At 44.7% G+C, this 41,481-nt stretch carries 41 protein-coding genes and 1 riboswitch; of the genes, 14 read left to right on the top strand and 27 right to left on the bottom strand.

Going from position 1 to position 41,481, the window contains the following annotated elements:
* Positions 1 to 209 precede the first annotated feature (209 nt).
* Complete coding sequence (locus tag V8G47_RS18890) at positions 210 to 1,283, top strand: aromatic acid exporter family protein (RefSeq protein ID WP_336201438.1); 1,074 nt, start codon at positions 210 to 212, stop codon at positions 1,281 to 1,283.
* Between the two features lie 106 nt (positions 1,284 to 1,389).
* Here V8G47_RS18890 and V8G47_RS18885 read toward each other — a convergent pair whose 3' ends face one another.
* A complete protein-coding gene (locus V8G47_RS18885) occupies positions 1,390 to 2,556 on the bottom strand; it encodes an acyl-CoA dehydrogenase family protein (RefSeq protein ID WP_336201437.1) in 1,167 nt (388 codons plus the stop codon).
* Between the two features lie 184 nt (positions 2,557 to 2,740).
* Between V8G47_RS18885 and V8G47_RS18880 the strand changes: the two genes are divergently transcribed.
* The gene (locus V8G47_RS18880) at positions 2,741 to 3,226 is read left to right on the top strand and encodes a hypothetical protein (protein WP_336201436.1); all 486 of its coding nucleotides are present in this window, start codon (positions 2,741 to 2,743) and stop codon (positions 3,224 to 3,226) included.
* A 44-nt stretch (positions 3,227 to 3,270) separates the two neighbouring features.
* Here V8G47_RS18880 and V8G47_RS18875 read toward each other — a convergent pair whose 3' ends face one another.
* Entirely contained in the window at positions 3,271 to 4,728 is a 1,458-nt protein-coding gene (locus tag V8G47_RS18875) for an alanine/glycine:cation symporter family protein (protein WP_336201435.1), read from the bottom strand.
* A gap of 179 nt (positions 4,729 to 4,907) precedes the next feature.
* Here V8G47_RS18875 and V8G47_RS18870 point away from each other — a divergent pair, with 179 nt between their 5' ends.
* Positions 4,908 to 5,156, top strand: coding sequence for an alpha/beta-type small acid-soluble spore protein (locus V8G47_RS18870; protein WP_336201434.1), 249 nt, complete (start codon positions 4,908 to 4,910; stop codon positions 5,154 to 5,156).
* Positions 5,157 to 5,183: 27 nt separating this feature from the next.
* Here V8G47_RS18870 and V8G47_RS18865 read toward each other — a convergent pair whose 3' ends face one another.
* Positions 5,184 to 5,828: a uracil-DNA glycosylase gene (locus V8G47_RS18865; RefSeq protein ID WP_442970878.1), complete on the bottom strand. Its 645-nt coding sequence runs from the start codon at positions 5,826 to 5,828 to the stop codon at positions 5,184 to 5,186.
* Between the two features lie 130 nt (positions 5,829 to 5,958).
* Between V8G47_RS18865 and V8G47_RS18860 the strand changes: the two genes are divergently transcribed.
* Positions 5,959 to 6,381: a pyridoxamine 5'-phosphate oxidase family protein gene (locus tag V8G47_RS18860; RefSeq protein ID WP_336201432.1), complete on the top strand. Its 423-nt coding sequence runs from the start codon at positions 5,959 to 5,961 to the stop codon at positions 6,379 to 6,381.
* A gap of 427 nt (positions 6,382 to 6,808) precedes the next feature.
* On the opposite strand, the gene V8G47_RS18855 is transcribed toward V8G47_RS18860, so the two are convergent.
* The 12 genes from V8G47_RS18855 to V8G47_RS18800 form a co-directional block, all read right to left on the bottom strand.
* Positions 6,809 to 8,590 carry an ABC transporter ATP-binding protein gene (locus V8G47_RS18855; protein WP_336201430.1) on the bottom strand — a complete coding sequence of 594 codons (1,782 nt, stop codon included), beginning with the start codon at positions 8,588 to 8,590 and terminating at the stop codon, positions 6,809 to 6,811.
* Positions 8,583 to 10,271: an ABC transporter ATP-binding protein gene (locus V8G47_RS18850; protein ID WP_336201439.1), complete on the bottom strand. Its 1,689-nt coding sequence runs from the start codon at positions 10,269 to 10,271 to the stop codon at positions 8,583 to 8,585. Before V8G47_RS18850 ends, V8G47_RS18855 begins: the two co-directional genes overlap by 8 nt.
* A gap of 195 nt (positions 10,272 to 10,466) precedes the next feature.
* Entirely contained in the window at positions 10,467 to 12,035 is a 1,569-nt protein-coding gene (locus tag V8G47_RS18845; protein WP_336201429.1) for a mechanosensitive ion channel, read from the bottom strand.
* Positions 12,036 to 12,230: 195 nt separating this feature from the next.
* A complete protein-coding gene (locus V8G47_RS18840) occupies positions 12,231 to 12,686 on the bottom strand; it encodes a threonine/serine exporter family protein (protein WP_336201428.1) in 456 nt (151 codons plus the stop codon).
* Between the two features lie 23 nt (positions 12,687 to 12,709).
* Positions 12,710 to 13,471 carry a threonine/serine exporter family protein gene (locus V8G47_RS18835; protein WP_061809985.1) on the bottom strand — a complete coding sequence of 254 codons (762 nt, stop codon included), beginning with the start codon at positions 13,469 to 13,471 and terminating at the stop codon, positions 12,710 to 12,712.
* A 157-nt stretch (positions 13,472 to 13,628) separates the two neighbouring features.
* The gene (thiT, locus tag V8G47_RS18830; protein ID WP_336201427.1) at positions 13,629 to 14,225 is read right to left on the bottom strand and encodes an energy-coupled thiamine transporter ThiT; all 597 of its coding nucleotides are present in this window, start codon (positions 14,223 to 14,225) and stop codon (positions 13,629 to 13,631) included.
* Positions 14,226 to 14,296: 71 nt separating this feature from the next.
* Positions 14,297 to 14,395, bottom strand: a riboswitch (TPP riboswitch).
* Positions 14,396 to 14,463: 68 nt separating this feature from the next.
* Entirely contained in the window at positions 14,464 to 14,763 is a 300-nt protein-coding gene (locus V8G47_RS18825) for a hypothetical protein (protein WP_034760911.1), read from the bottom strand.
* Positions 14,764 to 15,024: 261 nt separating this feature from the next.
* The gene (locus V8G47_RS18820; RefSeq protein WP_336201426.1) at positions 15,025 to 15,351 is read right to left on the bottom strand and encodes a thioredoxin family protein; all 327 of its coding nucleotides are present in this window, start codon (positions 15,349 to 15,351) and stop codon (positions 15,025 to 15,027) included.
* Between the two features lie 44 nt (positions 15,352 to 15,395).
* Positions 15,396 to 15,938 (bottom strand): histidine phosphatase family protein, encoded by a 543-nt coding sequence (locus tag V8G47_RS18815; RefSeq protein WP_336201425.1) that lies wholly within the window; start codon positions 15,936 to 15,938, stop codon positions 15,396 to 15,398.
* A 79-nt stretch (positions 15,939 to 16,017) separates the two neighbouring features.
* A complete protein-coding gene (locus V8G47_RS18810) occupies positions 16,018 to 16,833 on the bottom strand; it encodes a ZIP family metal transporter (RefSeq protein WP_034760906.1) in 816 nt (271 codons plus the stop codon).
* A 222-nt stretch (positions 16,834 to 17,055) separates the two neighbouring features.
* On the bottom strand, positions 17,056 to 18,678 hold the full coding sequence (locus V8G47_RS18805; protein ID WP_336201424.1) for a hypothetical protein: 1,623 nt from the start codon (positions 18,676 to 18,678) through the stop codon (positions 17,056 to 17,058).
* A gap of 2 nt (positions 18,679 to 18,680) precedes the next feature.
* Positions 18,681 to 19,466 (bottom strand): ABC transporter ATP-binding protein, encoded by a 786-nt coding sequence (locus tag V8G47_RS18800; RefSeq protein ID WP_336201423.1) that lies wholly within the window; start codon positions 19,464 to 19,466, stop codon positions 18,681 to 18,683.
* A 652-nt stretch (positions 19,467 to 20,118) separates the two neighbouring features.
* On the opposite strand from V8G47_RS18800, the gene V8G47_RS18795 reads away from it, so the two are divergent.
* The 5 genes from V8G47_RS18795 (at position 20,119) to V8G47_RS18775 (ending at position 24,916) form a co-directional block, all read left to right on the top strand.
* The gene (locus tag V8G47_RS18795) at positions 20,119 to 20,514 is read left to right on the top strand and encodes a GntR family transcriptional regulator (RefSeq protein WP_336201422.1); all 396 of its coding nucleotides are present in this window, start codon (positions 20,119 to 20,121) and stop codon (positions 20,512 to 20,514) included.
* Entirely contained in the window at positions 20,501 to 21,403 is a 903-nt protein-coding gene (locus tag V8G47_RS18790; RefSeq protein ID WP_336201421.1) for an ABC transporter ATP-binding protein, read from the top strand. Before V8G47_RS18795 ends, V8G47_RS18790 begins: the two co-directional genes overlap by 14 nt.
* Positions 21,375 to 23,339 carry a DUF6449 domain-containing protein gene (locus tag V8G47_RS18785; protein ID WP_336201420.1) on the top strand — a complete coding sequence of 655 codons (1,965 nt, stop codon included), beginning with the start codon at positions 21,375 to 21,377 and terminating at the stop codon, positions 23,337 to 23,339. Before V8G47_RS18790 ends, V8G47_RS18785 begins: the two co-directional genes overlap by 29 nt.
* A gap of 23 nt (positions 23,340 to 23,362) precedes the next feature.
* A complete protein-coding gene (locus tag V8G47_RS18780) occupies positions 23,363 to 23,896 on the top strand; it encodes an RNA polymerase sigma factor (RefSeq protein WP_336201419.1) in 534 nt (177 codons plus the stop codon).
* A gap of 156 nt (positions 23,897 to 24,052) precedes the next feature.
* Complete coding sequence (locus tag V8G47_RS18775; RefSeq protein ID WP_336201418.1) at positions 24,053 to 24,916, top strand: STAS domain-containing protein; 864 nt, start codon at positions 24,053 to 24,055, stop codon at positions 24,914 to 24,916.
* A gap of 68 nt (positions 24,917 to 24,984) precedes the next feature.
* Here V8G47_RS18775 and V8G47_RS18770 read toward each other — a convergent pair whose 3' ends face one another.
* Both V8G47_RS18770 and V8G47_RS18765 read right to left on the bottom strand, forming a co-directional pair.
* Complete coding sequence (locus tag V8G47_RS18770; protein WP_336201417.1) at positions 24,985 to 27,729, bottom strand: GTP-binding protein; 2,745 nt, start codon at positions 27,727 to 27,729, stop codon at positions 24,985 to 24,987.
* Between the two features lie 246 nt (positions 27,730 to 27,975).
* Positions 27,976 to 29,166, bottom strand: coding sequence for an MFS transporter (locus tag V8G47_RS18765; RefSeq protein ID WP_336201416.1), 1,191 nt, complete (start codon positions 29,164 to 29,166; stop codon positions 27,976 to 27,978).
* Positions 29,167 to 29,696: 530 nt separating this feature from the next.
* On the opposite strand from V8G47_RS18765, the gene pxpB reads away from it, so the two are divergent.
* From pxpB to V8G47_RS18750, 3 genes are all read left to right on the top strand, one after another.
* Entirely contained in the window at positions 29,697 to 30,416 is a 720-nt protein-coding gene (gene pxpB, locus V8G47_RS18760; protein WP_336201415.1) for a 5-oxoprolinase subunit PxpB, read from the top strand.
* A complete protein-coding gene (locus V8G47_RS18755; protein WP_336201414.1) occupies positions 30,413 to 31,417 on the top strand; it encodes a biotin-dependent carboxyltransferase family protein in 1,005 nt (334 codons plus the stop codon). Before pxpB ends, V8G47_RS18755 begins: the two co-directional genes overlap by 4 nt.
* Before the next feature lie 71 nt (positions 31,418 to 31,488).
* Positions 31,489 to 32,631 (top strand): NRAMP family divalent metal transporter, encoded by a 1,143-nt coding sequence (locus tag V8G47_RS18750; protein WP_442970880.1) that lies wholly within the window; start codon positions 31,489 to 31,491, stop codon positions 32,629 to 32,631.
* Between the two features lie 181 nt (positions 32,632 to 32,812).
* Here V8G47_RS18750 and V8G47_RS18745 read toward each other — a convergent pair whose 3' ends face one another.
* Both V8G47_RS18745 and V8G47_RS18740 read right to left on the bottom strand, forming a co-directional pair.
* A complete protein-coding gene (locus V8G47_RS18745; protein ID WP_060671570.1) occupies positions 32,813 to 33,010 on the bottom strand; it encodes a YwbE family protein in 198 nt (65 codons plus the stop codon).
* Between the two features lie 43 nt (positions 33,011 to 33,053).
* Complete coding sequence (locus V8G47_RS18740) at positions 33,054 to 33,284, bottom strand: excisionase family DNA-binding protein (protein WP_034760887.1); 231 nt, start codon at positions 33,282 to 33,284, stop codon at positions 33,054 to 33,056.
* A 305-nt stretch (positions 33,285 to 33,589) separates the two neighbouring features.
* Between V8G47_RS18740 and V8G47_RS18735 the strand changes: the two genes are divergently transcribed.
* A complete protein-coding gene (locus tag V8G47_RS18735) occupies positions 33,590 to 34,849 on the top strand; it encodes an S-adenosylmethionine decarboxylase related protein (protein ID WP_336201412.1) in 1,260 nt (419 codons plus the stop codon).
* Positions 34,850 to 34,870: 21 nt separating this feature from the next.
* On the opposite strand, the gene rlmD is transcribed toward V8G47_RS18735, so the two are convergent.
* The 3 genes from rlmD to V8G47_RS18720 form a co-directional block, all read right to left on the bottom strand.
* Positions 34,871 to 36,247: a 23S rRNA (uracil(1939)-C(5))-methyltransferase RlmD gene (rlmD, locus tag V8G47_RS18730; RefSeq protein ID WP_336201411.1), complete on the bottom strand. Its 1,377-nt coding sequence runs from the start codon at positions 36,245 to 36,247 to the stop codon at positions 34,871 to 34,873.
* A 131-nt stretch (positions 36,248 to 36,378) separates the two neighbouring features.
* Entirely contained in the window at positions 36,379 to 36,750 is a 372-nt protein-coding gene (locus tag V8G47_RS18725) for a hypothetical protein (RefSeq protein ID WP_336201410.1), read from the bottom strand.
* Positions 36,750 to 37,055: an antibiotic biosynthesis monooxygenase family protein gene (locus V8G47_RS18720; RefSeq protein WP_336201409.1), complete on the bottom strand. Its 306-nt coding sequence runs from the start codon at positions 37,053 to 37,055 to the stop codon at positions 36,750 to 36,752. The genes V8G47_RS18725 and V8G47_RS18720 overlap by 1 nt, the downstream gene beginning before the upstream one ends.
* Before the next feature lie 216 nt (positions 37,056 to 37,271).
* On the opposite strand from V8G47_RS18720, the gene V8G47_RS18715 reads away from it, so the two are divergent.
* Positions 37,272 to 37,622: a hypothetical protein gene (locus V8G47_RS18715; RefSeq protein WP_060671575.1), complete on the top strand. Its 351-nt coding sequence runs from the start codon at positions 37,272 to 37,274 to the stop codon at positions 37,620 to 37,622.
* A gap of 54 nt (positions 37,623 to 37,676) precedes the next feature.
* On the opposite strand, the gene V8G47_RS18710 is transcribed toward V8G47_RS18715, so the two are convergent.
* The 5 genes from V8G47_RS18710 to V8G47_RS20845 all read right to left on the bottom strand — a co-directional run.
* Positions 37,677 to 38,591 (bottom strand): diacylglycerol kinase, encoded by a 915-nt coding sequence (locus tag V8G47_RS18710; RefSeq protein WP_098438365.1) that lies wholly within the window; start codon positions 38,589 to 38,591, stop codon positions 37,677 to 37,679.
* A 301-nt stretch (positions 38,592 to 38,892) separates the two neighbouring features.
* On the bottom strand, positions 38,893 to 39,690 hold the full coding sequence (locus V8G47_RS18705) for an arylamine N-acetyltransferase (protein WP_336201408.1): 798 nt from the start codon (positions 39,688 to 39,690) through the stop codon (positions 38,893 to 38,895).
* A 14-nt stretch (positions 39,691 to 39,704) separates the two neighbouring features.
* Entirely contained in the window at positions 39,705 to 40,481 is a 777-nt protein-coding gene (locus tag V8G47_RS18700) for a class I SAM-dependent methyltransferase (RefSeq protein ID WP_336201407.1), read from the bottom strand.
* A 360-nt stretch (positions 40,482 to 40,841) separates the two neighbouring features.
* Positions 40,842 to 41,222, bottom strand: coding sequence for a helix-turn-helix domain-containing protein (locus V8G47_RS18695; protein ID WP_034760875.1), 381 nt, complete (start codon positions 41,220 to 41,222; stop codon positions 40,842 to 40,844).
* 178 nt (positions 41,223 to 41,400) lie between these two features.
* The coding region (locus V8G47_RS20845) for an IS3 family transposase (RefSeq protein WP_442970879.1) at positions 41,401 to 41,481 on the bottom strand (81 nt) is incomplete at its 5' end.

The following is a 41,481-nucleotide window of genomic DNA, read 5'->3' as shown; positions in this document are numbered from 1 at the left end:
TAGTGTGTTTTGATAACATTTTTATCCCCCACAAAAGCTTTATTCCTTTCTATTATACAAAAAAAGCTTGTAGACTTGGTCTAATTCTTAGACTTTGTCTACAAGCTGAGAACTGTTCCCTGAACAGTTCTTTTTTTGTCCATTTATTTAATTTGGTTTTTTCTTACTTTATAATAGAACATAGCGATTTTATTAAAGAGGGGCATATTATGGGTTTTTTGAAAAAATTTCAATTTGTCGGGGGAAGGATTGCTAAAACGGGACTTGCCGTTTTCCTTACTGCTCTCGTATGTGAACTGTTGAATTGGCCGGCGACCTTTGCCGTCATTACCGCCATCGTCACCATTGAACCAACGGCTGCCAATTCAATCAAAAAAGCGTACGTCCGCTTTCCAGCTTCGGCTATCGGTGCTTTATTTGCCGTCATCATCACTCATACGTTAGGGGACCATGCCCTTACCTATGCCCTGGTTGCGCTCCTGACGATCATCACCTGTCACAAGCTTCATCTGGGAGCTGGTATCCTGGTCGCTACATTAACGGGGATCGCCATGATTCCCACGATCCATGATCACTACGTTGCAACGTTTTTCATCCGTCTTGGTACGACTACGATCGGATTGATCGTATCGACCTTGGTCAATCTGTGGATCCTCCCACCTAAGTATAGCAACACGATTTCAACCAATATTCATAATCTCTATTTCAAAACAGGGAATCTGTTGGAAAGAAGGGGATCTGAAGTCCTTCATAATCATTCTCTGCACAGAGAGACGAAGTTGATATTCAATGATATTTTAAGAGAGATTGAATTGACGGATACTCTTTGCGAATACCAGAAAGAAGAATGGAAGCTCCACCGCTCCAACCGTCAGGAAATGCGATGCTTCCATTATGAATATAAGAAGCTGAACATCTTGAGACAAATTCTTTTTCATATCGGTAACATCATCTATCTGCCTGTTCACTATTCTTTCAGTGAAGAAGAAAAAGAGCGGATCATGGATGCAACATTAAGTTTAAAAGGCATCATGCATCATCCTTCATTTGATATTCCCGATCAGCATTTCACTCTTATGAAGAATTTATTGGAGGAATTCTGGGAGGATCAGGAGGGGCTTCATATGAAACCATTCCAATCCATGAAGCATCATTTCTCCTGCGAAACCATCATGCTTTATGAGCTGTTATCCATTCATGATCTTGTTGAAGAGCTGAGTGGGATTCATCTCCTTGAGGCACAGCATCGTAACGCACTGAAAAAAGCACTGCCCACGGAATGATGATTAAATATCCTTTTACAAAAACGAAAAAATCCGAACGAATTCGATATTCAGTAAAGAATGTCGAATGACCGTTCGGATTTATTTTGTCTGAAACGCATTTGTCTCATGTCTCTTTCAAAGCATTATTCGCCAACATTGCAATGACCATATCATCCATTGGAGGGTTATGGAGCCCTGCTCTCACATCACGGTAAAAACGCTGCATGGGATTGGTCCGGAAGAGGCTCCTCGCTCCTACGATCCTCATGGCAGTGTCCACGATATGAAAGGCGCTGTTTGTGACAATGTGCTTGACAGAAGAGAGTTCTGCAGCCATATCTCCCCGCTTTGCAGGCTCCCTTACCCACTTATCTGCCACGGAATACAGAATCTGCCTGGCTTTAAACAACTCTAATTCAATTTCACCAATTTTCCGCTGGACCTCAGGAACATCCTTGATCGGTCCGGGCAGACTGTTCGGGGAGTAGTCTTTGGCAAACTGGATGGCATAATTACGTGCTGCCATCGCTACCCCTATATAACAGGCAGGGATATGAAGCAGCCATGCTTTAGGAAGATCACTCTTCCCTTGGTCGCTGTCCCGCTCCACGAGGGAAGAAGGCGGTAACTGGACATCTTTAAGAACGAGGTCATCACTCCCTGTCCCCTTCATGGAAATCGTATCCCACGTCTCCTCAATGCTCACGCCTTCCAAGTCATGATCCACAAGGAAGAATCCTTTCTCTTCAGTATCACCGATTACAGCAGATACTAAGGAATAGTCCAGTACTCTCGCCATTGAAGTAAAGGATTTCCGGCCTGTTATTCTCCAACCCTTGTCGGTTTTGATAGCCTTGGTCAGAGGCAGTCCCCCTCGTGTCGGGCTGCCTGTTGCCGGTTCTGTGGCCGCGCGGTTCACGAGAGCCTTGTTTGACACAATCTCCTCACACAGATCCTTGAAAATCTCTTCCTCCCAAGCACGGGTCTCTGTAAGCTCCATCAATCCCCCCAAGTGCCAGCCAATGGACAATGCCGTTGCGGCATCCCCTGTAGCCAGCCTCTCCTGGATCATCACAAGCTCATATAAATTGATCTCTTCTCCCCCATATTCTTTCGGAAGAGACAGTGCCCCATACCCACTTTTTTTGAGGTCGCTGAAATTTTCATGTGGGAACGCATCCTCTCTATCGTACGACTCCCCCCGTTCAGAAAAAGCATCAGCCAGCTTCCCAGCCAGATCAACCAATTTCCTTTGGCGTTCATTCTGTATAAACGATTGATATACATCCAATGAAACAGCACCTCCCAATGATAAAATGACGTTCCTGTTCTCCGTTTATCATAATCAATTTCGCTGCCCGACTCAAAGATAAAGCTTACTAATCTGATCGGGTTACATTTTCTCCTTCAACCGAATAATTGCTTTTACAATGAACATTCTATAAGTAACATCACACACTAAGGAGGAAATGACCTTGAGCCACAAACGCAATAAACGGTACATATTGATTCTGATGCTCATATCGTGGGTATTTCTCTTATTGGCAGGAAAAGAAACCTTAAAACGATATTTACCCGCCTCTATGTTCATGTCACTTCTTGTGTATTCTGAAAATGTGTTGGCAGAGAGAATCAATTGGTGGACCATCTCAACAAGGCTTTTCCCGAAAGTAAACGGCATCATGCCATTTGTCATCGGGGTTTTCCTGACAGGATCGGTGTGGATCCTGAAATTCACTTATCAAAACATCTACCTTTATGTATTCGTCAACATTCTTGTTGATTCATTTTTTACATACCCTTTTTATTCCCTTTTCAAAAAACTGGGTGTGTGGAAATTGACTCATTTAAAGCAATACAAGCTATCCGTTCTGTTTTTCATGAAATCACTGCTCATGTATGCTTTCCAAAAATATATCGGTGAAAGGCTTTATTCTAAAATCAAAGCCCCACTTCAGTAAAAAAACCTGCTGCCACAGTGGCAACAGGTTTCTTTTTTTGTAGATTATGATGCATTTTCTTTATCTTCGACTTTGTATTCCTGCTCCCAAAACTCTGCATTTTTAATACCGAGTTTTTTCGAGTTGAAGACCGGATCAAGCCCCTGCTTCTTCTGTTCTTCGTAATCCTTCAACGCTATAAGCGCCGGTTTGGCAAGGATAAGGATCGCGATCAGGTTCAGCCATACCATAAGTCCAAGTCCGATATCACCCAACGCCCACGCAAGAGCCGCTTCTCTTACCGCTCCGTAGAAAGTGGCTCCAAGAAGGACTACCTTCAGGAGCACCATGGCCGCCTTTGAATTCTTGCCTCTCAACAAGTAAGCCACATTCGTCTCAGCCATGTAATAGTATGCCATGATCGTCGTAAAGGCAAAGAAGAATAAAGCGATCGCCACGAATGATGCCCCGAATCCAGGAATGACGGATTCAATGGCAGCCTGTGTATAGCCAGGACCCGCTTCAATACCATCCAGATTGTTTGCAAGCATCGTCCCGTCAGGACCTTCCGTATTGAATGAGCCCGTAAACAGGATCATGAATGCTGTTGCCGTACAAACAAGAAGGGTATCAATATAAACTGAAAATGCTTGAACCAATCCTTGTTTCGCCGGATGTGAAACCTCTGCCGCAGCAGCAGCATGGGGTCCTGTTCCTTGACCTGCTTCGTTGGAATAGATCCCGCGTTTCACACCCCATGAAACAGCCATACCGATGATACCGCCGAATACGGAATCGACACCGAAGGCACTTTTGAAAATAAGGGCAAAAACAGCCGGGATCTCAGCAATATTCATTCCGACGATGATAAGGGAAAGAAGAATATACGCAATGGCCATGAATGGCACGACGTACTGAGCCACTCCCGCAATACGTTTGACTCCGCCAAAGATGATGACCCCGATTAACACGACAAGACCGATACCTGTGACCGTCGTGTTAAGGCCGAATGCATTTTCCAGTCCTAATGCAATGGAGTTTGACTGGATCCCCGGCATTAGGATACTCATAGCAAGTAATGTTGCAAACGAGAATAGTACGGCATACCACTTCCAGCCAATACCCTTTTCAATATAATAGGCTGGTCCCCCACGGTATTCCCCGTCCTGTTTCACTTTATAAATTTGAGCTAATGTAGACTCAATAAAGGCACTGCTTGCACCGATGAATGCAATTGCCCACATCCAGAAGACGGCTCCCGGACCACCGAAGGCGATGGCAGTAGCCGTACCGGCGATGTTACCTGTTCCTACACGTCCGGATAATGAAAGTGCCAAAGCCTGGAATGAAGACACCCCTGCACTTGAGCTTCCACCCTTAAACATTTGAACCACCATATCTTTAATCAACCGGACCTGCAAAAACTTCGTTAAAATAGAAAATAGTAAGCCTACGCCTAAACAAAAATAAATCATGACCGGGGACCAAAGGATCCCTACGAGCTTGCCAACGAATTCTTCCACGGCATTTCCCCCTTTATTTTTATAAAAATTTTCTAACTATTAAGAATTATATTTTATTTGACACAATATAGACAATCCTTTTTTATGACGAAAATATCCCAAACGTAGAAAAACCCTTATATGCCAAGACTTTATACTCGTAAAAAAAATTTGGGGCACTCTATTAAAGAGGTGATAAAATGTCGAAAAGAAAACTTCTCGCCCCTGAATCCCGAGCCGCAATGGATGAGCTCAAAGCGAGAGTGTCGGGTACCCTGGATCCAAAGGAAGCCAAATATGAAATCGCAAAAGAACAGGGAATCCCTCTACAAAGAGGTTATAATGGAAAATTAACGTCCGAACAAGCGGGGAAGGTCGGAGGATCGATCGGTGGGAATATGGTGAAGGAGCTTGTCAGAATGGCTCAGGAGAATATGTCGAAAAAATGATCATTTAAAAAGCTGACACACCGGATGTCAGCTTTTCTTCTTAAGGAGTATTTCTTTCAAATGATCAAGATCCTTATAGATGTCTTTTTCCAGCGACCGATTATAGAAAATCGAAGCTGGGTGAAAGGTTGGAAAGATGGAGTAGGTTTCCTCGCTCCAGGTCCATTCATTAGAATCGAGATCTTTCAACCGCCTTACCTTCGAATGGATCAACTGGCCGTGACAGTCCGAAATCGTATATTTCCTCCCCAACAATCTTTGCAGCCCTATATTACCCAATGTGACAAGCTGCTTCGGCTTCACATGTTGGAGCTCATAATCCAATATCGGTGCATGGGCCAGCTGTTCCTTAAGAATCGGAGCCCTGTTGTATTTCTTTTCGATCATTTCATTGTCCACGGTTTTCTTTTGTACGATTTTGTAAGGTCTGCTCCTGACAGTAGAGGTGAAGTAAATATCTTCCCTTCCTAAACCGAGGTAATGAAAAAACTGATCGAGTACCTTACCCGCTCTCCCGCTGAAGGGCATCCCATTATGAATTTCGGTTTCCCCGGGTGCCTCCCCGACAATCATGATGGCAGGGTTCATCGGTCCTCTTCCATGGACAAAGCCTTCACAGTTATAAGGCTCCATCCGCTCTTTACACAGATTCACCAGTGTTTCCGGTATCATGCGCATCATCCTTCACTTCTTATTATTTTCGTTATTCCCGATGTGGAGGGAGTCTACACATCCACATGTTTATTTCCCTCTCAGAAAAGGAATAGTATGGGTAAATGAAAGATTAAAGGAGATGGATTGATTGTCACAAGCTGAACTGAAACAACAAATCTTAAAGGTTCTTGACGAAAGCAAAGTGGGTACGCTGGCGACTGTGAAGAATAATAAGCCTCATTCCCGCTATATGACGTTCTCACATGATGAACTCACTTTATATACGCCAACGAGCAGTGACACGCATAAAACCGATGAAATAGAAGATAATCCCAATGTCCACATCCTCCTTGGCTATGAAGGGGAAGGATACGGAGACACATTTGTTGAAATCGAAGGACGTGCTTCCGTCGAAGATTCTGCACACTACAAAGAAAAACTATGGAATGACCATATGAAAAGATGGTTTGAAGGCCCGGACGATCCAAATTACATCGTCCTGAAAATCCAGCCGACAGCCATTCGTCTGATGAACGATGAAGAAGATTCGCCGCAGTCGCTTGAATTATAATTAAAATGATTCCTTGACATATTACAAGATTAATGATATATTTAGTTATTGTAATCTTGTAACATACATTGAAACGATAGAGAAGATAATTCGTAATTCTATTCTGTTTTGATTTAACAACTTATTCACACTGGATCGGCTTCGGAGCCGTTAGGATGTAAGAGAGGTAGGGCTTACGTCGTTTAGGTATATCAAACGACTCAAGGAATTGCCCGCGGCTGTTTATTATCTGCAAACAACGTTCAAGATATAAATATATTACTTGTGATGTTGCAAGTTACAGAATTGCCTTTATCCGATTAAGGGCAGTATCGAAGGGATCGCTAACGGGATGATTAGCCCCTTTATAAGAAAAAACACCTCAAAAGCGCTGACTTTTGAGGTGTTTTTTTATGTGCTCGTTGAATCTTCCCTGTCTTCTGCCTTCTCAACCGCTCTCCTTCAACTGGCTGTGATACAACCCATGATAAAAGCCCTTCGTCTTTAGAAGCTCACCATGAGTGCCCTGTTCAATGATTCTTCCTCCATCAAGGACCAGGATTTGATCAGCCTGACGGATCGTGTTAAGGCGATGCGCCACCACTACGCTCGTCCGTCCCTTCATCAACCGTTTGAGGGCATCCTGGATCTTCAACTCCGTAATCGTGTCGATACTGCTCGTTGCTTCATCCAGGATCAAGATGGACGGATTGGAAAGGATGGCCCTCGCAATGGATAGTAGCTGTTTCTGCCCCTGACTGATCCCGCTTCCATCCGCCCTCAACATCGTATCGTAGCCCTCGGGCATCTTCTCGATGAAGGTATGGGCATTGGCGAGCTTAGCGGCATCCTCCACCTCGTCATCGCTCGCATCGAGCCGGCCGTAACGGATATTGTCGGCAATCGTCCCCTGGAACAGGAAGCTATCCTGGAGAACGAAGCCCATCTGCTGACGTAAGCTTTTTCGTTTAATGGCCTGAATATTTTGGCCGTCAATCTCTATCCTTCCTTCATTCAGCTCATAAAACCGGGATAGGAGATTCGTGATCGTTGTCTTACCAGCCCCTGTTGGTCCGACCAGGGCAACGGTTTCACCGGGACGTATGGAAAAGGATACATCCTCAAGCGTCCGTTCCCCTTTTTCATAGGAGAACGAAACATGTTGAAACTCGACCTTACCTTCAACGTCCTGTATTTCCACGGCATCTCCTTCGTCCTTCGCTTCTTCCTCTTCATCTAAAATTTGAAATACACGCTCGGCTCCTGCAATCGCTGAGAGGAGCGTGTTATACTGATTCGCCAGCTCATTCAATGGCCGTGTGAACTGCCTCGCATACTCTGCAAATATGACAATGACACCGATCGTGATCATGCCGTTCAGGGCAAAGACCCCTCCCACTCCGGCAATCACGGCAAAGCTGAGATTATTCAGCACGTTCATTAGTTTTGGGATGAAACCGGAATACGTATCCGCCCAATAGGCAGCTGTCTTCAGCCTCTGATTCTTTTCACCGAATTCTTCGATGGCCGTTTCTTCCCTGGAAAACGTTTTGATGATGCTGTGACCAGAGATCGTTTCCTCGATATATCCGTTCAATTCACCTATATTGTGCTGATATTGTTTAAATAAACGGCCTGTCCGTTTCGTGATCCACTTCATGCCAAAGACCATGAGAGGGACAATGGTCAGGGTAATGAGAGTGAGGAGCGGGCTTAACCAAAGCATGATCGAGACGGTCCCCACTAATGTAAGGACACTGGATATGATTTGAATGAACGAGCTATTCAAGGTGGCGCTCACATTATCAATATCATTGGTCACCCTGCTCATCAGTTCGCCGTGCTTCCGTTTATCAAAGAAAGGGATGGAGAGTTGATGCAATTGATGGAAGAGATCCTTCCGCAACCTGTATACCGTATCCTGAGCGACACCGATCATCCAATAATTTTGGAACCAAACGGACATAGAATGCAGGATGTACACCGCAATCAAGCCTGTGATCAGTCCCACCAGCCCCGATGTCTCCTTCGTGACGATATAGTCATCAATCGCCTTCCCCACAAGAAAGGGTCCTAGAAGGGCCGCTGCCGAACTGATGAACACCATTAAAATGACCAGATACAAAACGACCTTCATTTTGGAAAGGTAGTTCCACAGGCGTAGAAGTGTCCCTTTCGCATCTTTTGCTTTGTCGTTTTCCCCCAATATCTTTCGTATATGCCTAGACATGATGGATTTCCCCCTCTCCGAATTGAGACTGGTAAATCTGTTGATAGAGAAAGGAATCCTCTACCAGGGACTGGTGGGTCCCTTCCCCGATCAATATTCCGTCTTCTAAAAGCAGAATACGATCGGATTCCATCGCCGTACTGACCTTTTGAGTGATGATCATGGTTGTACACTCATATTTCTTTATTGCTTGAAGGAGCTTCGATTCCGTTTTCAAGTCCAACGCACTCGTACTGTCATCCAGCAGGAGGATCTTCGGTTTTCGAATGAGGGCTCTGGCAATGGAAAGCCTTTGTTTCTGCCCTCCTGAAAGGTTGACCCCTTTTTGCCCGAGGACCGTATCATATCCGTTCGTGAGATTCAGGATGGTTTCATGGATTTGGGCATCTTTTGCCGCTTGAATCATTTCTTCCCTTGTGGCATCTTCCTTTCCCCACAAGAGATTTTCTGAAACCGATCCGGAAAACAGGATGACTTCCTGAGGGACATATCCGATATTTTTTCTTATTTCCCCTAATGGAATGGTCCGGATTTCCCGCCCGTCCAATTGAACGGTTCCCCCTGTTGCATCATACAGACGGGGGATGAGCTGAAACAGGGAGCTTTTACCTGATCCCGTAGCCCCTAATATGGAAACGGTTTGCCCCGCTTCCACCTTAAAGGAAACATCCCGAAGCACCTTTCCCCTGGTGGATGGATATTGAAACGATACATCTTTAAACGATATTTCTCCTCTTACCACTTTATTGTGAAAGTCTACATCCGTTCCATCCTTCAAGTCGATCTCGGTTTCTAGTACTTCCTCGACCCTTTCAGCTGAAGCCCTCGCTCTTGAAAAGCTGGTGATGATAAAAGAGAATATGGAAAAAACAGATGAGATTCTCGTGACATACGTGACGATCGCTACTACTTCCCCAACCTTGGTACCTCCTGAGGCAACATCTATACTTCCGAACCATAGAACGGAAAGAAGGGCAAGGTTCATGACAAACATCAAGAGAGGCATAATGATCTCCATGAACCTGAGGGCACGTACCGTACGATTCTTCAAATCTTCATTCGCTTCATGAAATCGGCTTTCTTCATGCTTACTCCTCGTATACGCTTTGATCAACCTCATTCCGGAAAGGTTTTCCTTCATGACCTCATTTACTTTATCGAGCCTGGATTGAACTTTTTCGAACAGACTCCACCCGCGTTTCAACACCCAAAACAGGAACAGCCATAACACCGGAATCACAACGATCAGAATAAGCGCAAGCCGGGCATTGACGATCAGGGCCATGAGGGTGGAACCCACTACCAATAATGGAGCCCTGAGCATGATCCTGAGGCTCATGAAGATCGTGTTCTGGAGCTGCCTGACATCATTCGTCATTCTCGTGATGAGAGAAGAGGCCGGAAGCTTATTAAAACTGGCAAACGAAAACGACTGAACTTTCCTATACAGGCTTTCCCGCACATCATATCCGAATCCCTGACTCGTATGGGCAGCAAAAAATGAATTCGCCACACCTGAAAAGAAGGCAACGAGAGACATCCCGACCATGATGAATCCCCATTTCAACACGATGTCCAAGTCTTTATTCAGAATTCCTTCATCGATGATCCGCGCCATAAACAGCGGATTCAATAGTTCTACTGCAAGCTCTACCAGCATCAGACTCCAGGCAACGGCCATGGCAGCACGGTAAGGCTTTAAGAAACGTATGACCTTCAAACGAACACCCCTCTAAACAAATATCTGCCATTATTTATATGTATCATCATATCGTTTTTTTATGCAGGGTGGTAGTTGGAAGTGCCCTGCTGTCCAGGGGATTCACATAAAAAAACCGCATGATCCCATAGAGAGGGATCATGCGGCTTGTTCCTGTTATTGATTGAAAGGTGGAGTATCCGTACCTCCACGATTCGGTCTGTTCTTTTCTTCTTCAATTTTCCGATCCAGTTTAGAAAGATACTTTTGTGCAAAGTCCTTTCCACCCAGACCAAAGGCTAAACCGAAAGCCAATGCCAGTCCACCCAGAATCAACATGAACGCAATATTGACGATGGAATCAGCCACTTTTAATTGATCCAGGGCCATAAAGAAGCTTAGAGCAATGATTGCGTATTTCGTGATGGAAGGGAGCACTTGAAAATGATCACTCAGTACGTTGGATAGGATGCTCTTAACCAAGTTACCCAGGTACAATCCTGCGCCAAGAATGACGATGGCTGCTAACACATGTGGCACATAAGCTAATACACCCGTTGCCAGAGCGACCAGGAATTCCAAATGCACCATTTCAAGTGCTTCTACTACAAATAGGAAAACAATGATAACCTGAACGACTCTTCCTACAAGTCCTGATAGATTCATATAGGATGAACCCTTGGCTTCATATGGGTTCTTATTGACGTTTATACGTCCGATCCCCATATTTCGCAACAGGGAATTGAATCCTACCCTGTTCAGTAAACGTGCAACCAATGCGCCAACCCATCTACCAACCCAGATTCCTGCCAGAATGAGTACAATTGCAACCGCAATATTCGGAAGCATTACTAGGACCTGATTCAGCATGTGAATCGCCGGTTCTGAAATCCCTCGGATGTCCAGCTGATCCAGCGCAGAAATGGTGACCGGAATCATGATCAGGACGAATGCAATCGTCCCAATGACCGACGAAACCGTTGTTCCTTGAAAAAGTTTTCCGATGCCGAATCGATCAGCGACTCTCTCTGTGCCAATCGCCTTCAGGAAGTTCGTCACAATATCCCGCACGATCTTGGCAACAAACCAGCCAACAAGAAGAATGATAGCCGCTGCAAACAGCTTAGGTATAAACGCCAGGAAGCTTTGGAGCATTTCCGTGAAAGGTCCTGAAACCCCTGCAATGTTAAGAGCTGCCAACACCCCGGGTAAGAATACAAGAAGCACAAGGTAGAAGACAATTCTTGCCGCCGTGTAGACGTATCGATGTGCATCGTTTTCATCTTTCGCCAGCTTAGATCTTACCAGCGTGCTTTTAACGGCAGGTCTCATACCCAGTTTCTCAATCAACACCTTCAGGACAGAGGCAACGATCCATGCAAATAATAGAATAAGTGCCGCTTTTAAGACATTTGGAATCGCTGTCGCCATCGTACTCAACATACCGACTAAAGGTGAAGCAATAAAGTTCAAGTCAAGGATATTGAAGAAAGCGATAAATACAAACACCAGCAGAATAAAGTACACTATTTTACTAATGACTTTCTCCGATGTCCATTTCCGTTCCCCGGTCCTGCTGCCAAAATATAGATTATCATCGATCTTTATTCTTTTTAAGATTCCGTAAACGGCTTTTTCAATAGCCTTTGCTATAATCCAGCCGATCAATAACACCAATAAAGCTAATAACAGATCTGGAAGCTTACCTAAATACCCGTACCATTCTCGCGTGATCTCATTGTTCATTCGATGTTCTCCCTTCCATATATGGAAAATGTATAATGCTAATACTTATCTACCCAAAGAATTTTTTTCAAAACCAGACAAAAAAAGATAGTCTGATGCTCCAGTCGGCATCCTTAAGTAATAGAAGGGGAGAATCTGTTGAACGGAAGAGGTATTATCAAAAAAAAAGACCCCACAGAAGTAAGGTCCGTCCCTCTATCTCATCCTCCGGGCACTGGCGTTCAGGCGCGCATTCCGGATGACCTGGTTGATGACTTCCGAAAATATGAGCCCGATGGCAATGGAACCGGAGATCATAAAGGCTTTGGCTGCCAGGTTGATGGCGGCATTGTAATCATTTTGAACGAAATTTCTCATGGCATCGTACGCCAGCCCCCCGGGTACAAGGGGGATGATCCCGGCAACAGAGAAGATGATGACCGGTGTTTTGTACATTTTCGCAAACACCTGACTCACCACAGCCACGACAAAGGAGGCAAGTAACGTGGCAAGAACGGTGTCTGTTTCATTTAAACTCATCAATATGTAAATGATCCAGCCCAGCATCCCGACAATTCCGCATTTAAAAAGGGACTGCTTTGGAGCATTGAAGATAATCCCGAATGCAGCGGCGGAAATGAAGCTGGTCACTAATTGCTCGACGATGTGCATTCCCTTTTCACCCCAATCTCACTTTACGTTAATGTAAACACGACAGCAATGCCTGTACCAATGGCAAATGCCGTTAAAAAAGCTTCTGCGCCCTTCGAGAGGCCAGAAACGAGATGACCCGCCATCAAGTCCCGGACCGCATTGGTGATCAGGAGACCGGGAACAAGGGGCATCACGGATCCAATGATGATCTTATCCAATTCCTGTCCGATACCAAGCTTTACAAATCCGTATGACACCATACCGATGATGAAGGATGCAAGAAACTCCGCGAAGAACTTTATCGGGACGAGGCGGTGTAAATAAATCAGGCTCGTAAACCCGATGCCTCCCGTGATCAGAGCAGGAATGAAGTCCTTCCACATCCCCTGGAACATGATGAGAAAACAACCGCTTGCAATCGAAGCCGCTGCCACTTGAATCAGGAAGGAATAAGATAGATCCGACTGATCCAGCTTCTCAAGGGCATTGTATGCTTCTTCAAGAGTCAGATGCCCTTTACTGATCTGCCTTGAGATACTGTTCACGAGGGTCACTTTCTCAAGATCCGTAGACCTCTCATTAATTCGGATGAGCTTCGTTTTGGTCGGTTCTGAGGTTTCAATCGAGAAGATGATCCCAGTGGGGGTCACATAGCTATGCGATTCCGATATCCCATAAGAAGCGGCAATGCGCATCATCGTGTCCTCGACACGATACGTCTCCGCCCCACTTTGCAGCATGATCTTCCCCGCCAGCAGGCTGACCTCCATAATGTCATATCTTCTTATCATTTTTGCTTCCATACGATCTCTCCACACGTACTATTTTTTGAATAGGTCTAGTTTATAGGAAAGCAGTGGTGTAAGCAATGAGAAACGGGAGGGATTTTAGGTGGATTTCATTCTTCCCCGGTCCTCGATAGAAAAAACCGACCCCATTAAAGGATCGGTTGATAAGATTTCACGAGGCCTTTCGGCTGATTTCGTGTTGATGCGACTGCACTTTGATCAATCTTGGTGCGATATTTGCTATGAATGCCAGCACGATGGTGCATAAAAATGCCGATCCCAACATGGTGATCCCATTTACTATAAGAGAAAATAGCAGTGGGGACATCTCATCCGGTGCATACTCGGCAAAGAACACGAATCCGGCAATGAAATGCCAGAAATAACGGGCAAGGCTCCCTGCGAATGTTGCAATCACTACCCAGAAGACCACTTTGGACCGTTGGCCGCTTCCCAGTGCGCCCTGAATTTTCCCGGCAAAAACCCCGGCAAAACCGATAAAAGCAAAAGCGATGAAATACTCAATCGCCATTTGGACCGGGGTCGCAATCCAGGCATCCCCGAGGGCAATCTGCAGGATCCCCCATAAAAAGCCCCCTATCAGTCCGGCTCTCAAGCCTCTTCGATAAGATAATAGAAAAATCGGAACCATGGCAATCGAAATCGAGATACTCGGTGATAGCTTAATAGAAGGCAGCAAATCGAGGATGACCGCAAAAGCAGCCATCAATGAAGCTTCAAGCAATACGACAAGTCGAGTGTTTTTCATAAAAAAATCCTCCTTATGTGATAAAACGAAACCATAAGGAGGGAGAATGAAACAATCGAAATAAGCACTATACTGCCTATTTTCCACATCCCTACGCTAGTCCTAACTAACAGGTTCAGAGGGTCAGAACAGATTGTTCACTCTCAGCTTTCGCTCCCCTTGTGGTACCGTTTATAAAGTTGTTAAGGTTTATTATACATGAAGAATGATAATTTAAAAGAATGATAGGAACTTTTTCTTAAGGTGTCTCTCTCAGAGGATCATGAAGGATGATGACGGGCATTGACTTAGGGGTTACCATGAATCCATATACTTTTCCATCTTTGTCCTTATACGCTACAGAATAATCTCCGAACTGGGGTGAGAATTCGACGTTCTGATATTCAAGGTCAAGGTCCTGGTATTTCAAGCTAACATAAAGATTGGTGGCGATTCTTGCCGTCAGATGTTGTACAGTGGAAATCCGGTTGGCTACTATTATGAGTATGATTGCGAAACAGAGTAACATGACTTTCTTTGTCCTGGACAATCTGATCATTCAACAAGCCCCCTTTCATTTCTCATAACTACTATACTCTTATACTCTCTATTATATACCTATTCACTGAACCATGACAAAAGAGCTACTTCAATGAGATGTGTCAAAATACCCATTTTCAGCAGCCCTTTTAAAGGTTTATATAGAATTCAAATACAACCTACCATTTATAATGACCACTGATATTTATCCTACTAAACAACTGTTTAACCTATCCAGGCCAGTCCAGTTAACGTTTCCACTTACTAATCAAACGTTTGTTTAGTTGTCTAACATCTCAGTAAGACGGGAGAATTGCCTGTGGAGTTCGTCGATTGGAACGAAGCGTGCTTTTCTGAACATCTCTTTGCCGTCTACAAATACGATGATGACGGGCACGGTGAAGATGGAAAATTCCCCTGCTATTTCCGGGATTTCTTCTGCATCGGCATGGATGGAATTCACAGATTTGAAATCCTTCAACATCTCTTCCACCTGTGGCAGGAGTGCGTGACATACAGAACAACCGGGCCTTGATATGTATAGCAGTACCAGCTTCTCAGCTTCCAGCTTTTCATGGAGTGCTTTTAGTGAATGGACCTCTTCCATTTGACTGTCCCCCTTCTCCGATTATTGTATTGATGGGTATTTGATCACCTTGTCCCTTCTTGATATACATACACCTTCCCGTTGGACGGTCTCCTGAACGACGGTCCGGTAAATCCCCGCTTTCGTAATTCTTTCCTCATAAATATCATGATTCCGCCATGACCTACGATGAGCACATCCTTCCCTTCATGGACGACCCGATCGACCACCACACGGATCCTCTCTTCGATTTCCCGCTTGCTTTCAGGCTGAGACCGGTGGTTGAACCACCAGGCGAGCCTGATGAATGCCATATGAAGAAAGAGCGGCATTTTCTTGTCAGTCCGGAATATGGGAGATAATCTGATTTCCCTCAGTTCCTTTAGAAAGGTGATTTCTCCTTCATAAACCGCTTCAGCCGTTATTTGTGCCCTAGATAAATCACTGGAGTAGCAGCCTTCCCAATCAATATCTTTAAGATCAACTTCATTGCCCTCTACGTCCGAGGCATCATACTCTTCCACCCACTTCATCAGCTCATCACTCGTTACATATGAAGCCGGGTAGCCCCTCGTTACTTTAAAGTGCCTTATGAGACCAATCTTCATACACATCCCCTCCCCCTTCTATTATACTGGTTTATGGAAGAGAAAAGGCATGCGCTTTGGGCGCATGCCTTCTTTTCGATCAGCCCAGGGAAACGTCCAGAATCATCATCACGACGAAACCGAGCATCAGTCCCAATGTAGCCAAGTCCGTACTTCCTGAAGATTGTGACTCAGGAATCAGTTCTTCGACGACGACGAATATCATCGCTCCTGCTGCGAAAGCAAGGGCATAAGGCAGGAGGGGCTGCACCATCAGGACTGCAGCAGCACCGATCACAGCGGCTATCGGTTCTACGATGGCTGATAGCTGACCGTAATGGAAGGATTTCAAACGGGACATCCCCTCTCCCCTTAGCGGGATGGAAAGAGCGGCCCCTTCAGGCATATTCTGGATCCCGATTCCGATTGCAAGGCCAATGGCCCCCACTAACGTTGCATCCCCGAGGCCGAGCGAGGCAGCACCGAAGGCAACACCGATGGCAAGACCTTCCGGAATATTATGAAGGGTGATCGCAAGGAATAATAAGGTCGATTTCTTGAATTTAGTTGGAGGTCCTTCCGCATCTTCCGATTCATTCCCCAAATGTAAATGCGGTACGACAAAGTCTAAAAGTCTAATAAAAACGCCACCAAGTAAAAAACCGATGGCAGGTGCAAGCCATGGGATCTGACCGTTTTGCTCACTGAATTCTATTGAAGGCGCAAGCAGTGACCAAAACGATGCTGCTATCATGACTCCTGCGGCAAACCCGAGCATCATATTCAACGTATGCTTTTCAATTTTCGTAAAGAAAAACACCGTGGCTGCTCCAAGGGCCGTCAGCCCCCATGTCACCAGACCGCCGAATAGTGCCTGCATCGTGGGGTTAAATCCACTTAACCAGTCTATGAACATACGAACCACTCTCCTCCGATCAAACATCTAGAATACTACCATCTTGCATCAAGGAAACTTTCTTTGTCAAAGGAAATGTCATACTACCTATTTACCAGAGCCCATCATTTTTCTATGTATATGTCATTCGCTTCAAATGGTGTATGTATCGTTTATACTTCCCATCCTTACCTAAGGGCTATACAAAAAAACGCCCCTGCCTCCAAGACAGGAACGTACTTCCTATTCGCCCCTTATGGCTGTTTTCCATAAAATAAGGTTCAGGACGAATAGAAGGATGAGGTAGCCCGGAATACCGAATGGAATCTGCAGGGCCAGGTAATGAAGGCCAAAGAACACCCCTACGATGAGATAGAACGGCAGCACCTTCCAGCTGTCACTTTGCTGGACACCTTCGAAACTTTCTGTAAATGGCAGTGTCCCCCTCATTAAGCTCAGACAGATGACGGTGAATATACAGGCACTGATAAATACGATGATGATTTCAGGGATCACCCGGTACCCAAACAGGATGATGAAGACAATGCTTATGATGGCATATAGCGGAAGGAATAGTTTCATAAGGAATGCCTTCAATGTCCCTTTGTAGATAGCCGCCCTGCCTGAGACAGGCGCTACTTTATATATCCAGGATCCCTTGTATTTCCCTGAATAACTGAGCATCATCACGACTGTCGGTATAACGATGAAGCTCGAATAGATCGATAGGTACATGCTTGAAGTCAGGAGATCTTCCCTTGTCCCATCCATCAATCCATTGAAGATGAAAATGAACGGCATGATGATGGCAAACCCAAGGGCGGGATACACCTTCAGCTTAAATTCCCTTTCATTTTTCATCATATAATGGGCGAACCGGTAAAATGCACGCTCTTCATTCGACTTGGCGAGTACCTTCATGAGTCCATCCCCGAACCGGAAACGGGCTTTCTTCTTCTTACCGCCATGGGAGGATAATTTCTGAAGGTTCTTCTCAAAGGTCGGCAACGCCTTCACATAAACGATAAGAGCGAGGAAAGGAACCAGTACAGCCATAAATGAGAGAATCAGGATCATGGTCTCGTGATTGCCGTTCAGGAACCATTCAAACGGAGCCCCGAACCAGATGGGTGGCAGAAAGATATTCCACCAATCCGGTGTGAACGAAATCGTTAAATCCACAAACTCAAAGGAACGCGCCACAACCTGATATCCCACTGCAAGTCCGATGGATAATCCGATCTGTACATAGTTGATGATGTCCTTCAGTTTTTCCCCATCGAAGTATTGCAGGATGAAATAGTAGAGCATGGCCGTAAACACAACGATGAAGATATTCATCAGGATGATTCCTGCCAGGAAAATAAAAAAGAAGGAAAGACCCTGATTGATCAAGCCCACGACTAGTGGAATGGCGGTCAGGGAGCCTGTCAGGAAAAACAGATAAATAAACACGTGAAGCGTTTTAGCCAGGCTGATGGTTTTCCTTTCAACAGGCTTGGTAAAGAGAATCGTATGATCCCGGATGTCCAGTATGACGACTGAGAAATCTGAAATCATTGATGTCATGACGATGAAAATGAGCACGGTAAAGGTGATGCTCATCTGAAAAATATATTGATCTCCCATTACAATGAAAGGGATGACGAATAATCCAAACAGCGCATACACCCAGAGGGATTTAATAAAACGGTTTTCATCCTTCCCTTTCTTCCTGCCTTGCTGCTGGAATATCGTAGGCACACGTCTTTGATCCATTGTCAGCTTGACTTGAAGGATTCTTCTCAACAACCGGTAATCGAATCCAAGCCTCCTAAACAATCCTTGAAACCAATCCAGAAACAAAAGTGTACGAAATTCCTTCATCCCTACACCTCTTGCACAACAGAAACAATTTCCGCTGCCGTTTCTTTATGCTCATTGAATCCGGTTAATTGGTTGAAGATTTCCTCAAGGGATCCTTCCATATTCTGATTCTTTAAATCTTCAAAACTGCCATCCGCCACGATTTGTCCGTTATGCAACAGAACGATCCGGTTGCTGATCTTTTCCACCACGTCCATGATGTGAGAGGAGTAGAAGATGGTTTTCCCCTCAGCGGCAAGCTGGGCGAGAAGCTCTTTAAAAATCATGACCGAGTTGGCATCCAATCCATTGATGGGCTCATCCAAAAATAATACATCGGGATTATGTAATAAACTCGAGATGATCAGAATCTTCTGCTTCATCCCTTTTGAATAAGAGGCTATCCTTGACTCATACACTTCTGAAAGTCCAAACAACCGGGTGAGTTTTTCCGCTTTCTCCCCCGCCTTTTTTTGTTCCATTCCATATAGTTCCCCCATGAATGTGAGGTACTCTTCTGCCGTGAGGTTATCATAAAGATCCGCCATCTCAGGCACATAGCCGATCCGTTTCTTATATTCTACAGAACTATGGGATATATCTTCACCGAAGAGCGTCACCTGGCCCGAGTACCCTTCTTCAAGGCCGAGGATGATCTTGACCGTCGTACTTTTCCCGGCACCATTCGGACCGATATAGCCGATGATCTGTCCTTCATACACATCCAGCCGGACACCCTTCAACACTTCCTTACTGCCAAAATTCTTCTTCAAATCCCTGATCGACAAAACCGGTTCACGTCCGTCCATAACAATCCCCTTTTTTCTTTAGATATGCCTATATGCTAACATAAATTCCATTTTATGGTCGTGAGTTCGAGTGATAAATAATATTTATCGATAATGAATAGTGGATTTTCCCCTTCCCATGGGCTTCGCTTCAGTTTCTATCCATCCAATTTTAGCTATAAGGCACGGATTGTATATTGTGGCTAATCACTATTTATTCACAAAAAGTTATTTCTGAAAGTCCATTGTGATTGGTATCACCTTTAAAAGTTAGTGCCGGGAAAGTTGATTGGAGTGGAAGGATGCTCGACTCCTGCGGGAATAGCTGGAAAGTCCGAAAAGCGGAAGCGGCTTGCTCAGCCCCGACAAGCATAAGATGAATGGGCCGGGAAGGCGTTCTTTGCCTTCTTGGACCATTTAACTTATGACCTCGAGGGGTTAGCCGCTGGAGCTGGACAGGTGAGACCCCGCAGGCGCAGCCGAGGAGGCTCACCGCCAGCCCCGCGGAAAGCGAGCATCCTGGAATGGAAATCAACTACCATTCCCTCCTAAAACATTACAACAAACTATTTGAAAATATTTTCATTTCCCCCTTCCCAAACTGGCAGAACTTGTTATATACTTTAACTGTATTAAGACACGTAGTACACTACATACAGTCGGGAGGGTGGATATGTTTGAGCTTGATTTAAGAAGTCGTAAACCCATCTATGAACAATTAGTCGAAAAGCTAAAAGAATTAATCATTAATGAAGTGCTGAAGCCGGATGAACAATTGCCTTCCGTTCGTGCCCTGGCACAGCAGCTGACCATAAATCCAAACACAATCCAAAAAGCCTACAGGGAACTCGAATCTCAAAGATTCATTTATTCTGTGAAAGGACGGGGTAGCTTTGTTAATCCTTCAAGTCACATTCAAAACGCGGAGAAAATCATGAAAGTAAAAGAAGAGTTGTCTAAACTTTTGTCCGAGGCCCTTTACTTAGGGATCACAACGGAAGACTTAAAACAGATGATTGCAGAAATCGAGGCAACGGTTGGGGGTAATCAAGCTGATGATCGAGGTTAAATCCATAAACAAAGCCTTTGAAGGCACAGGAATCATACATGACATCTCTTTCTCTGTTCAAAAAGGTTCGATCTATGGCCTGCTCGGATCGAACGGTGCAGGAAAGACCACATTACTGAAAACCATTGCAGGAGTATTGAAGCCTGAAAGCGGAGAAATCTCAGTTAACACACAGCCAGTCTATGAAAATATCCCGACGAAAGAGACGTTGTTCTTCATCCCTGATCAACCGTTTTTCTTTGCTCACTACTCATTGACACAAATGGCCCGTTTTTATCAGAACACTTATAGCCGTTGGAATGAGGAACGCTTTCAATCATTGAGCCGTTTATTCGGGATTGACCCCAATAAGAATCTTCATAAATTTTCTAAAGGAGTTCAAAGGCAGGCGGCGTTTATCCTGGCCCTGGCCACTCAACCCGATGTCCTGATCCTGGATGAACCGATGGACGGCCTTGATCCCGTTGTCAGGAAAAAAGCCAAAAGCGTTCTGATTTCAGAAGTGGCCAACCGGGACATGACCATCATCATTTCTTCTCACAATCTCCGGGAAGTGGAGGATATTTGTGACCATATCGGGATTTTACATGGTGGGGAATTTTTGCTGGAGAAGGAACTCGATGATTTAAAGTCCGGCATTCACAAAGTACAGCTGGCATTCAAGGGGAAGATTCCCGGAGAGCTCTTTAATGATCTTGAAATCCTGCATAACGAAACGAGGGGAAGCGTGTCCCTCTGTATCGTCCGGGGTGAGGAGCAACGGGTGAGGAGCTTGATTCAGTCCTACCATCCGGTCATTTTCGACTTATTGCCCCTGACACTTGAAGAAATTTTTGTTTATGAAATGGAGGACGTCGGATATGCCATCCAAAACATCATGGATCAATAAGGAAATCATCGTTCAAAGCCTGCGGAATGTTGGATGGGTCGGCATTGTCTACTTTATCGGACTTCTCTTTTCTTTACCCGTCTACATCATCGGTCAGTTATCCAGGGATCATCAAACGTACCCGATTGCAATTTATGAAAATCTGTTCAAAATGCAATACCCGATCCAAATAGGGTTGTTGCTGATCATCCCGGTCATCCTATCCTTGTTCCTATTTCGTTATCTGCACGTGAAACAGGCTGGGGACTTCATGCACAGCCTACCGATCACCCGCAGAAAATTATTTTTTCATTTTACCGGGACGGGGTTTGGGATCCTCATCCTTCCGATTGTACTGAATACCGTGATCGTACTTTCCCTTTATTCATTCACGGATCTTCAACAATATGTAGGGGTTCAGGATATTTTCACCTGGTGCGGCATTACGATTCTCATGAGTGTGCTCCTGTTCACGGCCTCTACCTTCGTTGCCATGATAACGGGACTGACTGTCGTGCAGGGTGCATTGACGTATATTCTGCTCCTATTGCCTGCAGGCATGTTTATGCTTGTTTGCTACAGTTTGAAAAATCTATTATTCGGATTTCCTGAGGACTATTTCTTCAATGTTCAAATTGAGAAATACTCACCGCTCATCAAAACGGTGTACCTTGAGAACGACCTTCTGTCCGGTACAGATGTCTTGTTATTCTTCATGATTACTCTCGTATTCTATGGATTCTCATACGTGTTATACAAAATGAGAAAAGTGGAGGCTGCCTCCCAGGCAATTGTTTACCCTTTCTTGAGACCGTTGTTTAAATATGGTATCTCCTTCTGCTTCATGCTGATCGGCGGGATGTACTTCGAAGGAATTTATCAGTCAGAGGGCTGGACCTTATTTGGATACTTCTTCGGTTCACTCATCGGTTACTACATCGGTGAAATGATCTTGCAGAAACATTGGAGAGTATTCCGTCAATGGAGGGGATATGCAGGATTCGCACTCGTCATTATCCTTCTCGGGTTCATCATTCAGTTCGACCTGTTTCACTATGAACAGAAAGTGCCCGAATTGGCAGATGTAGAGAAAGTTCATGTCAGTCAGAGCTATTATTCCCTGACGGACAACCCTGAGAATCTGATTGAAGAGCCTTTTATGAATGATCCGATAGCGATTGAAGCCGTCCTGGATCTTCATGAAGCGATTGTGGATCATCAGAGCCAAAAAAATGAAGCGTCTGAGAAAAACGAGCAGATCTTTCTCTATTACAAGATGAAAGACGGCAGCAAAATCGTACGGAATTACCTGATTGATATTGATGATGTGAAATCTCAGTATGCTTCTCTTTATGAAAGCAAGAATTACAAAGAGAAAACACAACAACTTTTTGGTGTGGAATCAGATAAAGTCGACAAACTCACCATTTATAACGAGATGGGGAACAAACCTGCCATTACCGTAGCAGACCCTGCAGATATCAAGGAAGCCATCGATATCCTAAAAGAAGAAACGTACGATGATTCCTTTGAGAACCGTGACAAAATCAATCTTTATAATGTTGAATTCCTCATGTCCAAAGACACTTGGGCAAACACCGGTGTTAAAAAGAACGATAAAAAATTCATTGCATGGCTAGAGGATAAAGGATATTTAAAAGATCTCAAGATGATGTCATCTGATATCGAATGGATGTATGTGACGCAGCCAGTTGATTACAACGATCCTTTCTCTCGACCGGTAGAAGAGTGGGCCCTCCAGTTAAAAAGAGAAAACAAGGGCATCGAAGTGAAAGATGGGGAACAGATCGAATCGATTATGGATGAGCTCGTATACGATCCTATGAATAATGCGTATACGGTTATCATCAAGTATCAGAAACACGGATCCATCCAAACTTTCGGTTTACAGAAGGAAGATGCACCCTCCTTTATCAGAAGAGAACTAAACGATTGATTATAGAAAGTCGAGGTGACCACATGGACACACTAAACACACCATCATCTCCTCTGATACTCGAGGAGATGTATGAACAATTTCATAAGTTGATTTACCACATCGCTTACAATATTACAAAGGACGTTCACTTATCACAGGATGTCATCCAGGAAACTTTCCTGAAAGCTTATCTCAAGATGGATACTCTTAAAGATCCGGCAAAAATCAAATCCTGGCTCACTGCGATTGCAAAATGTACAGCCATCGACATCGTCCGCCAACGATCCAAGCGCAATGAAATCTGCATAGAAGAACATGAAGAATTCCATCCCATTGAGGATCACCGCTCCCTGGAAGATGAAATCGATGCCCGCTTCCTTAAAAGCAGCATCCAGGATCATATCACAGATCTTCCACTCACTCAGCAGGAAGTCATGGCATTGAAAGTCACGGAGGATATGAGTGATCGTGAAATCGCCACAAAGCTGAACCTGTCCCCTTCCACCGTGAAAACCCGTTTTCACCGGGCCAGGAAGCAATTGTATTCGATCGTTCAAATGAAAATATCTGCATAGGAAAAGGAGCCTGGTTAGGGCTCCTTTTTGGGTTGATCCAAGAGAATAAAAGTTTAAATGATGCATTGGCTTTTTGGGAATTCCAACCCAAATGATTGACAGCCCTTCCAATAGGTTTCAAAATAGAATAATAAGTCATTCTCAAAGGGAGAGTTTATGGACACTCATTCGTCTCATTTATATGAATACTTGACTGACCACGCCTTGGATTTTACAGAAGACTGGCTGGGATTTCAGAATATTAAAACCGGATCGCACTATTCTCCGGATTCTCCACCTGAGGTTCTGAATAAAGTCAAAGAACAAAACTCCAATTATGTAAAGGTCATTGCAAGATGCTTATTACTTTCTAATGAGGAATCAAAAAAATTGATTTCTAACTGGACGAAGGAAACGGCAACCGATCGAAGCAAATCCAGCACGACCCTTGATGAAGTCGTGCGGAATTCTGGTGTTTTCAGAAGGGTGTATTGGACCTATGTTGAGAAGTTCGTGGAAGAAACGGAGTTCAACATCCATCTAAAGGAAGTATTTGAATGGGAACGAAAGATTAATTTCGCCTTGGATTATGTGCTGGAAACATTCACCTCGACATTCCTTGCGATCTTGATGGACAGGCTGCAGGCTCAGTCCACATTGATTCAAGAGTTAAGTACCCCGGTCATTACTTTAACTTCGGAAGTAGGGCTGCTCCCGATCATTGGGGATATTGATACAACCCGCGCAAGAATGATCATGGAGTCAACCCTTCAGCAAAGTGCTGATGCCCATCTGTCCATGCTGATCATCGACTTGTCCGGAGTCGTATTGGTGGACACCATGGTGGCACAGCAGATCTTCCGCCTCATTGATGCCTTGAACCTGCTGGGAGTCAAATCCGTCATCACGGGTATCCGACCTGAAGTCGCCCAGACAGCGATCCACCTCGGACTCGATTTCTCCACCATCCATACTGTAAATTCCCTGGAACGGATCATCGCCGAAGTCATCCAGGATAACAGCAGCTTTTTGCACAACTAAGTATTGAACAAAAGAAAAGACTGATCCAATCCAAGGTGTGGCCGATGGATTGAATCAGTCTTCTTATTTTATGAAAAATGATGTGAAGCGTTGTAACTGGCCTTCACCATGTATTCATGCTGAAGAAGTTTCACTTCGAACAGGGTGATCGGATCGAAATATCGTTCCGGATTTCCTTTCATTTTCTTCAATGCTTGCTGATCGGATGCAATCTCCGCTTCCGTATCCTTGATCGTTACCTCCAGTTGCTTGAATGGATCTGAGAAGAATGAATGAATATCCTGCTGCAGGGATTTCTCAAACAGATCAAACTGAAGGAAGAACTTCTGGACAACGGATGCCGTAATATCCTGATAGTCTTCGTTTTCCAGGTAACGCTTGTACTGGTTGTATAATAACGACTTATTCTGAGGCAGGACCCCAAGTAGTTTTCCTGCGCTTTTCAGAAGGAACTGAGCCGGTTTAAACCGTAACAGGATATTCTCTTTGTCGATCTGTGCCCTCGTTCCCATTCTGCTGACGTCCCTGCGCCAATCATCAACTACTTGGAAATCGCATTGTAAAACGACTTTATCCTTCCCGAATAGTCCGTTGAACGTTTCACTCATTTCATTCAAGTAGTCCTGACTGTCCTGCAGTTCCTGCTTTGAAAAGGCAAGCCACTCCTCAAGGGACGTGACGTAACGAGGCATGAGATCGTCCTGGATGTACTCCTGGATCCTTGTGTTCATCGCATCATTTAATTCAGTGTGGATTTGTTTGAAATCACTTTCTTCACTGATCAATTCCGAGCAACCGCTGAGTATGGCAGGGATTTTCTCAGAAATTTCCTTCTTCATGGCTTCCTTCTTTTGATGGAAGGAATCTTTGATGATGGAAACCTTGTCGCTTTGCATGTCTCCCAAATAGTTCTCGAATCCATTCAGACGTGTGAGGATGTCCTCATTTTTTTCAATGCTTTCCTTTAAATCATTTTCATGATTCTTACGTTTCGAGTATAGGTCCCTTAACGTTTTTCTCACTAGATAAAATAATTTGCTTCCACGCTCTCCCTTAAGGGCACCGGTCTTCACCTGATAATGGTCCCCAAGGAACGCCTCCACATCTTTACGCTGAAGATGAACGGCTTCGAGGGACGAGTAAGGCAGCACTTCTGCATCCGGGAACCATTCACGGGCTTTGTTCCGTGCAGATTCAATGATTTCTTCCGTTCTCTCTGTGTGGGATACTTTATCCATCTTATTTAATAAGAAGTGTACGTTCACAGGCTGTCCGATTTCCGCTAATTTCCGTAAGGTCTGACGGTCTTCTGCATTAAAGGGGGCATCGGCATTCAGGACATACAATAACCCATCAGCTGCAGGATAAAAGGCAGTCAGATCATCAAGCTTCCTCTTACCCGTTTGAACATCGATGAGTGCCGTTCCATTTTTCTTAAGAAACTCTGATGGAAGCTTATACTCCACAAATGCTTCCCGCTGCATCAACTCTTCGAAGTCTGCGATGCTTTCCACTTGATGAACCCCTTGATCGTGAATCTCCTTCACTTCTACCTGCTGATCATGATAGCTGTAGATGATCGTTGAATCTTCAGCTTCTCCCACACTTTCACCCAGGACGGATTGAACGAAGGAAGACTTCCCGCTTGATGCACTTCCCGCAATCAATAGATGATGTTCACTCAGATCCATCAACTGCTCTGCAATCCACTGGGTTTTGTATCCGACAGGTGCGTCATTCCGTTCCGCCCACTGAATGATTTTATTCAAAAACAGAATGATGTCCTCAAACCGGGCCTGATAGGAATTTCCCTCTAAGAGAATCATTTCCGCTTCTTCCGTCACCATCGGTTCGATGCTGTAGGAAAAGACATCGTTCCAGGCCAAAACGGCTGCTGCCGGAAATAGCGGCTCTTGATCCCTGCTCACCTTCAACCAATTCGTCAACATACTTGGCATGAAGCCTTCAAGGTCTTTCACAAGGTAATCACCTTCAAGGAAGCCGACATATGCCTCTTTAAAGTGAGAAAGAATTTCCTGCCAAGATTCGTTCGGAAGGATCTCCACGTATTCAAAGAGCGTGTTCACCGTCAGCATCCATTCGATATGGGCAGCCGAGTGGCCTCTGTAACTCGCCCATAGACTGGATACAAGATCCTTAAATTGTTTACGGTCTTTTTCATACACTGCGATCAATAGATCATAGAAATAATCCGGAGCAAATGACCTTGTGTACCCTTGATCACCATACTCTCTCAAAATCATGAACCATGCAGGTTCCCTCGTTCGGATCGATTCCTTTACAGCCAGTTCCACCGCTTTATTCCAGTCCCCCTGTTCCTCATAAAAAGCCCTTGCGAGTTCAGTGACATTCGGGTAATCCGGTTCGATCGATAATGCTTTCTCGATCGTGTGATAGGCCGATTGGATCTTGTTCCTCTCGATGTAAAGGGAGAATAGCTGCAGGGACACCTCCATGGTCAGTATCGTACTATCGGTTTGGATGGCTGTGTATACATCCTCGGCTGATGACAGCATCCCAAGCTCATAGTAAGAATCCGCAATGTTCTTCTTAGCCCATGGCTCCAGTTCGTTCAGGATACTTTCCCACTTGAAGATGGCCGCTTCATAGTCCCTGCTGTGAAAATAAACCTCCCCTTGGGCATAGCGGATATACGTTAAGTCATACGGTTCGTTTTGCTGTTCTTCGACAAATGCTCCTCCAAGTACTTCTATTGGATGACGGTTCGTGTCCTGATCTACTAAAAAAGTTCGATAAAATGACTTCTCCATCAGTAATTTTTCTTCTGTCATAATGTCCTCCGTTATATGTGGGCCTCCCTTGCCGGAAACCTCACAGACTTGTCTATTTCTCTCATTCTAACAGAATTTCATTGGGATAAAATTTCATTTCCTTTTCATTTTTCGATTGATACTTTCTGCCGTGATTCAATGGGATCACTTCCATTACAGAAGAAAGGACTATCCGTTACGAAAGGCTTTGATGCACTTTCAAAACAGATAGTCCTTTATACTTACCACTATTATTCTCCCATCAAACTATGCGGAAGTCTGATGGACAAGCTTTTTTTGTTTTCTGCCTTCAAGAATCGCCACTACGAGGGCAATGAGTAAAAACAGGCTGGAAATTTGGAATAGTACTCCCGTCTCGACATACTGAGCCAGCACGCCGAATACTAAGCCGCTCAACCCGATACCAAGATCGATGGAAGAGAAGAACATACCGTTCGCCACTCCACGTCTATGATCCGGCGTCATGGACAATGTCCAGGATTGAAGGGTTGGAATGAGTGAGCCGAATCCAACTCCGAAAAGAAGACCGGATACGACAATCAGTAAATCGGAATGAGCGAAAGACAGTGCCCACATGCCGATAAACGTAACCACGATACAGAATAGCACAAGCCCCTTTGGTCCCCGTTCATCAAACCACTTTCCAGCAATCGGTCTGGAAAGGGACGCCATGATCGCATTACATAAGTAGAATAGGAAGATATGCTGTATTCCTCGTTCTTCCCCGAAGATGACGATGAATGTTACGATCGATCCGTATCCAAATGTCACCATGATGGTAATGAAAGCCGGGAACCAGCTGGATTTTTCGACCAATGAACCAAGATAGGAAAACTTCAAATCTTCTTTCTTCGTTTCTTTGACCACTTTAGGCGTCTGATAATGAACGATCCCCAATAGGAAGATCGCGATGACACCCAGTACACTTGATGTGATGATCAGATTTGTGAAGGTCGTCACCTGGAATAAATAGATTCCGAGGCTCGGGGCGATGATCATCCCGATCGTAATCGACAAGCCGTAATACCCCATCCCTTCACCCAAACGGGATTTAGGCACCACATCGACGGCTGCCGTTCCGTTGACCGTTGTGGACCATCCCCATGCGAGTCCATGTACAAAACGGAATAATAGAAAGATGAAGACCACACTCGACAATGGATAAATCACCGTAATCGCGAGTAACGAGATTACCCCTATCAAGACGAGGGGCTTCCTGTCCCTGTATTCCAGCATAAACCCAATGAACGGCCGACTTAACACAGCCCCGATTGAAAACAGCGTCGTCACCAATCCAATCTCAAGCCCCGATGCCCCAATCGACTTAATATAAGGAGGAAGCGTCGGAATCAACATCTGAAACGACATAAACACAAACAAATTCCCCACCATCAACATAATAAAAGACCTCGTCCATAAAGGATCCTTTACCTTCATAAAAAAACCTCCCATCCCATCTATCAAACCCCACCAACAGATGGGGATATTATTTCGGATTACTAAATAATAGCACACAATACACAATTGCGATACGAAATAAAACAACGGAAATGTGTAAGTTTTTAACAAATTGCAAATAGTACCAATGAACCTTCATTCATTATTATAGAGAAAATAATTCTTAACTGTTTTTTGGCTTATTCCGTGGATAGGGGGACAACCGACAGGAGAAAATGAATTTTCTCCTGTCGGTTGTCCCCCTATCCACGGCCTTTCAGCATAAGCTGAAAGGCGAGTGAAACGAACGTTTCACTCGAATAAGCCAAAAAACGCCTGCACTATCATTAGGTGCAAAGTCTTAATCTTTCTTATTTACACAGCTATTTCCCATACTTTTATTGAAAACACAAAGAATTATACTATAATAACAACATGGCCAAACTTTTCTGAATAGTCTTTACGCGGCCACTCATACATATTTACTTTTTATTCCCTATAAATATACAACCATGAATGGAGGTTATTCTTTGAATTATACGTTACGCCCATTAGGCGACCACGCCGTCGTCATCCAATTAGGCAGCTCGATTCAGCAAGAAACACACGACCTGGTGAAAGCGGTAACAAATATAATCGAAACCCAATCATTCGACTGGCTGGTAGAATATATCCCGGCCTTCACAACCGTCACACTCTATTACGATCCAATCAACATCACCGAATCTCACAAACCCTTTCAGAACACACTTCCATACACGGTCGTCTGTTCTGAAATCGAAAACATGCTTTCAACCCTGAAAACGGAAGAAAAAGGAGAAGCAAGAATCATCGACATCCCCGTATGCTACGGAGGAGAATTCGGGCCTGACCTTGAAGAAGTCGCCAACCATCATCAGTTATCCACTGAAGAAGTCATAACGAAACACATCAACGGGGACTATCTCGTATACATGATCGGCTTCGCACCCGGATTCCCTTATATCGGCGGCATGTCTCCGGAAATCGCGACGCCAAGAAGAAAGTCCCCACGCCTGAAAATACCGGCAGGCTCAGTTGGAATAGCAGGGGAACAAACAGGGGTATATCCCATAGAAACACCCGGTGGATGGCAGTTGATCGGCCGTACACCCATAAAACTGTTCCAACCTGATAACGACGACTCACCAAGCCTGCTGAAAGCCGGGGACCGAATACGCTTCACTCCGATTTCATTTGAAGAATATAAAGCATTGGAGGAGGAACAATGATTAATATAATCAAGCCGGGCCTCCTGACAACCATCCAGGATTTAGGAAGGTACGGATATCAAAAGTACGGCGTCATCGTGAGTGGGAGCATGGATCCCCTCGCCCACAAAATTGCGAACCTTCTCGTCGGCAATGATGTGGAAGAGGCCACCCTTGAAATCACCCTGATGGGACCCGTCCTAGAATTTAAGGAAACCTCCCTTATCTCAATCTGCGGAGGAGACCTGACTCCGACGATTGATGGGAAGCCCGTTCCATTAAGGAGATCCCTCTTGATCAAAGCCGGGAGCATCCTGAAGTTCGGGGCATGCACGAATGGCTGCCGCAGTTATCTTGCGGTTGCAGGAGGTTTTAAAGTCGAGAAAGTCATGAACAGCAGGTCCACATATGTAAGGGCGGGAATCGGAGGATTGGATGGTCGTCCCCTTCAGCCTGGCGATATGTTGGAAGCAGGACCGATCAACAAAGAATCAGCCAATATGATCGACTATTTACTTCCCTATGTGGAGAAGAGTGACTTCACGGAAATCGACTGGTCGATTTCATCTGAATTCATCTCATCCTATCACCAGAAGAAAGCCATTCGGATCATCCCTGGAACGGAGTACGATTTATTTTCCGAAGAGAGCCGGGAGCAGTTCTTCAAGCAGCCATTTAAAGTATCCTCCCAATCAGACCGGATGGGTTACCGTCTTGAAGGTCCGTCCCTCCATCTTGATGAGGAATTCGATATGGTATCGGAAGCGGTGGTGTTTGGAACGATTCAGGTTCCGTCGAATGGTCAGCCGATCGTTCTGCTCGCCGACCGGCAAACGACGGGAGGTTATCCGAGGATAGGATACATAGCATCCGTGGATCTTCCCCTCATTGCTCAAACGAAGCCGGGAGAAGCCATTACATTCACCATGATCTCCCATGAAAAGGCGCAGGAGCTATACATAGATCGCGAGCGACAATTAAACCATTTAAAGCAAGGAATCGCCTTGAAATTTAACTCTTAGTCCACAACAAAGGAGAGAACCCCTTGAAGAAAAAATCGAATTTCAGCCTATTACTGGGAGCAGCGTTCCTGATGGCGACCTCCGCCATCGGACCGGGCTTCCTGACTCAAACAACCGTCTTTACTGAAAAGCTGGCCGCAAGCTTTGGTTTCGTCATTTTAATTTCCATCCTTATCGATATTGGCGCACAGCTGAATATTTGGCGCATCATTGCCATCTCTGAGAAAAGGGCTCAGGATATCGCAAATGATGTCCTTCCTGGATTAGGGTATTTCCTTTCCATCCTCATCGTGGCGGGTGGCCTTGCCTTTAACATCGGAAATATCGCCGGAGCGGGACTCGGTACGAATGTCCTGTTCGGGATCTCAGCTGAAATGGGCGCATTGTTCAGCGGGATCGTTGCAGTCGGGATCTTCCTGGTAAAGGAAGCGGGCAGATTAATGGACAAATTCGCTCAAATCCTGGGATTATTAATGATCATCCTTACGGTATATGTCATGTTCACAGCGAATCCACCTGTCGGCGAAGCCGTAACGAAAACATTCGCTCCCGACACCATCGATTTTCTCGCGATCATCACCCTGGTCGGCGGGACCGTCGGTGGATACATCACCTTTGCCGGGGGGCATCGATTATTAGAGGCTGGGATAACAGGGAAAAAAGCCCTTCCTGAAATCACAAAAAGCTCCGTATCAGCCATCGGAATCGCGTCCATCATGCGGATCTTTCTATTCCTCGCCGCGTTAGGGATTGTCGCTCAAGGGTTTACATTAGACCCTAAGAACCCACCTGCGTCCGTATTCCAGCTGGCTGCCGGTGATATCGGGTACAAAATGTTCGGTATCGTCATGTGGTCTGCCGCTGTGTCATCCGTAGTAGGGGCTGCCTATACGTCGGTATCCTTCATCCGTACATTCAGCCCACTCCTTGAGAAATATCATAAGTGGCTGATCATCGGTTTCATTACGATTTCAACACTTGTTTTCGTGATTGTCGGTAAACCGGTTGCCATCTTGATCCTGGTCGGGTCCCTCAATGGATTGATCCTGCCGATCGCCCTTGGTGTCATGCTGATTGCCGCACATAAAGCAAAAATCGTCGGTGACTACAAGCACCCGGTCTGGATGACCGTATTCGGTGTGCTGATCGTCGTGGCCATGTCTTATATGGGTGTGTACTCGTTGATCCAAGGCATTCCTCAGTTGTTTAGTTAAGCAAAAATCGAAAGACCTCGATCCCTTGCGGGGATCGAGGTCTTTTTTGGCAGCTGACTTTTTTGTACCAGGTACAATCTAACATTCCTGTGCCTGGTACAATCCCATTGAATTGTACCAGGTACACCACTTTGGAACATCACTTTTCCATAAATAGAAAAAAAGAGACCGCTCCGGCCTCTTATTTCTGAATAATATTCTTCACCCGGCCAACCTGTCCATCTGCTAATCGGACTTTGATGCCATGTGGATGATTCGGGGAATTCGTTAAAATATCTTTCACGATCCCCCGAGTTAGTTTGTCTGTTCGCTGGTCTTTTTTCAGGACGATGTCCACTTCAAGACCCGGTTTGATATTGGAACGCTGTTGTCCGTTCATCGTATTCTCCATTCCTTAAGAAAATTTCTGGATTCGTCCAGGACTAGTCTTCATCCTTCACATCAATATCTTCAGGGATCGGTTCACTTAGATATTCTGCGAGCTGCCGCTTCATTTTTTCCATCTGTTCAAGATGCTGATTGAATTGATCCCGGTATAGTAAATATTGTTCCCCGTCATGAACCGCACGTATCTTTCTTTGTTGGACGAGGCTTTCAATGTACGATTCGGGGAGGGACAGATATTCGGCTGTTTCTTTAATGGTGAGATACATGAAGTTCTTCCTCACTTTTCTTAACTTGTACAAGTATGAATTACTATCTTCTATCATACTTTACCTTTCATCTTTTTTCAAAATCTGTCGACATGATTTGAACCGAATGGGTGTCCACTCCATGTCATCTGTACTTCCGGGAAAATATCATACTAGTGATTCGGTGGATTTTCCCATTAAATGATTGATAGCCGGTCCCATCAAATGAAAGAGGACATAATCTGATAGTAGGTAGTTACCTCATTGAGAAAGGAGAAGGAAAATTAGAAGTAACGAAAATTTCATAATGAAGGGATGAAGGAAACGTGTTAAAAACGAAAACGATTATAACGATTCTTGGTAGCGCAGGAGGTGTGGCAAAATCAGTCCTTTCCATTCTTAACAAATCTGTTCAGGATAAGGAGGACCCCATCCACTACGTAATCCGGGATGCCGTGATTTATTTAATCGATCACAATCAAAAAGAATCCAGCTATTACTCCGCTCTTTCCCCACATTTATTCAATCAATTCCGTATAATGAACTTTGATCTTCACAACCTCCCACTCTTTCAAAAACATTTAAGGGATTCCAAAACGTCGATTGTATTGGATGTTTCATGGGCCGACACAGTAGAGATGCTTAATTGCTGCAATGAACTGGGAATACAATATATCAATACCGCTTTAGAAAATAAAATGGTAGACGACAACGAAGAGGAATATGAAGGTTTTCCCCTCATGGAACGCCTCCGTATCTTTGAGGAGAATAAGTCTGCCTACACGAATATGAAAGGGATTGTATGCTCTGGAATGAATCCGGGAGTGGTACAGTGGATGGCCATCGAAAGAATGAAGGCCATGAAAGACCTGCCCCTTGCATGTTACATTGTAGAGCATGATACCTCTTTCTTTCAAGATGAAACCATTGCTAAGGAGAACTGCGTCTATACCACATGGTCTCCTGAATGTTTCCTTGATGAAGCCATTTTAAGCTTCCCGATGATGATGAAGGAGAGAACACCCCTCTTTCTCTATGAAAATGTATATGATTTGGAATTCAAAGTGACCCTTGGTGACGTGACATTCAATGGATGTCTGATGCCCCATGAAGAAGTGTATACGTTATGCAGGAGGTTCAATATGGAAGGGGGCTTTCTATATAAAGTGAACGATCATACGACAACTCTCATCCGAAATAACCTTGACGATGCAGATAAGATCTGGGATTATCCCATGGAAACCCTTGATCCCGGCAAACAGCCCTTAATAGGGAAAGATTTAGTAGGGGTCCTGCTCGTTTATAAGGACCGTGAACTATATATGTATAATGAGCTGAGCAATAAAGAGATTTATGAAAAATATCAAACGAACGCCACCTATTTCCAAGTGGCGTGTGGGATTTATGCCGGGTTCGCTTCCCTTCTTCTTGACGCTTTGCCGAATGGAGTGAGATATGTAGATGAACTATTGATGGAAACCGGGAGTCGCTATGGTGAGTATGTTCAATACTATATGAAAGACTTTATCGTGGGTGAAAACGATACCACCGATGGATTATTGTTAAATCGAATGAAAAAAATGTAGAGGCCGATGACCTCTACATTTTTATTCTGTTAACTCTATCTTGGCAACGGCTTCACAGTGCATCGTCTGAGGAAACATATCAACGGGCTGAACTTCCGTTGTTTTATACCCGCCGTCTTCCAATATTCTAAGGTCCCGGGCAAGGGTTGCCGGGTTGCAGGATACATAGACCACCCGCTTCGGCTTCATGGCAAGGATTGTGTTCAAAAGTGCTTCATCACAGCCCTTTCGCGGAGGATCCACGACAAGGACATCCGCTTTGATCCCTTCTTTATACCAATCGGGGATGACGACTTCCGCAGGTCCAGCTTTGAATTCCACATTCGTCATACCATTCAACTCGGCATTTTGCTTCGCGTCTTCAATCGCCTGTGGTACGATTTCCACCCCGTATACCTTCTTCGCCTTTTGAGCGAGGAATAAGGAGATCGTCCCGATTCCGCAATACGCATCGATGACCGTTTCTTCTCCCTGCAAATCGGCATACTCCAACGCTTTATCATAAAGCACTTTCGTCTGCTCGGGGTTCACCTGATAGAAGGATCTTGCTGAGATCGCGAACTTTACGTCACCGATATAGTCGTGGATCACCTCTTCTCCCCAAAGGACGCGGGTTGTATCGCCCATGATCACGTTTGTTCGTTTAGGGTTCACGTTATGAACGACCGATTTCAAGCCTTCTATATTTTCAATAAGTGCATCCACTATCTCCTTCTTATGGGGAAGCTCAGGCGTCCGCGTGACCAGTACCACCATCACCTCACCCGTCGTATACGCCGTCCGGGTCATAATATGGCGGAGAGTCCCTTTATGATTCTTCTCATCATAGGGACGGACCTGCAATTTTTCACATACATCCTTCACATGCTGGATCACTTCATCATTTTTTTCATATTGAATGATGCATTTGTCCATATCGATGATTTCATGACTGCGCTTTTGATAGAATCCTGCTACAAACCGTCCGTCCTTTTCCCCGACGGGAACCTGGGCTTTATTACGGTAGCGCCATGGTTCTTCCATTCCGAGGACCGGGTGCACGCTTACGTCAGGAAGCTTGCCGATACGCTGCATTACGTCCCTTACATTCTTCTCTTTCGCTTTTAGCTGGCCTTCATACGTCATATGCTGGATCTGACAGCCTCCGCATTCCCTGTAGATCGGACAAGGAGGTTCCTGACGAAACGGACTCTCTTTCGTGCGTTCTGACAGTCGGCCGAATCCGTAGCCTTTACTCGTTTTCACGACTTTGACGCGGCCTTCTTCCCCGGGCAGGGCATTTGGGACGAACAATGGGTATCCGTCGACCTTGGTTACTCCATTGCCGTCATGGGTCAAATCCTCGAATACGGCTTCATCTATATAATCATTTTTTTGAACGGGTGCTTTTTTACTCACGTATATCTTCCTTTACGAATTCCTTTTTAAGACTCTACTGATTGTACCATAAATGGATAAGGAGAATGAAATGGATAGAGGTCCGTCCCTCTCTATGAAAAAAAGCATCGACGGGCCGATGCTTTTTGTGTTCAGGATGAGGTGGGTTCTTCCCTGTCCGCGGACTGGATGGACTCGATGGCCTGGTTCAGATAAAGCTTGAAGGCTTCACCTTTTTCGACACGGGTCTCTTCGAGGGATTCCATGATGCACTTGAAATTATCGATGAGATGATCTGATTTCATGCCCCTGCTTACCAGCACGCTGTTCAGCCAGAGGGCATAATCGGAAAACACCTTCGATTCGCCTACATCGGCAGCAGACTCCAGATAGTTGAAATGATGAATATTATCTTCATAGCACTTCTTCCGGCCGGCATCTCCGTACTTTTCATTCAATTCCGGGTATCGGTCATATAATTTCACAACGGCTTCATCTATGACACTTTTATATTTATTTTCCATCAGTACGCCACCACTTTATACCGGTCAATGGACGGGATGATGGAGGCGAGTTCCTGATCCGGGTATTTTTTTTCCAGATCATGAATGCGCTTATAGTCATCACTCTGAACCCAGGCCATAAAGTGTTCCTTCGTATCCCACTCCATATGGACCGTTATTTCTCCCGGTTTTCTTTCATTTTGCAGCAGGAGAAAACGTTGAAACCCTTCTGCTTCGTCTACCAGACCTGAACGGGAATGATAGATTGATATGACTTCCTCCGCCTTCTCATCAGGCACTACAAATGTTGAATGTACGATATACATTGAATTCCTCTTCTCTGCGGCACATGATCAGACATGCTTTTTATTCACTGTAACATAGTCAGGGAGTGCCGGGGAATACAAAATTTAACAGAATTTAATAGAAAGCGTCACAATGTACATTTTCTTGTTAGGATGTAAAAACTTACCGCGTTTTATCCGATCTACAAAGGGTACAATGGTATGTGCAACAATTCTAGAAAGAGAAGGTAGATATATATGAACCCAGACTTCTTAGTAAACCTTATCCTTGTAGGGAATGTTTTTCTTGGAGTGTTATTCGCTCTCAAGTCAAGAAGGTGGTGGCTACCCTATATACTGATCGGACTCACCTTTTTAACCTTGACCTTTGGATTCGGGATATCCCTTTTGCTGAATAAAGAATCGATCCTCGCCTATTTATTTGTGTTCGTCGTCGGGCAATTGATATGGGTCTTTGCCTTTGTGATTGTCGCCCATCTATTATCCTGGATCGTCCGGAAGGTCCCTTTCCGTCATAAACAACAGATCGGATGGGGCTTTTTGATCGGATTCCCATTGACGTTTTCCGTTTTTTTGTTCGTTAACTAAATAATCATCATACAAATAAAAGGAATGCCGTAACCCCAACGGCATTCCTTTTTATCATTCCGCTTTATCTTCAGGCCGGATCTTATCAAGTGGGACGAAGACTTGCAGATGACGGTACAGGTTTTCGAATTCGGCTGGAAGGACCCCGCCAAGCTCGCCGTCCACATTCAGCTGCACTTTTTCTTTCGCCTTGATCTTGATCCGATTGGCTTGTGTGTATATGACGTTCGGATCGTTCACATGCTCTCCCCGTACTGCCAGGGACGCAATGCGGATAAATTCTGCCAGATTCGTTTTCTTCAGAATCAGGAGTGAAAATAAACCGTCATTGATCGAGGCATCTGGAGCCAGTTTCTCGAAGCCCCCGACCGAGTTGGTCAATCCGATGAGGAAAAGCATCGCTTGTCCTTCAAACAACTTCCCATCATATTCGATCGATACATCTGTCGGTTTTATGGAAGGAAGCATTTCAATGCCCTTCAGGTAGTAAGCAAGCTGTCCCATCATGGTTTTAAGCTTACTCGGGACTTCATAGGTCAATTCTGTGATTCTTCCCCCACCAGCGATATTGATGAAATAGCGGTCATTCATGCGTCCGATATCGACAGGGATCGTTTCACCCTTCGTAATCACATCAATGGCCGAGCTGATATCCTTTGGAATGTGCAGGGCACGGGCGAAGTCATTTGTTGTCCCCATTGGAACAATCCCAAGCTTCGGCCGGTAGTCCTGTTCGGCTAATCCGTTGACGACTTCATTTAACGTACCGTCCCCACCTGCAGCGACGACGATATCATATTTGCGTTCGACAGCAATTCGTGCCGCTTCGGTTGCATCCCCTTCACAAATGGTTGCGTGAACAGATGTTTCATATCCTGCCTGCTCCAATTTGATTAATACTTCAGCGAGATGTTTTTTAAAAAGCTCCCGCCCCGAAGTCGGATTGTATATAATTCTTGCTCGTTTCATACCCATCATCCTAATCTGTATTGATTCAAAAAACTCGTCCATGTATATACCATCTTTTAACATCATATACCAATTTAAATTATTCATGCAAAATATGTTCAAAAGGCAGGATTTTTCAAATCGTCCACCGGTCAATATCATAACTCTTTTCATTGGAAAAATCTAATGAAATATGAAATTTCCCCACGCCTGAAGGGAGTCGGATCCATGATTGTCAGAAAGAATTCATAAATGGGGAGTCTCACTGGTGGTAAAGCAAAAAAAATAACCGTACAGAATATCACCCTGATATTCTGTACGGTTATGGGAATAGATGTATATTCCGTTTTTGCAAAAATCGGATGGATTCTTCAAGGGACTTCATATCAAAATGATAGACTTCACCAATGATGTCTTTCCACTTATCCAGATCCTTCATTTGGTACTCCCGGATATTCCGGTAGGTCATGACCTTCAACGTCTGGTTACGGAGGAAATAGCACTGGTTCCTCTGGAAGCGGACGGCGGTGATTCTTCTCATGGTGATGTTGTCATCGGAATCCAGGTAGGACGCTTGTATGTCCGACTCCAAGTCTTCTTCTTCAAGCGGTATCCACTCTATGGTCTTTTTTACAAACGTCTTCCCGTTTGAACGCCGATCGACTTCGAATTCACGGATGTCCTTCTGGGTAAAGATGATTTCTTCTCCAAAGCCGTGAAGAAGATGCTTCTGTCTCGCCTCGAGCTCCACAGGCTTCATGATGGGAGAACCATACCCCACATCAACATACAGCTTACGATTATCAATCGAGATCATCAATCCCAAGTGTCCGGGGTTCACTCTGACAAATTGACAATGGAAACCTAGTTTTTTTAACAATCTTCCAAAATTAATATTTAGCGTAAAGCAAGTTCCTCCCCACCCTTTCAGATGGAGATTTTCTGCAAATGTCTCTAACGAGGGGACAAAGGATCCACCCTGTGAGAAATAATAAAATTTACTGAACGTCTCATAGGGAATCCGTATCAAATGCTGCTGGATCAAACGCTGTAAGTAGTTCAACGTAGGGGTCTCTATGTCCATATTCAGATAGTTCACGTATTTTTTTACTGCTTCCAATCCGATCACTCTTTCTACTTTTTCATCAGGCAGACTGTAAACTGGTGCTCAAGAGTAAACTCATGGAGGGAGTCGTGACGTCTGGATAAGAAAGTATGTAATGATTGCAGTATTCCTTCTTTCTCCGTATCGTCTAAATGAGTGAGCAAGGAAAGGGAGCCCACACGCTCGCACCAGGATTGTATGGTGAAATCGACCATATAGTAAAATGTATAAAAATCTTTGATCGTAAAGTCGGCTTGCTGCCATTCTAACAACCACTCCACGGGAAATCCATTTACTTGATTGCCCTGATCAGCTTTTCCTTCCGGGGTTTCATCGATATATTCATGCAAAAACGTCATCGTATCCTTTACGACTTCCTGATTCGGAAGGAAGCTTGAATCGCTTACAATGAACGTTCCTTTCTCCTTCAAAATACGCTTCATTTCATGTATCGCTTTCGGGCGATCGAATAAATGCCAGCTTCTATGACTCATCGTGATATCGTAGTAGTGATCTGGCAGATTCGTTGATTCTGCAGTGCCGGTCAGATAAGGGATCTCGAGGTATTGCCTGCTTTCCAAAGCCTTGGCCGTTTTCCTCAGGTCAATAGAAGGTTCGACTCCGATCACTTCGGCTCCACGCTTATGAAGCTTTCTTGTCAAGGCTCCGGTACCTGAACCAATCTCAGCCACTTTCCTTCCTTCCCACACGATTCCTCTTACCTTCAACGTATCAAAAAACTGATGCGGAATATCATCACAAGACGCAGCGTAACGGGAGGTCACATTACTAAAATTCACTTCCATTCACTCTCTTCCCCTATCATAATTGATTTTCACTCTGCTGAACGTTACGATTTCATGTCAACTCCATCACAGCCGCCTGCACAAAGAGCCTTCCTACATACATACTACATTCTGTATGCCAAGGGAAAACTCCTGCCGAGGGACGGACCTCGCTTAACTTTATATCGTCATAATATGTAATCCTTTAAATGATCGGTTACTTTAAGAAATTATCCTATTTCTACTCGTGGTAAACCTTATAGTAAATTATATTTCTATCATTTTAGTGGGTGATTTCATTAAGGAATAGAGGTCCGTCCCTAAAAAAAAAACGGTCATCAGAGATGACCGTTTAGATGACCGTTTGCTGTGTGGTGTTCTTTAGTTGTTGGCTCCGGCTGCGATCCGCTTTACGTTTTGTTCGGCGGTTTTCGTGAGGTCCGGGGTGAATCCGTTTTTCATTCGCTGATTTTCTTCGTTGAAGTAGTCTTGGACTTCCTGGTCGAATTCTATTTCAATAAGATCACGAATGTCTGTAATTCTGAGGGCGATCATAATGGATACTAGGTGAGCCACTGTTAAGGATTTCTTCTTGAAATTCACTAGCTCATTGATCGTAGCCACTCTTAATCCTGTTAAGCGGTGAAGATCGCCTTGAGTCAATCCTCGTTCGCGCAGGATTTCTCCCAATTTAATGTGAATTTTATGGGGAAATTTATTTAGCGCTTCTATAACAATTGTATTTGTCTTTTGGTGAATCATGATGCTTCAACTCCTCATCCTTTATCATATTAACTTGAATACACCCATTCGTGAACCGGCAATAAATACCATCCCGGCGGGTACTTATTACCATTTCCTTTTGAGCATCATGAAGCACCATGAACCAATTGAAAGAAGACCCCCGGAACGGTGGCTAACCCCAAAAGTTAGAGTTTTGTTATGCAGCTGATTGGATGGACTGAGTTCGGTATTCGACTGGACTTAGTCCATCCAATTTTTCTTTTGAACGTTCATGATT

Source organism: Rossellomorea sp. LJF3 (genome assembly GCF_037046045.1).
Classification (GTDB): Bacteria; Bacillota; Bacilli; order Bacillales; family Bacillaceae_B; genus Rossellomorea.
This window is presented reverse-complemented; position numbering and strand designations above follow the sequence as displayed.

Excerpts from the sequence above, each read along its gene's own strand:
- V8G47_RS18890 (WP_336201438.1), top strand. The coding sequence starts at position 210 with ATGGGTTTTTTGAAAAAATTTCAATTTGTCGGGGGAAGGATTGCTAAA.
- V8G47_RS18870 (WP_336201434.1), top strand. The coding sequence starts at position 4,908 with ATGTCGAAAAGAAAACTTCTCGCCCCTGAATCCCGAGCCGCAATGGAT.
- V8G47_RS18865 (WP_442970878.1), bottom strand. The coding sequence starts at position 5,828 with ATGATACCGGAAACACTGGTGAATCTGTGTAAAGAGCGGATGGAGCCT.
- V8G47_RS18855 (WP_336201430.1), bottom strand. The coding sequence starts at position 8,590 with ATGTCTAGGCATATACGAAAGATATTGGGGGAAAACGACAAAGCAAAA.
- V8G47_RS18850 (WP_336201439.1), bottom strand. The coding sequence starts at position 10,271 with ATGGCCGTTGCCTGGAGTCTGATGCTGGTAGAGCTTGCAGTAGAACTA.
- V8G47_RS18845 (WP_336201429.1), bottom strand. The coding sequence starts at position 12,035 with ATGAACAATGAGATCACGCGAGAATGGTACGGGTATTTAGGTAAGCTT.
- V8G47_RS18840 (WP_336201428.1), bottom strand. The coding sequence starts at position 12,686 with ATGCACATCGTCGAGCAATTAGTGACCAGCTTCATTTCCGCCGCTGCA.
- V8G47_RS18835 (WP_061809985.1), bottom strand. The coding sequence starts at position 13,471 with ATGGAAGCAAAAATGATAAGAAGATATGACATTATGGAGGTCAGCCTG.
- thiT (WP_336201427.1), bottom strand. The coding sequence starts at position 14,225 with ATGAAAAACACTCGACTTGTCGTATTGCTTGAAGCTTCATTGATGGCT.
- V8G47_RS18825 (WP_034760911.1), bottom strand. The coding sequence starts at position 14,763 with ATGATCAGATTGTCCAGGACAAAGAAAGTCATGTTACTCTGTTTCGCA.
- V8G47_RS18820 (WP_336201426.1), bottom strand. The coding sequence starts at position 15,351 with ATGGAAGAGGTCCATTCACTAAAAGCACTCCATGAAAAGCTGGAAGCT.
- V8G47_RS18815 (WP_336201425.1), bottom strand. The coding sequence starts at position 15,938 with ATGAAGATTGGTCTCATAAGGCACTTTAAAGTAACGAGGGGCTACCCG.
- V8G47_RS18810 (WP_034760906.1), bottom strand. The coding sequence starts at position 16,833 with ATGTTCATAGACTGGTTAAGTGGATTTAACCCCACGATGCAGGCACTA.
- V8G47_RS18805 (WP_336201424.1), bottom strand. The coding sequence starts at position 18,678 with ATGAAGGAATTTCGTACACTTTTGTTTCTGGATTGGTTTCAAGGATTG.
- V8G47_RS18800 (WP_336201423.1), bottom strand. The coding sequence starts at position 19,466 with ATGGACGGACGTGAACCGGTTTTGTCGATCAGGGATTTGAAGAAGAAT.
- V8G47_RS18795 (WP_336201422.1), top strand. The coding sequence starts at position 20,119 with ATGTTTGAGCTTGATTTAAGAAGTCGTAAACCCATCTATGAACAATTA.
- V8G47_RS18790 (WP_336201421.1), top strand. The coding sequence starts at position 20,501 with ATGATCGAGGTTAAATCCATAAACAAAGCCTTTGAAGGCACAGGAATC.
- V8G47_RS18785 (WP_336201420.1), top strand. The coding sequence starts at position 21,375 with ATGCCATCCAAAACATCATGGATCAATAAGGAAATCATCGTTCAAAGC.
- V8G47_RS18780 (WP_336201419.1), top strand. The coding sequence starts at position 23,363 with ATGGACACACTAAACACACCATCATCTCCTCTGATACTCGAGGAGATG.
- V8G47_RS18775 (WP_336201418.1), top strand. The coding sequence starts at position 24,053 with ATGGACACTCATTCGTCTCATTTATATGAATACTTGACTGACCACGCC.
- V8G47_RS18770 (WP_336201417.1), bottom strand. The coding sequence starts at position 27,729 with ATGACAGAAGAAAAATTACTGATGGAGAAGTCATTTTATCGAACTTTT.
- V8G47_RS18765 (WP_336201416.1), bottom strand. The coding sequence starts at position 29,166 with ATGAAGGTAAAGGATCCTTTATGGACGAGGTCTTTTATTATGTTGATG.
- V8G47_RS18755 (WP_336201414.1), top strand. The coding sequence starts at position 30,413 with ATGATTAATATAATCAAGCCGGGCCTCCTGACAACCATCCAGGATTTA.
- V8G47_RS18750 (WP_442970880.1), top strand. The coding sequence starts at position 31,489 with ATGGCGACCTCCGCCATCGGACCGGGCTTCCTGACTCAAACAACCGTC.
- V8G47_RS18745 (WP_060671570.1), bottom strand. The coding sequence starts at position 33,010 with ATGAACGGACAACAGCGTTCCAATATCAAACCGGGTCTTGAAGTGGAC.
- V8G47_RS18740 (WP_034760887.1), bottom strand. The coding sequence starts at position 33,284 with ATGTATCTCACCATTAAAGAAACAGCCGAATATCTGTCCCTCCCCGAA.
- V8G47_RS18725 (WP_336201410.1), bottom strand. The coding sequence starts at position 36,750 with ATGGAAAATAAATATAAAAGTGTCATAGATGAAGCCGTTGTGAAATTA.
- V8G47_RS18720 (WP_336201409.1), bottom strand. The coding sequence starts at position 37,055 with ATGTATATCGTACATTCAACATTTGTAGTGCCTGATGAGAAGGCGGAG.
- V8G47_RS18715 (WP_060671575.1), top strand. The coding sequence starts at position 37,272 with ATGAACCCAGACTTCTTAGTAAACCTTATCCTTGTAGGGAATGTTTTT.
- V8G47_RS18710 (WP_098438365.1), bottom strand. The coding sequence starts at position 38,591 with ATGAAACGAGCAAGAATTATATACAATCCGACTTCGGGGCGGGAGCTT.
- V8G47_RS18700 (WP_336201407.1), bottom strand. The coding sequence starts at position 40,481 with ATGGAAGTGAATTTTAGTAATGTGACCTCCCGTTACGCTGCGTCTTGT.
- V8G47_RS18695 (WP_034760875.1), bottom strand. The coding sequence starts at position 41,222 with ATGATTCACCAAAAGACAAATACAATTGTTATAGAAGCGCTAAATAAA.